Raw genomic sequence first — 55,486 nt, 5'->3', positions numbered from 1 at the left:
TACGCCCGCGTCTACCGCGGGTTCGGGATCCCGCTCGGCCTGGCCGGGCGGCTCAACTCACCCGCGGCGATCGAGGCCGTGCTCGCCGACGGCGTCTGCGACTTCGTCTCCCTCGGCCGCGCCGTCCACGCGGACCCGGCGTTCGTCCCCGCCGTCCTCGGGCACAGCGTCCCCGGCGAGGCGGCGTACCGTCCCTGCATCGCGTGCAACGTCTGCATCGACAACCTCGGCCTCGGCCAGGTCACGTGCACCGTCAACCCCGCGGTCGGGCGCTCGCGGGTGCCCGTCCCGACGCCGCGGGTGCGGGCTGCCGACGACGCAGCGCCACACGCCGTCGGGCCCCACGTCGTCGTCCTCGGCGCGGGGCCCGCGGGCCTGACCGCCGCCCGCGAGCTCGCCGAGGCCGGCGCGCGCGTCACCGTGCTCGAGGCGGGGGAGCGGCTCGGCGGCCAGTTCGCGCTCGCCGCCCGCATGCGCCCCACGCCGGACTTCCACCGCTACCTCGACTGGAACCGCGCCGCGCTCGGGCGCCTCGGCGTCGAGGTGCGTCTCGGCGTGCGGGCTGCCGCGGCAGGCCCCGCGGACCTCGCCGCCCTCGCACGGGAATGGGAAGCGGACGGGATCGTCGTCGCGACCGGCGGCGGCCGCCCCCAGCCCGGCTTCCGCGTCACCGGGCCGGGCACCGCGCACGACGCCGTCCTCGACGTCCGCGACTGGCTCGCCGCCCGACCCGGCCTCCTCGAGGGGGCCGAGGCGACAACAGAGGCGACAACGGAGGACTGGCCCGAGGCCGTGACGGTCTGGGGTGCCGACTCCGTCGCGATGTCCGTCGCCGACACGCTCGCGGCGCGCGGCACACGGGTCCTGCTCGTCGGGCCCGAGCCGGCCATCGCCCCCGAGTCCGGGCGCCGCGCCAAGATCCTCGCCGTCCCACGGCTCGAGGCGAACCCGGACGTGCGCATAGTCCTCGACTCCCGCATCGTCGAGGCCGAGTCGCCCGGAACCGACGCCGGCCGCGTGCGCGTTGTCGGGCCCGAGGGCGAGCAGTGGCTCGACGCGCCCGGGCCGCTCCTGGTCTCGCGCGGCGTCGTGCCGCTCGGTGCGACCGTGGACCTCCCCGGCCGCGAGGCGGCGCTGACCCTCGGCGCCGGCGTCCCGGTAGTGCTCGCGGGGACCGTCGTGGACCCCCTGCCGCCCACGGCGTCGAACGCCATCAAGCACGGGTACGACGCCGCGCAGCGCCTCGCCGCCGCCCTCGCACCGGAGCCTGGGCCAGCCGCCCCCGCCGCCGCTCCGGCCAGCAGCCGTGTCCTCGAAGGAGCCCACCCATGAGCCCCCGCCCGACCCAGTCCGACCAGCAGCGCACCCGGGCCGTCGGCCTCGCGCAGCTGTCCCTGCTCGACACCGCCCCGCCGGACCTCGTGCTGATCGCGGCCGAGGCGGAGTTCGACTTCGTCGGCGCGCGGGTCCGCCCCGTGACCCCGACGGAGCGGCCCTACGACCTCCAGCCCGGCTCGCCCATGCTCGCCGCGACGCTGCGCAACGTCCGCTCCACGGGCGTCCGCGTCCTGGACATCGAGTTCCTGCTCATGGACGGCCGCGGCGAGGACGGAACGGGCCAACGCGAGGCATGGCTCCGCATGCTCGAGGCCGGCCAGGCCCTCGGCGCGGAGACCATGACCGTGGCCGGCGCCGACCCCGAGCCGGCGCGCTTCGCCGACAACCTCGCGCAGCTGGCCGAGGACGGGCGCGGGTTCGGCATCACGCCCACCCTCGAACCGATCTCGTACCAGCGCATCAACTCGCTCGGCTCCGCCGCGGCCGCGGCCCGGGCCGCGGGTGCGCAGGTGGTCGTCGACACGCTGCACTTCCGCCGCTTCGGCGGCACCCTCGCCGAACTCGCCGGGATCGCGGACCTCGTCCCCCTGCTCCAGCTCTGCGACGCGCCCGCCGATCGCCCGGCGGACCGCGAGGGCCTCATCCACGAGTCACGCGCCGCGCGCCTCGCCCCCGGGGAAGGCGGCCTCGGCCTGGCCGAGATCGTCGCCGCCTTGCCGTGGGGCACCCCGGTGAGCGTCGAGGCACCGTCTCCCGCCGACGTCGTGCGCCTCGGCGAGCTCGGCTGGGCCCGCCACCTGCGCCAGACCGCCCAGCATGTCCTGGCCGAGGCCGCCGGCCTCGCCGTCCCTGTAGCGAATGCTGTCCCGAATGGAGCCCCCGCATGAAGTCCATCGACACCGACGTCCTCGTGATCGGCTCCGGGGCCGGCGGCCTCTCCGCCGCGGTGACGGCCGCGTACCACGGCCTGCGCGTGGTCGTCGTGGAGAAGGCCGAGGTCTGCGGCGGCGCGACCGCGTGGTCCGGCGGCTGGGCCTGGACGCCCGGGAACCCGCTCGCCAAGGCGGACGGGGTGGACGAGGACCCCGAGCGGTTCCGCACCTACCTCCGCCACCGGCTCGGCGCGCGGTACGACGCCGCGCGCATCGACGCGTTCCTCGAAGCCGTCCCGCACATGGTCGGCTTCTTCGAGGACCACACCCGACTGCAGTTCGCGCCGGGGGCGAAGATCAAGGACATCTACGGCAAGACCCCCGGCGCCGGGACCGGGCACCGCTCCGTCGGGCCGGCCCCCGTGAATGCCCGCCGACTCTCCCCGCGCGTCCGGAAGCTGCTGCGGGGACAGCTGTACGAGACGTCGTTCCTCGGGATGGGCATCATGGCCGGGCCGGACCTCGCCACCTTCCTTTCCGCCTCCCAGGGCAGCCTCAAGGGCCTCGCGTACGCGACCTGGCGCGTGGGCCGGCACGTCCTGGACCTGGCCGTGCACCGCCGCGGGATGCAGCTCGTCAACGGGACCGCCCTCGTGGGGCGGCTGCTGCAGAGCGCCGAGGACCTCGGCGTGGACATCCGCGTCTCCACCCCCGCCGTGCGCCTGCTGACCCACGACGGCGGCGACTCGCCCGCCCGGGTGGGCGGCGCCGTCGTGCGCGGCACCCTGCCGGACGGCACGCAGGGCGAGTACGAGATCCGGGCGGCGCGCGGCGTCGTGCTGGCGGCGGGCGGGTTCCCGAACGACGTCGATCGGCGGCGCGCGCTGTTCCCCAAGACGCCCACGGGGCGCGAGCACTGGACCCTCGCGCCGAAGGAGACGACCGGGGACGGGATCACGCTCGGCGAGTCCGTCGGCGCGCGGTTCGAGACGGACGTCGAGTCCGCGGCGGCGTGGTGTCCCGTCTCGCTCGTGCCGTACACGGTCGGGAAGGCGCCCGCGTTCGGGCGGAACGGCGTGTTCCCGCACATCATGGACCGGGCCAAGCCGGGGTCGATCGGGGTGCGGCGCGACGGGAAGCGGTTCGTGAACGAGGCCAACGGCTACTACGACTACGTCTCCGCGCTCGTGGCCGCGACGCCCGAGGGGGAGCCGGTCGAGTCCTGGCAGATCGCCGACTCGCGGTTCGTGCGGAAGTACCCGCTAGGCATGGCCAAGCCGCTGCCTGTGCCGCTGTTCCCGTACCTGCGCAACGGGTACCTGAAGAAGGGCCGGACGCTCGAGGAGCTCGCCGCCAAGTGCGGGATCGACCCGGCCGGGCTGCGCGAGACGGTGGAGCGGTTCAACGAGGGCGCGCGGGCCGGCGTGGACCCCGAGTTCGAGCGCGGCGAGACCGAGTTCAACCGGTACGGCGGGGATGCCAAGGTGGGGCCGAACCCCTCGCTCGCGCCGATCGAGAAGGGCCCGTTCTACGCGGTCAAGGTGGTCCCGGGGTCCTTCGGGACGTTCGCCGGGCTCGCCGCGGACGGACGCGCGCGCGTGCTGCGGGCGGACGGGTCCGCGATCGAGGGGCTGTACGTGGCGGGCAACGACCAGGCCAGCGTCATGGGGGGCTTCTACCCGGCCGGCGGGATCAACCTCGGGCCCGCGCTCACATTCGGGTACGTGGCCGGGCGGGAGCTCGCCGGGGCTGCGGCGGGGGCATACGAGGACGACGGGACGCTGCCGGCTGAGCCGTCCGTTCCTCCCGCGCCGTCCGTTACTGCCGCGCCGTCCGTTCCTGCTCGGTAAGGGGTCCCGACACGGGGCCCGGAACCCCGACACGCCGGAGTTCCGGGCCCGGGCGCTCCCAATGTGAGCAGGAACGGACGCGGCCGAGGCTTTGCCGGGCGTAGGTTGTGATCGGACACGTGGCGCGTGGACGGGAGGGCAGGATGTGGGGGCGACGCCGTCGCAGGACGGGCTCGATCAGTGTTGCTGCGGCGGACCTCCGCGGGGATGCCCTCGTGGCCTCCTCGAGCTCCCAGACCAAGGACGGCTTCTGGATCAGCAACGGAGCGTTCGAGGTGCTGGCGTCCGGAGCTTCCGACCGGGAACTGGGAGCGGCGGTGCTCCGGATGCTGGACGCCTCGCGGACGGGAGTGCGGACGCCGAATCTGCGCCACGGGCCATCGCCGTTCGCTCCGGTCCTGGAGACCCTCGGGCTGCGGACATGGTCGGCCTACGCGCGGGGCCTCCTGCACGTGCACGTTGAACGCGAGGACGACGTGGTCCGGGTGACGGCCAGCCGCAATGGGGGCTCCCGGGAGGGCCTCGTGGGGAGCGCGGAGCCGGTCGCAGTGATCGAGCGGCCGGGGGACGAGGCCCTGGGCGCGGCCATCCGCACCGCGTTCGCTCACTGCTCCTAATGCCTGTATCCCCGAGGCCAGACGCGACGGGGCGCCGCCACACATGTGACGGCGCCCCGCACCTTCGCGCCCGAGGGCTCCAAACGTCAGCCGACGACGATCTCTTCGCTGTCGAAGAGCCCGTCCTCGTCGTCCCAGGCCGTCTCCTCCGGGCCGAAATCGAAGTCCTGGGAGAGGTCCTCAGTGCTGGGGACGTAGCTGGCGTCGCTGCGGTCGTCGTTGACCATGGCACTCCTTCGCGGTGGCAATGCTGGACGGCCCGAGCTGCTTCACGCCGTACCTTTCAGGACAGCACTGTCCGGCAGATCGGTCAAGGGAGCCCCACGGCCACAACCGGGCGTCCGTTCCTGCTCGCCTAGGGCTCCGCCACGGGAACCAGAACGCGGGACACGCCGGGATCCTGCCCCTCCGGGTGGCCAAACCGAGCAGGAACGGACGGAGGGTCCCGGATGGAGCCCGGGACGGACCCACGCGTGAGCGGCCGCCGATCCGGGTAGCGGGAGAGCCTCCCCATCAGGGGGAGGCGCGGCGTACATTCAGTCGCGGAACCTCGTCCCCGTCAGGAGCGCCCCATGCTCGCTCTGGAACTCATCGTCGCGCTCGGCGCCGCCGTTGTGGTGGGGAGCCTGCTCGCGCCCAGACTGCGGGTCACCCCGCCGGTGGTCCTCCTGGCGTTCGGGCTGCTCCTGACCCTCGTCCCGGTGTTCCGGGGCGTCGGGCTCCCGCCGGAGACGGTGCTGCTCCTGTTCCTCCCGGCGCTCCTGTACTGGGAGAGCCTCACGACCTCGCTGCGCGAGATCCGCCGGTTCATCCGCGGCATCATGCTCTCGAGCACCCTCCTGGTCGTGGTCACGGCGGGGGCGGTGGCCGCGGTCGCCCACGCGCTCGGCCTGGACTGGGGCTCGGCGTGGATCCTGGGCGCGGCGGTCGCACCCACGGACGCCACCGCCGTCGCGTCCCTCGGCAAGGCGCTCCCGCGCCGGCAGATGACTGTCCTGCGGGCCGAGAGCCTCGTCAACGACGGCACGGCCCTCGTGGTCTACGGCGTCGCGCTGGGCTTCGCGGCGGGGGAGGGCGAGATTAGCCTCCCGCTCGTCGCGGGCGAGTTCGTGTACTCGTTCCTCGGCGGCGCCGCCGTGGGCCTCGCGGTCGGATGGGTCATGCTCGAGGCCCGCCGCAGGATCGAGAACGCCATGGCGGGCAACGCCGCCACGGTCCTGACCCCGTTCATCGCGTTCCTCGGCGCCGAACTCATCCACGCCTCGGCCGTCCTGGCCGTCGTGGCCTGCGGCCTCTACCTCTCGCGGACCGCACCGCTGGCCATCTCGGCCTACACGCGCCAGCAGACCGTCGCCGTCTGGTCGCTTGCGAGCTTCATGCTCAACGGCGCCCTCTTCGTCCTCGTGGGCCTCGAGCTCCCGTCGGCGGTCGGGGGCCTCTGGACCACCGCGGGCCGGGCCAACGGGCAGGCGCTGGGCCAGGTCGTGCTCATCAGCGTCGCGGTCTACGTGGCCATCCTCGTCACGCGCCTGGTGGTGCTGGTCGTCTCGGCGTACGTGATCCGCGCCGTCGACCGCCGCCCCTACCAGCGCCAGCTGCGCACCACGAACCGCGCCCGGGTGATGAGCACGACGGCGGGCTTCCGCGGCGCCGTCTCGCTCGCAGTCGCCCTCTCGATCCCGGACGGCGGCCAGTACCCTGAGCGCAACGCGATCGTGTTCGTCACGGCGTTCGTGGTGGTCGCGTCCCTGGTCCTGCAGGGCATGGCGCTGCCCAAGGTGATCCGGTGGGCGCGCATCCCCGAGGACACGAAGATCGTCGAGGAGCTCGCGATCGCCAAGCGCACCGCCATCGAGGAGGCGTGCGAGGCGCTGCCCCGGCTCGCGCGGGAGATCGGGGCCGACGACGAGGTCCTCGAGCGCATCCGCAGCGAGTACGACGAGCGGCTCGAGGCCCTCACCGCCGGCTTCGACGACCACGAGCATCCCGCCGTCGTGCGGACCCGCCAGTACACCCAGCTCCGGCTCGAGCTCATCGCCCGCAAGCGGGCCACGGTGGTGCGGCTCCGCGACGAGAAGACCATCGACGACACCGTGCTGCGCACCATCCAGAACGAGCTCGACGCGGAGGAGGTCCGGCTCGGCCATCAGCGGGAGACGGAGTGATCCTCCAGCCACTGCTTGAGGGCCTCGTAGGTCGCGGGGGTGTCCGAGGCGACGGACGACGCCGACCTGCCGCCCAGCCCGGCGATGGTCACCGTGAGCTCGCACTCGCCCCCGCCCGAGGGATGGATCCGGTACTCGAGCGTGCCCGGCGGCTCCTTTGCGACGCCGGCGTCCCACGTCGGGTCGAAGGTCAGCTTGAGGCGGTGCGGCGGGTCGGCCGCGATGACGTGGCCCGCGGCGGCCTCGCCGCCTTCGCCATGCATCGTGTAGGCGGCGTTGCGCTCCCAGCTGCTGTGCACGGTCCAGCCCCGCATCCACGGGCGCGGGGAGTCGGTCTCGGTCAGCGCGGACCACACGGCCTCGGCCGTGCAGCGGATGCGCACGCGGTAGACGGTCTCGGTCATGGATGCTCCTCCTCAGGCAGATCCTCCCCCGCCGGCGCGCGTGCCAATCGGACCGGGCCACACCCAGCCAGTCCACATCATTTCCTCAGGCAACGGGCCGTACCATCGAGGCATGGCTGAGGACCCGGTTCTCGACGTGCAGGGCCTCGTGGTGCGCTACGGGGCCCAGACCGCCGTCGACGGCCTGAGCTTCTCGGTGCGGCGCGGCGAGATCTTCGGCCTCCTCGGCCCGAACGGCGCGGGCAAGACGTCGACGCTGAGCGTGATCGAGGGTCTCCGCGCGCCCGACGCCGGGCGCGTCACCGTGGACGGGCACGACGCCGGCCACGCGACCTCCGCGCTCAAGGCCAGGCTCGGCGTGCAGCTGCAGGCCTCGAGCTTCCAGGCCGAGCTTCGGATCGAGGACATCACGCGCCTCTACGCGGGACTCTACGGCGTGCCGATCACGCGCCGGCAGATCGACGAGAGGCTCCGCGAGGCGGGGCTCGCGCAGGAGCACGGCAAGCCGTTCAAGAAGCTCTCGGGCGGCCAGCAGCAGCGCTTCTCGCTCATGGTGGCCATGCTCCACAACCCGAGCATCCTCCTGCTGGACGAGCCGACTACCGGCCTCGACCCCCAGTCCCGGCGCCAGCTGTGGGACCGCATCGAGGAGTCGCGCGGGGCCGGAGGGAGTGTCCTGCTGACGACCCACTCCATGGAGGAGGCCCAGGCCGTGTGCGACCGGGTGGCCATCATGGACCACGGCCGGCTCCTCGCCCTCGGCTCGCCGGGCAGCCTCGTGGCGGAGCACCGCGGGGACCCGCGCGTGCTCGCCGTGGCCCGTGGGGACGTGACGCTCGAGGACGTGTTCATCGGACTGACCGGGAGGACCATCCGTGACTGACATCCCCCTCCCTCCCGGCGCCCCCTCGGCCGGCCGCGCGCACGAGGCCGGCCACGCGCCGTCGACCGCCCTCGCCGTCCGCGCACTCCTGACCGCGGACGCGACCGTGCTGGTCCGCAGCCGCCAGGTGCTGCTGCTGAACCTGGTCGTGCCCATCGCGATCCTCTTCCTCACGAACCGGGGCAGGCTCAGCACGGACGCGGGCTTCCTCATCGGCATGGCCCTCACGTACGGGCTGCTGTCATCGGGCATCATCGCCTACCCCACCACGCTCTCGCGGGACCGGGAGGCGGGGGTCTTCCAGCGGCTGCGGGTCACCCCCGCGCCCACCTGGGCGATCATGGGCAGCCGCCTCGCGGTCCAGTTCGCGGCGGACCTCGTGATGGGCGTGGTCGTGCTGATCGTGGGCAGCATCCAGCACCAGACGGTCTTCTCCGCGGGCGAGTACGCGCTGATCCTCGCGATCGCGCTCCTCGGCGCGGCGGTGTTCCTTGCGATCGGCCAGGCCCTCGTGGCGCTCGTGCGCTCCGCCGGTGTGGTCAACGCGGTGGCGCGGGTCCTGTACATCGTGCTCTTCCTGACGGGCATCCTCGGCGCGACCGGGCTCCTCGGCGACGACTTCAGGAACGTCGCGGCATGGACCCCGGTGGGTGCGCTCATGGACCTGTTCGGCACCGTGGGGAACCTCGCCGTCTGGTCGGCGCAGAACACGTGGCAGGCGGTCGCTCTGGTGGGCTACGCCGCGGTCTTCGCCGGGATCGGCATTCGCTGGTTCCGTTGGGAGCCCGCCTGAGCCTCCCGCGCACGACGCCGCGTCGGCGGCTCGCCGAGGCGGGGAGCCCGCCGGTCGGGTCGGGGACGGCACGACGCCGGCGGCCCGCGACGGCCGCCGCGAGGACTGCCACGAGCGCCGCGGCCGTCAGGGCGGCGCACACGCCGAACACGCCGCCGTATCCGGGGGCCAGCGCCGAGCCGGCCGCGATGATCCCGCCGGAGATGATGGCCCCGACCCGCCGCGTGTTCGTGAACAGGCCCGAGGCGATGCCGGGGCGCGGGATGACCTCCTGGAAGTACGTGAGCCCGACCCCGGCGACGACCGCGAAGAACCACGCGTTGAGCACCTGGGCCGCGATGAGGAGCACCGGGCCGCCCACGAAGGGCACTGCCAGGTAGTACGCCGCGCCGGCGATGCATCCGGAGGCGATGAGCGGCAGGCTCGAGAAGCGCCGGGAGAGCCGGCCCAGCAGCACGAGCGCCGGCACCTCGAGGCCAGCGGACACGCCGAGGGCGATCCCAGCCCACAGCACGTCCAGCCCGAGCGTCCCGGCGGTGAACAGGGCCATGACGGCGACGGCCGCCGCGTTCGTGGCCTGCAGGGCGACGAAGGCCACGACGACGAGGACCACGGTTGTCCGGCTTGCCGATCCCGAACTCGGCGTCTGCGGGCTGGCCGATCCCGCGCTGCCTGTCCTCGGACTGGCCGTGCCGGCGCTCGGGCGGCTGTTCCCGCGGCGCCGCAACGCCGCCGTCGTGAGCCCGCCGGCGACGGCGACGACGCCCACCGCGGCGACGACTGCCTGGAGCCCGAACCACCCGATGAGGAGCATCGCGAGGGGCGGTCCGGCGACCCACGCGAAGGAGACCAGCGCGCGGGTGTTCATGACCTCCGCCGTTGCGGCCCCGTGGGCCCGCAGGTGGGCGAACAGGAGGGACACTCCCACGCCGGCCGGGCCGCCGACGACGGCGAGGGCGACGACGGCGAGCGGCAGCGAGGTCGCGAAGGCCAGGACGGCGGCGAGGACGAAGGTGAGCGCGCTGCACCAGAGCATGGGGGTCAGGTAGTCCCGCCGTCGGTCCGCGTGCGCCGGCAGGACGAGGGCGGCGACGAAGCCGCTCGCGTTGTACACCGCGAGAGCGAGTCCCACCTCGGCGTCGCTGGCGCCGAACTGGCCCGAGAGCACGAGCGCGAGTGCCGGGGTGAGGAACGCGAACTGGAGTCCCCACAGCAGCGCGGCAGCGGGGGTGAGGAGGCGGGCCAGGCCAGGCATGGGCGTCCTTTCTGTCTTCTGTGGGTCCAGTCCACCGCGCATTGCCGGCGTCCGGGAGTCCCGGTCCATCCCGGTACTGGCAGAACCTCCCTCGGTCGGGAGGCGCGGCGTAGCGTCGGGGAGACTACCGCTGACGAAAGGACTACCTCATGCAGTACACCCGTCTCGGAACCTCGGGACTGCGCGTGAGCCGGATCGCCCTGGGCTGCATGAGCTTCGGCGACCCGTCCCGCGGGTTCAGCGAATGGGCGCTCGACGACGCGGCTGCCGAGCCGCTGTTCCGGCAGGCCGTCGAGCTAGGCATCACCTTCTGGGACACCGCGAACGTCTACGGCTACGGGTCCTCGGAGGAGATCGTCGGGCGCGCGATCCAGAAGGACACGCGGCGCGAGGACGTCGTGCTGGCCACCAAGGTCTTCTTCCCCATGCATGAGGGCCCTGGCGGCCGCGGGCTGTCCCGCCGCGCCGTCATGGAGCAGATCGACGCCTCCCTCGCCCGCCTCGGGACCGACTACGTGGACCTCTACCAGATCCACCGCTTCGATCCCCAGACGCCGGTGGAGGAGACGATGGAGGCCCTGCACGACGTGGTGAAGGCCGGCAAGGCCCGCTACATCGGCGCGTCCTCGATGTGGGCCTGGCAGTTCCAGAAGATGCAGCACGCGGCCGAGGCGAACGGGTGGACGCGGTTCGTGTCGATGCAGGACCAGTACAGCCTGGTGATGCGCGAGGAGGAGCGCGAGATGATGCCGCTCCTGGCGGACCAGGGCGTGGGCAGCATCCCTTGGAGCCCGCTCGCGAAGGGCCGCCTCACGCGCCCCTGGTCGGAGCAGCAGACCCAGCGCGCCACGACCGATCCCCTGCAGAGCCGCTACTCGGGGGAGGCGAACGAGCCGATCGTGGACGCCGTCCAGCGTGTCGCGGAGACGCGCGGGGTGCCGATGGCCCAGGTCGCGCTCGCGTGGGTGCTCCGCAATCCTGTGGTCACCGCGCCCATCGTCGGCGCCACGAAGTCCCACCACCTCCCGGACGCGGCCGCGGCCCTCGAGCTCGAGCTGACCGACGAGGAGGTGCAGGCCCTCGAGGAGCCGTACACGCCGCGGCTGCCGTCGGGGTTCTAGAGCCCGCGGGGTCCGGACGTGAAAGCGCCTCCGCCTCGCCCGTGACGGGCGAAGACGGAGGCGCCCCGTCGCTGACCGGGGGATGGCGGCCCGGGCGGTCAGCGGTCCTGTGGGGGAGTGCGGCCCGCGGGCGACGCGGGCCCGGAGGGGCCTGCAGGCCCTGGGGGAGACGCGGGGCCGGACGGTGTGGGTCCGGAAGATGACGCCGGCCCGGACCGGGGCGCGTGCCCCGAAGGCGGCGTCCGCGTGGCCCGCCGGGCGACGGCACGGAGCTGAATGATCCGCACCGCCCCCGCCACGGCGACGAGCACCCCACCGGCGACCGCCGCAATGAACAGGGCCACGCCGAGGGGGACCGGTCCGGTGAGCCCGAGGAAATGGACCTCCACGGTGTCCTGGTTCTGGATGAAGAACACGATGAGCAGGATGAAGACCACGAGGGCCGCGACGACCGCGGTCCACGTCATGGCCGCCCTCGTGGTGCGGGGCTCCCGGCTCCGCCCCCCGTTCTCACTGCTGACCATCACGGTTCCTCCTGGGCGTTGACAGCGTGTCGACGATGGCTGGGCGCCTCACGAACGGTGGGAGCCGCCGTCCTGGTCGGCCGGCATGTACTGGCGTGCCGCGTCCTTGATCTGCTCCCCGGCCGGCGGCGCGGACTCGGCCTTGGCCTTCACGCGCGGGGCCTCCTCCTCAGCGCGGGAGAGGTAGCGCTCCCAACGCTCGGACATCGGCTTGATCAGGCCGCCGCCGACCCCGACGACCACGACTCCGGTGATCGAAGCCAGGACCGCGATGAGGATCGGGGTGGTGACCGTGACAGCGATGTCGACCTGGTTCAGCGCGGCGATGATGCCGATGCCGATGATGAAGATGCTCGCGATGTTCGCCAGCGTGCGGCCATAGGACAGGCCGCCCAGCGAGCCTTGGATGAGGGTCTTCACGGCCGCGGCAATGGCGGCGCTGACAATGACGATGATGATGGCGACGACGATCTTCGGCAGGAACGCGATGATGGCCGCGAGGAGGGTGCTGACCGGGTTCGGGCCGAAGACGCCGAATGCGAACTGCAGGACGAAAAGCACGAGTGCGTAGTAGATGATCTTCGAAACGATCGTGCTCGCATCGAGATTCGAACCCTGGAGCGCCCGCTTGACTCCGCCCCGCTCGACCCAGCGGTGGAAGCCGACCTTGGTGAGCAGGCGGGAGAGGGCATTGGCAATGAATCGCGCGACAAGGAGGCCGACGATGAGGATGACGAGGAACAAGAGGAACTGGGGGACAAACCGAGCGACCTCGGCGAGTCCAGCGGTCAAGGAATCGAACATGGCAGAGCCTCCAGTTTCCGGAGTCGCGCTGATGATGTCCTCCATTTCTTCCCCACGCCGTTTAGTGCAAACAAGCGGAGTTGTAGACTGACCGTTTTTTATATTGCGCATTGTGCGGATGAATTCATTGGCCTCTCCAGACGATCGCCAGGGGGCCGTGGTCCGCGGGACGGGTACTGGCAGAGCCTCTCGGCTTCCACGCGACGGGCGTAGCGTGGCCCACATGGCAACAGACCACCGCGCCGAGGTCCGCGACTTCCTGGCCAGCCGGCGAGCGCGGATCAGTCCCGAGCAAGCCGGCCTCACCGTCTACGGCGGCAACCGCAGGGTGCCGGGGCTGCGGCGCGAGGAGGTGGCGCTGCTCGCGGGCGTGAGCGTGGACTACTACACGCGGCTCGAGCGCGGAAACCTCGCTGGCGCCTCGGACGGGGTCCTCGAGGCGCTCGCCCGTGCGCTCCAGCTCGACGACGCCGAGAGGGACCACCTCCTCGACCTCGCCCGGACTGCCAACGCCTCCCCGCGGGCCCGCCAGCGCGTCTCCCGTCAGGCCGTCCGTCCCAGCGTCCAGTTCATGCTCGACGCCATGACGGGCGCGCCCGCCTTCGTCCGCAACGCGAGGATGGACATCTTGGCAACGAATCGGCTCGGCCGCGCCCTCTACTGCCACATGTACGACGGCGCGCCACGCCTCGCGGCCGACGGCACCGGCCGCCCCGCGAATTCCTCGCGCTTCATCTTTCTGGATCCACGGGCCCGGGACTTCTACCCGGACTGGAACGTTGCCGCCAACAACAATGTCGCGACCCTGCGCACGGAGTCTGGCCGCAATCCGTACGACAAAGGACTCGCGGACCTCGTGGGCGAGCTCTCGACGCGCAGCGAGGAGTTTACCGCGCTGTGGGCGCGGCACAATGTGCGCCGGCACTACTCAGGCAACAAGGTTTTCCGGCATCCGGTGGTCGGGGAGATCGAGCTGCTGTTCGAGGCGCTCTCGCTCGCCGAGGACCCGGGCCTGACCTTCACGGTCTACCCGGCCGTCCCGGGCTCCCCGTCCGAGGAGTCGCTGCGTCTCCTCGGGAGCTGGGCGGCGACCGAGGATGCCGCGGCAGGGGGCGTCGCGCCCGCTCCCGCCGGAGCGCTTCCCGACGGAGTGCTCCGCCCGGAGCTCTAGGAACTCTCAGCGCGCGGCGGCGACATGGTCTGCGCTGCCGGCTCCTACCGCTTGGCCGAGTCGAGCCCGCGGAGGATCGCGGCTTCGCGCTCCTCGTCCCGGTCCGCGGTGGGGCTCCCCGGCGTGTCCGGCCGGTGCAGGTCGATCAGGGCCCGGGCGAGGTTGCGCGCACGGATGGCGGCCCGGTGGTCGCCCTCGATGGAGGCGACCATGGCGCCCTTGGTCAGGATGTGGAACGACCAGGCGAATCCCTCGGGGTCGTCGAGCCCGGCGGCCTTCGCCAGAGCGGCGAGCCGTCCCCGGATCGCAGCGAGGTGTGCCATCGCTGCCCGGCCCAGCGGGTGGGCGGGGCCGAATTCGATCACGACGTGGAGGAACGTGTTGACCTCCGCGGCGCCGCGGCTGAACCAGTCGTCCAGGACGTTGAAGGCTGCCAGGAGGGCGTCGTCGGGGTTGTGCGCGTGTGCGATCGCCTCTTCGATGGCGTCGTGGCGCACCTGGTACCAGCGGTCCATGTAGGCGAGGACGAGCGCTTCCTTCGAGGGAAAGTGCCGGTAGAACGTGGCCTTGGCAACCCCGGAGTGGGTGATGATCTCGTCGATTCCGACGTCTCGCACGCCGCGTCTGGCAAAAAGCCCGTACGCGGTTTCCAGGATCCGCTCCCGGGCAGGTCTACGCGCCGCGGCCCCAAGGGCCCGGCCAAGGTCTCGGCCGTCCATGGCGACCATCGTAGCACTCCAGACAGACCGGTCTGTCTATCTGGCTCGCGCTCTAGACAGACAGGTCTGTCTACTTGTATAACTCTTCCTAGCGGGACAGACAGGTCTGTCTCGTTTGGACGGAACTGGACAGAACCGGCCAGGACCCCGGGGCCCGGGAACGGGCAGGGGGCCCGGCCGGCCGGAAGGACCGGGACGCCGCGTGTGCGGCGGCGAGGAGGATGGCGCTGTGAGTGAGTCGAAGGCTCGTCTGAAGGTGTTGGCCGGCGGCCGCGGGGATGCCCCGCGCGGGGCCGGGGCGGCCCAGGAGGCCCCGCAGGAGGCCCCGCAGGAGGCCCCGCGGGGGGCGGTGCGCGGGCCGCTGGGTGCGGAGGCCGCTGTTCTGGTGGCGGAGCATCTGGGGGTGGCCGATGCGCTGGCGCGCCGGTACCGGGTGCCGGGGCATGATCCGGAGGACCTGCGCCAGGTGGCGCGGCTGGGCCTGGTGATGGCGGCGCAGCGGTACCGGGAGGGGTCCGGGCACGGGTTCGTGCCGTTCGCGGTGCCCACGATCACGGGCACGATCAAGCGTCATCTGCGGGACCAGTCGTGGGTGGTGCGCCCGCCGCGGTCGGTGCAGGAGCTGCGCCTGGGGGTGCGGGCTGCGCGGGAGCGGCTGGAGCAGGATCTGGGGCGTGAGCCGACCACGGCGGAGCTGAGCGAGGCCACGGGTGCTGCGGCGGGGAAGGTGGCCGAGGCCCGGGGTGCGGACTCGGCGATGGTCGGGGTGGCGATCGAGCCTCTGGACGGGGTGTCGGAGCCGGAGGCGGGGGGCCCGTCCTCGTGTGTCGTCTCGTTCACGGATCCGGGGTTCGAGCGGGTGGAGGAGCGTCAGATGCTCGCTGCGGCGCTGGAGGGTGCGAGCGAGGAGGACATGCGGCTGATCCGGATGCGCTTTGTGCAGGAGATGAGCCAGAGCGAGATCGCGGCCGAGCTCGGGGTGAGCCAGATGCAGGTCTCGCGCCTGCTGCGCCGCCTCCTGGACCGCATGCGCCGCAAGATCGCCGCCTGAGCAGGCGACGCCACACCCTCACGACGGACGTCCTCGCCCGACTCAGCGCCGCGGGAGGTCAAACGCGGCGGGAGGCGCCGGGCCCTGGATCAGCGGGGCGGCACCTTCCCTGGCTCTACGCCACGGCACACTGAAGCATCGGACCGGGTTCTCCGGCGGTTCCGCCCGCCGGCGGCGCGGCCTAGTCTGACCGTGTGGCAGCGACGCACGCCGAACAGACGCACGCCGAACGGACCCGCGCCGAACAGGCAAAGGCGGGACGGTCCCTGCGCAAGGCTCTGCCGCGCAGGGACCAGGGCGTGTACGCGGCACGTGGCCGGGACGCCGTCGCGATCCTGTCCGGACAGCACGAAGGCCGCCTCGAGGACCTCGTGCCGCTGAGGGTGGGGCGGATGCTCGAGAGCCCCTTCGCCTTCCTCCGCGGCGCCGCCGCGGTCATGGCAGCAGACCTCGCGGGTGCCCCCGTCTCGGGCCCGCGGGTCCTCGCCTGCGGCGATGCGCACCTTGCCAACTTCGGCTTCTTCGCGAGCCCTGAGAGGCGCCTCCTGTTCGACCTGAACGACTTCGATGAGGCGTTCCCAGCGCCGTGGGAATGGGACCTGAAGCGGCTTGCCGCAAGCGCATGGGTCATGGGCCGCACGAACGGGTACTCGGAGGCGCGGTGCCGCGAGGCGGCGGAGGGCGCAGCCCGGGAGTACCGGGAGACCATCCGCGAGCTGCACCTGAAGACCGCCGTGGAGCGGTTCTACTTCCAGGTCGAGACGGACCTGCTCGCCTCGGCCCGCCGGTCGGGGTTCCTCAGCGGTGACGCCCGGAAGGCACGGCGCAGGGATTCGGAGCAGGTGCTGTCCCAGATCGGGACCCGCGCGGAGGACGGCTCCCTGCGGATCGTCGATCAGCCGCCGATCATGCGGCACCCTGACGTGCTCGCGATCGACTACCTCGAGGAGCTCTATGCGTCCTACCGCCGCACGCTGCGTCCGGACGCATCCCTCCTGCTGAGCCAGTACCGCCTCGCGGACTACGCGCTGCGCGTCGTCGGCGTCGGCAGCATCGGCCTGAGGTCCTGGATCGTCCTCCTCGAGGGGCCTACGGGAGACCCGTTCGTGCTGCAGGCCAAGGAGGCACGGCCCTCGGTGCTGCAGACGCACGGGGGGCTCACCGTGCCGCCCGGCTTCGTCGCCGCGGACCTGGCCCTCCACGGCCAGGGCTATCGGGTGGTCGGGTCGCAGCGGGTCCTGCAGGCCCAGTCGGACACGTTCTTGGGGTGGATCCGGGACACGCGCAGCGAGGGAGACGCGCCCCGGGACTACTACCTCCGACAGTTCCGGGACATGAAGGGCACCGTCAACCTCACGCGCCTGAGCTCGGACCATTCGCTCCGGTACGCGAAGCTGTGCGGACGGCTCCTGGCCCGTGCCCACGCGCAGAGTCCCGGGAGCGGCGCGATCGCTGGCTACCTCGGCCGGTCGCCTGCCGCGGACGCTGCGATGGCCCGCTGGGCGCGCGCGTATGCCGATCAGACCGAGGCGGACCTCGCGGCGCTCGCCAAGGCCGTGAAGTCCGGCCGCGTCCCGGCGGAGCGGCCGGCCGACGGCGGCGGCTAGCCGCGCGGCGTCGTGCGCTTGACCTCTCCCTGAGCGGGTAGCACGGTGGAAGGGAGTGAACGGCGCGCTCGTCAGGTCGGTCACACGGGGCCGTGCCGGTGCGCCGGGACGAGAGGGAGGATGCCATGCCCATGGTCAAGGACCTCATGACCCCGAACGCCGAATGCATCGGCGAGAAGGACACCCTGCGCCTCGCCGCCGAGCGGATGCGCAGCCTCGACGTCGGCTCCCTGCCCATCTGCGGCGAGAACCGCAAGATCATCGGGATGCTCACCGACCGCGACATCGTGGTCAGATGCCTCGCGGAGGGCGGCGACCCGGACATCGTCCTCGCCGGCGACCTCGCGCAGGGGCGCCTGTACTGGGTCGACTCGGAGGCGACGATCGAGGACGCGATCGCCGTCATGAGCGAACACCAGGTCCGACGCCTGCCGGTCATCCACGACCACAGGCTCGTCGGCATCATCTGCCAGGCGGACATCGCCCGCCACTACGCCGAGGAGAGGGTTGGCGAACTGGTCGAAGGCATCTCCGCCTGACGCCGCCCGGCGCCCGGGCCGCGCGAGGCGGCCTGGCGCGTGGCGGGAGCGCGGCGCTGCAGTGGCCCTGTCATCCGCCATCGTGGCGGCCCTGGGCGGCTGCGGCGCCGCGCCGTCTGCCGAGTCCCTCAAGCAGCCGCTCACCACGGCGTCGAGTGCCGCGCACTCCACCGCCCTCGCGCTCACCCTGATGATCGACGGCCGCACCACACACGCCGCCGCCGAGACGGTGGTCGGCGACATGGTCCGCGAGGCCGAGTCCGCCCTCAAGGACGTCAGGGCGCTCGAGGCGCGGACTCCCGAGCAGGCCGGGCAGCGCGATGCCGCAGCCTCCGCCGTCGACCGGCTCGCCGGGACGCTCGCCCACGTGCGGGACGGCCTCGCGCACGACGGCACCGCCTCGCCTCCCGCAGGCCTCCTCGCCGAAGTGCGGGCCGCCGAGGCGGGCATCCAGGACGCCGCCGGTGGCGTCGGGGCTGATGTCCCGTGAAGCGGCTCCTCGGCGTCGCACTCGGCATCCTGACGGCGATCGGCGGGTTTGTCGACATCGGCGACCTCGTCACAAACGCCGTCGTGGGCTCCCGGTTCGGGGTCTCGCTCGCGTGGGTCGTAGTTCTCGGTGTCGTGGGGATCTGCCTCTTCGCGAACATGTCGGGCCGCGTGGCCGCCGTGTCCGGGCGCGCCACCTTCGAGGCGATCCGCGAGCGGCTCGGCGCCCGGGCGGGGCTTGCCAACCTCGCGGCGTCGTTCCTCATCAACCTCATGACGGTGACGGCGGAGGTCGGCGGCATCGCCCTCGCGCTCCAGCTCGCGATGGGGGTCCAGTACGAGCTGTGGATCCCGCTCGCGATCGTCGCCGTGTGGCTCGTGATCTGGCGGGTGCGGTTCTCGATCATGGAGAACGTGACCGGGCTCCTGGGCCTGTGCCTCGTGGTCTTCGCCGTGGCCCTCGCGCTTCTGGGCCCGCAGTGGGGCGACCTCCTCAAGGACGCGCTCACACCAGCCGTCCCTGCCGGTGAGTCGGCCGGAACCTACTGGTACTACGCCATTGCCCTGTTCGGCGCTGCCATGACCCCGTACGAGGTGTTCTTCTTCTCCTCGGGCGCAGTCGAGGAGCGCTGGGGGCCCAAGGACATCGCGCAGTCCCGCATCAACGTCTTCATCGGCTTCCCCCTCGGGGGGTTCCTCTCGCTCACGATCGCCGTGTGCGCCGCCGTCGTGCTCCTGCCAGCCGGGATCGAGGTCGTCTCGCTCTCCCAGGTGGCCCTCCCCGTCGCGCAGGGGGGCGGCCAGATCGCCGTGGCCGTCCTCATCGTCGGCATGGTCGCGGCGACGTTCGGGGCGGCGCTCGAGACCACCCTCTCGAGCGGGTACACCCTGGCCCAGTACTTCGGCTGGTCGTGGGGCAAGTTCCGCCGGCCTGCCGAGGCGGCGCGCTTCCACCTGGCGATGATCGTGTGCCTCGTGGTCGCCGGGGCGGTCCTCGCGACAGGGGTCGACCCCGTGCTCGTGACCGAGTACTCGGTGGTCTTCTCCGCGATTGCGCTGCCGCTGACCTACCTGCCGATCCTGATCGTCGCCAACGACCCCGGCTATATGGGAGAGCGGGTCAACGGGCGGGCCGTGAACGTCCTCGCCACGGTCTTCCTCGTCATCATCCTCGTCGCCTCCGTGGCGGCGATCCCTCTCATGATCATCACGGGAGCCGGACAGTGACCACCACCCCAGACCGCCTCGAGAAGGCACCCCCCTTGGCAGGCCGAGTCCTCGACGCGCAGCTGCATCTCCTCGACCGGCAGATCCTCGACGCGGACGGCGTCCCGGTCACGACCGTGGACGACCTCGAGCTCGACGGCCACGACCCCGACCAGCCAATCGAACCGGGCGCCCCGGCCCCGTGGATCGCCGCCCTCGTCACCGGCCCCGTCCTCGCGACGCGGATCTTCGGCGGGCGCGCGCCGGCAAGTCGCCTGCTGCGCGTGCCCTGGTCGGCGGTGTCCAAGGTCGGGACCGTCGTCAGTCTCGGCGTCCGAGCCAAGTCGCTCGATGCCACCTGGACGGAGCGGTGGGTGCGGGACCACATCATCGCTCGGATCCCGGGGGGCCGGCATGATCCTCAGTGACGTGCTCGGGGCGGCGGTGCTGGATGCGGAGGGGAAGCGGCTCGGCGTCGTGTCCGACCTGCGCTTCGTGCTGCAGGGTGGGCCCGACGCCCTGCTCGCGGCGCCCCGGCTGGTCGGCGTCCTCGTGAGCCGGCGGACGGCGAGCTCGTTCATGGGCTACGAGCGCCAGGGAATCAACCAGCCGTGGCCCATCGCCCAGATCCTGAGCTGGCGGCACCGCGGCTCGTTCCTCGTCCTGTGGGACGATCTCGCGAGCCTCGGTCCGGAGTCGGTGCGGCTCCGGAAGGGGTACACCGCCTACGAAGCCAGTCTCCGCTCCTAGTTCCATAGCACACTCTGTTTCGTTCGTCCCCATTCGGGAAGAAATGTGACCATGAACACACTGCTCATCATCGCCGGCGTCATCGCGATCATCCTGCTGCTCGTCGGAGGGTTCAACCAGGCGCTGAGCTTCCTCCTCTGGGTCGGCATCATCCTCCTGGTCCTCTCCCTCATCGGCTGGGTCCTCGGACGCGCCCGCACCTGACCGCGGCACACCCTTTCCCAGCCGGCGCGCGCCGGTGCCCATGCCCGCCTCTGCCGAGGCGGGCATGCGCGCGCCTAGCATGGGGCCATGGCTGAGTTTACGATCACGCGGAGTGCCTTCATCCCAGCGCCGCCGGAGGCCGTCTTCCCCCTCGTGAACAGCTTCCACGAATGGGCTTCCTGGTCGCCGTGGGAGGACCTCGACCCCGCGCTCCAGCGCACGTACTCGGGGCCCGAATCCGGCGTGGGGGCGGCCTACTCCTGGAAGGGGAACCGCAAGGCCGGTGCCGGGAGCATGCAGATCCTCGACTCCCACGCGCCCGCCAGCATCCGGATCCGGCTGGTGTTCGTCAAGCCCTTCAGGGCCGTGAACCCGACGGGCTTCACCTTCGAGCCGGACCGCGGCGGCACCCGCGTCACCTGGTCGATGAAGGGCGAGAACAAGGGCGTCGCGGCCCTGTTCTCGAGGTTCGTGGACATGGACAAGATGGTCGGCAGGGACTTCGAGAAGGGCCTCGCGCGGCTGGCCCAGCGCGTCTCCGAGCGGAGCTGACGGGCCGCCCTGCTGGGCGCGCCCTAAAGCCAGGCGCCGAAGGCAGGCGCGGTCCTACGGCAGGCGCGAGGGGCGGAGCGCCGCCGCCTCGCCCGCGCTCGCGGGGTCCAGGGGCACGGGGCTGACGAGCACGGCCGGCCCCCGGCGGAGCGTTCCCGACGCGAGCGGGCGGCAGCGGATTCCACCTCGTCCCCGCATCGCCGCATGCGCCCCGGGCGCGAGCACCCGGTCCATCCAGGCGCACGGATGCGCCGGCCTCCCGCCGTGGAGGCGCACGACGCCGCCACCCGACTCGAGCGCGAAGTCCTGCCCGACGAGCGGGCCGAGCTGCGCGCCCCGCACGATGACGTTGCGCCTCGTGAGGAGCGGGTCGAGGGGCTCCTCCTCCGCCCCTCGGCCCAGCTCCTTTCCGATCGCCTCGAGCGCCTCAACGGCGAAGAGGGTCACCGCGGCGTCCATGTGGGCGGCCTTGCCGAAGAAGCGGTCGCCCACGATGCCCTTCCCGGCCACGACCTCCACGCTCGCCGCGTCCTCGGACGGGACGTCCGCCGCGCCGTCGCGCGCCCGGCCGAAGTAGGCGTGGGCGGGGGAGACGAGCAGGTGCAGGACCTCGATGTCGTACCTGAACTCCATTCCCCCACGCTACGCCCCGCCCCGGCTCCCGCGGCACAATACGAAACACAAACATGCTGATATTTGTGTGAGGTTAGCCTTACCTCTTAGGGTGGGTGGCGATGACCGCCCAGCCAGCCGCCGCCCAGCCAGACCTCGCCGGGGTGTCCTTCGCCGCAGCACTCGAACGGCACGGAGACCGCCCCGCCGTCGTGGTGCCGGGGGCCGCCGGCAGCAGCACACTCACCTACCGCGACCTCGCGCGGCGCGTCGACGAGGTGGTCCGGCTCCTCGGCCCGACCCGCCGGCTCGTGGCCCTTGAGCCCGCCAACGACCTGCCCTCGCTGACCGCATACCTTGCGGCACTCGCGGCCGGGCACCCCCTGCTCGTCCTCCCGAGCGGAAAGCCGGATGCCGCCGAGGCGATCATCGCCGCCTACGACCCCGACGTCGTCGTGCGCACCCCCGGCCCCGGCACCCCCGGCCCCGGCACTCCCAGCTCCGGCACTGCGGGCGGCGCCGAACCGGCCCCGGCCATCCACGAGCGCCGCGGCGGCACCCGGCACGAGCTCCATCCCGATCTGGCCCTCCTGATCAGCACCTCCGGGTCGACCGGGTCCCCCAAGCTCGTGCGGCTCTCCGCCGAGGGGGTCGAGGCCAACGCCTCCGCCATCGCGCAGTACCTCCACCTCCGGGACGCGGACCGCGCGGCCACCACGCTGCCGATGTCCTACTGCTACGGACTCTCGGTCATCAACTCCCACCTCGAGGTCGGCGCGGCGGTGGTCCTGACCGACCTCTCCGTGGTCGACCCGTGCTTCTGGGACCTGGCGCGGACGGAACGCGTGACCTCGTTCGCGGCGGTGCCCTACACGTTCGACCTCCTCGACCGAGTGGGCTTCGCGGACATGGACCTTCCGCACCTTCGCTACGTCACCCAGGCCGGGGGCAAGCTCGAGCCCGAACGGGTCCGCCGCTACGCCGAGCAGGGCCGCCGCCGCGGCTGGGACCTCTTCGTCATGTACGGGGCCACGGAGGCCACCGCGCGGATGGCCTACCTCCCGCCCGACCTCGCTGCCGAGCACCCCCACGCGATCGGCGTGCCCATTCCGGGCGGCTCGTTCCGCCTCGACCCCGTGGACGGCCTCGACGGCCCAGACGGCGAGCCCGTGCACGAGCTCGTCTACTCGGGCCCCAACGTCATGCTCGGCTATGCCGAGGAACCTGCTGACCTGTCCCTCGGCCGGACCGTCACCGAGCTGCGAACCGGGGACCTCGCCCGCCGCACCGGCCCCGGCCTCTACGAGATCGTGGGCCGCCGCTCACGGTTCGTGAAGATCGCCGGGCTGCGCGTGGACCTGGGTCAGGTCGAGCGGATGCTCGCGCACGACGGCGTCGCCGCGGCCGCCGCCGGCGACGACACCCGCCTTGTGCTTGCCGTGGAGACGGCGCACGACGGCGGGCCGGTCGCCTTCCCCGGGCCCGTCGCCGGCGCGAAGCTGGCCGCCAAGGACCTCGCGGCGCGGCTCGGGCTCCCGCGGGCCGCCGTCGTCGTGCATCCCGTGGAGTCAATCCCGCGGCTGCCCAACGGGAAGGTGGACTACCAGGGCGTCCTCGCCCTCACCGCGACGGGCGGCGGCCCTGGGACCGCCGAGTGGGACGGCCTCCGCCCGGACCGGTCGGCAGGGCCCAGCACGGCCGACATCGCGCGCATCTTCGCCGAGGCCCTCGAGATCGAGCACGTGGGCGGGGAGGACACGTTCGTCTCGCTCGGCGGCGACTCGCTCTCCTATGTGGCCGCGTCCGTGCGGCTCGAGTCCGCACTCGGGACCCTGCCCCTCGGATGGCACCTCATGCCGGTCGGCGAGCTCGCCGCCCTCGCCCCGGATCCGGACCTGTCCGCCGACGGGGCCCTGCACTCGGACACCCCCGCCTCCCACCGCGCCCCGGTCCCCGGCGGGGTGCGGCACCTGGGCGCGGGCCGGCGTCGTGCGCGGCGCCTGCTCAGCCGGGCCATCGCTCCCATGGAGACCGGGATCGTGCTGCGTGCGCTGGCGATCGTCGTCATCCTCGCGACGCATATCGAGTGGTTCATCTGGCCGGGAACCGCCCATGTGCTGTTCGCACTCGCCGGATTCAACTTCGCCCGCTTCCAGCTCACGGGCAGCCGTCGGGAGCGCCTGCGGAGCCAGGCGCGGTCGCTGGCGCGGATCCTGGTGCCGAGCGTCGCGTTCATCGCGTTCGCGTTCGCCGTCACGGGCGACTACACGGTGCAGAACATCCTGCTGCTCAACTCGCTGCTCGGCCCCGAGGGGTGGAATACGACCTCGCGGTTCTGGTTCGTCGAGGAGCTCGTGTACGTCCTGCTCGCCGTCATGGCACTCCTCGCGCTCCCCTCGGCGGGCAGGGCCCAGCGGCGGTGGCCGCTCGGCTTCCCCCTCGCGCTGTTCGGCGTCGCGCTCGCCGAGCGGTTCCACCTCATTCCCTCGGTCGCGCACCAGGGCCCGGTCCTGTGGCTCTTCGCCCTCGGCTGGGCCACCGCCGCCGCGCGCACGCTCTGGCAGCGTTCGCTGGTCACGTTCCTCGCGCTCGTCACCGTGCCGGGCTTCTTCCACAACGAGTACCGCAACGCGACGATCCTGGCCGGGGTGCTGATCCTCCTCTGGCTGCCCACCCTGCCAGTCCCGCGCGGGCTGCACCGCCTCGTGGCGGTCCTCGCCTCGGCGTCCCTGTACGTGTACCTCTCGCACTGGCTCGTGTACCCGCTCGTGGTCGAGGCGGGTGGGCGGCTCGGCCTCGCCGGAGGCGAGGGCAGTGCCTTGGCCGGGGCGGCGGTCGGCGTCTCGCTCGTCGCGGGCGCGGCCTACTGGGCCGTCGCCTCGCGGGCGATGGCCGCCGTGGAGCGGGCGTGGCGCCGGTCCCGGGCGGGTGGGACGCTCAGCCGATCACGGGGCGTTCCTGCCGCCAGCGCCTAGTCGTCGTCGGGTCCCTCCGCCGGATCCTCGGAATGGGCCCGGATCTCGGTCGCGTCGAGCTCGGGATCGCCCTCGGCGGGTGCCTCGGTGTGCACACGGTCGTCGTTGTCGGGCTCGAATCCTGACATCGGTCATCGCCTCGTTCATGTCCGCGGGACCGGGACCGCGCCCAGCGCGCGATGGGGTGCCGGTCCTCCTCCCAGCCTAGACCCGCGTGCTGCGGTCGGCTACGGCGCGGGCCGCGGGGCCTACTTGAGGCTCAGGACCGCGGCGAGCGGGCTGCCGTTGACGAGGATGTTCGCCTGGGCCGCCCCCGCTGCCGTGATGGCGGTGCGCTCGAGCTGCGCCGTGACGCGCGGGATGTCGCAGACGCCAGCGAGGGTGAACGTGCCGGAAAGGTAGACCGTGATCGTGCGGCCGTCGTATGCGGCGCCGTCGTACGTCAGGTCCGACTGGTACAGCGCGTTGTACAGCCCCAACTGCCCCAGCATCGCCCGGTGGTCGGCCAGGAGCCTCCGCATGCTCGGCGCGACCTGGTCGCGGAAGCGCTCGGGGGCGGTGGAGGTGGCGACCAGGCTGTCGCCGCACCCGATCGCGGGGCCTGCCACCCCGCCGTCGCCCACCGCGACGTAGTAGATGGTCAGGGCCGCGACCCTCTCGGGCAGCTCGGCGGCCGGTGCGGTGCCGGCGGGAGGGGCGGGGGCCGGCGTCGCGCCCGCGGCGGTCGGCGACGGCGTGCCTGGCGAGGACGACGGCGGCGCGCTGGCCGGCGTCGGGCCCGCGGCGGATGTCGGGGAACCGGGTGCGCGGGAGGGACTCGGCGAGGACTGCGCAGGCGCGGAGGATGCCGGGGACGCCGACAGGGAGGAGGGCGGGGGCGCCGACGGCGCCGGGCCTGCCTGCGGGAAGCAGCCGGAGAGCGGGAGCGCGGCGAGCAGGCTGAGAAGGGCGAGCGCGGGCCGCCGGTTCCCCATGGGAGTCCCCTTCGTCACGGGCTGGCCCCGGCGGGGGAGGGCACCCGCCGCCGGGTGAGACCACCGTAGGCCCGCGGACCGGGGCAGATGAATGCCTGGCGGCTCACGCTTCGGCAGCGGTTGGGGCACGGGGCGGCAACGGACGCACGGGCGTCGGGCCGGAGGTGTCAGGGCTGTGGCACGACGCCCGGGATAGGCCTGTTGTGGCGGGCAGAGGAGTTCACCGAGCAGACGGTCTACCGGGTCGGCGGGCTCACCCTGGCGTTCGGCTCACCGCGGATCGGCGAGGTCGACCTGCTCGAGGTGCTCCGGCACCCGGGCGCGCCAGCCCAGCTCGTGCTGGATCCGGCGGCGCAGCGCGTCCGAGGCCTCCGGCTCCCCATGCGTCACGTACACCATCCGGGGTGCCGTGGAACAGGCGCCCATCCAGCGCAGGATCTCGTCCGCGTCGGCATGCGCCGAGAGGTTCTCGAGGCTCACCACCTCCGCGCGGATCGGCACGTCCCGGCCGTAGATCCGCAGCGAGCCGGCGCCGTCCAGGAGGGAGGCGCCCCGCGTGCCGCCGGCCTGGTACCCGCTGAGCACGATGGCATTCTTCGCCTCGCCGCCGTACGCCTCCACGTGGTGCAGGACGCGGCCGCCCGTGAGCATGCCCGACGCCGAGATGATCACCATGGGACCTCCCCGGAGGTTGAGGAGCTTCGAGTCGTCCGGCTCGCGGACCATGGTCGGCAGGTTGTACATCTCGCGGAACTCGCGCTCGTCGATCCGGTGCTCGTCGCGGTGGTCCCGGTACATCTCGCTCGCGTCCACGGCCATGGGGCTGTTGAGGTAGACGGGGATGTCCGGGATCTTCCCCTTCCGGCGCAGCCGGGCGAGGTGGAGCATGAGCGTCTCGGCCCGCCCCACGGCGAATGCCGCGATCACGACGACGCCGCCCAGCTTCGCGACCCGCCGCACCACGTCGCCGAGCGCGTCCTCCGCGCTCTCGGCGGGGTGCGCCCGGTCGCCGTACGTCGATTCCGCGACGAGGACCTGCGCGGGCTCGAGCTGCTCCGGCGGATTCATGAGCGGATCGTCGCGGCGGCCGAGGTCCCCTGTGAAGTGCACGGTGAGCTCGCTTCCGCCGGCGCCGAGGGCGACGCGGACCTGCGAGGCGCCGAGGATGTGCCCCGCGGGGACGAAGCGCACGCTGATCCCGTCGCCGATCTCGAGCGGCTCGCGGAACGGGTGCGGCCTGAAGCTGCGCAGGGCCTCGACGGCGTCGGTGGCCGTGTAGAGCGGGCGCGGGGGATGGTGCCGCGAGGACCCGCGCAGGCGCGCCGTCTCCGCCTCCTCCTCCAGCAGGTGCCCGCTGTCCGGGAGGAGGAGCGTGCACAGCTCCGCGGTGCCCGGCGTCGCGTAGACCGGCCCGCGGAAGCCGTCCCGCACGAGAGCCGGCACATAGCCGCTGTGGTCGAGGTGCGCGTGGGTGAGCACGACGGCGTCGATCGACGACGGCGCGAGCGGCAGCGGGGCGCGGTTGCGCTCGCGGAGCTTCTTGTAGCCCTGGAAGAGGCCGCAGTCCACGAGGATCCTCTGGCCGCCGTGCTCGAGGAGGTACCGGGACCCGGTGACCGTGTCCGTGGCTCCCCAGAAGCTCAGGCGAGCGCCGCCGTCGTGCGTCATGGCGCCCAGCGTAGGGCGAGGGGAGCGCGGGCGGCCACGGCCTTTCGGCCCCGACGCCGCCCCACCGCCCCCGCCGACGCCTGAAGGTCAGGTCCTGGGGGTCACGTGAGGTGACCTTCAGGACCTGACCTTCAGGAGGTGACCTTCAGAGTCAGTTGGCGGAGGCTGCCTCGAGCACGGCGGCGGGGGCCGCGAGGGAGGCGAGGACGTTCTTGATGCCCTCGACGACCTCGGCGTCGTCCTTCGGCTCCACCTCGGCGAAGCGCGAGTAGGAGGCGCCGACGGCCAGCGTGGCGTCCTCGAGGACCTCGGCGCCGGCGATCTTGAGGGACTTGCGGACGTCGTCGTGCGCCCACACGCCGCCGTACTGGCCGGCGGAGGTGCCGATGACCGCGGCCTTGGTGCCGGTCGCGGAGGAGGCGCCGAACGGACGGGAGATCCAGTCGATCGCGTTGTTCAGGACCGCCGGCATGGTGCCGTTGTACTCGGGGGTGACGAACAGGAGGCCGTCCGCGGCCGCGACGGCGGCGCGCAGCTCGGCGGCCTTGGCCGGGACCTTGCCCTCCACGTCGAGGTCCTCGTTGTAGAACGGGATCTCCTCGAGGCCGGCGAAGGTGGTGACCTCGGTGCCCTCGGGAGCGGCCGCGGTGGCCACCTCGGCGAACTTGCTGTTGACGGACTCAGCGCGCAGGCTGCCGACGAGGGTCAGGATCGTGTTCTCGGCCAAGGTTTCTCCTCTGGTTGACGGTGTCACCGCGACCTGCGGGGACTTCTGTGATGCGTCAACCAATGAGGCGGGTGCGCTGTTCCGGATCGAGGAGTGCCCTTCGTCACACGGTGGATGGCGCAGGGACATGACCCCTCAACGCATGACCCCTCATCGATAGGGGATGAGGGGTCATGTCCCTGCAGCTGCCAGGTCTAGGCGGCCACGAGAGCGTGCCAGTCCTGCGCGAGCGGGAGGCCGTGGGCCTCGGAGACCGAGCGGTGCGTGACCTGGCCGGCGGCAACGTTGAGGCCGGAGGCGAGCGCCGCATCCTTCTCGAAGGCTCCCTTGACGCCGAGGTCCGCGAGCAGGACGCCGTAGCGCAGGGTCACGTTCGTGAGGGCGTAGGTGGAGGTGTTCGGAACCGCGCCGGGCATGTTGGCGACGCAGTAGAACGTCGTGTTGTGGACCTGGAACGTCGGGTCCTGGTGGGTGGTCGGGTGGGAGTCCTCGAAGCAGCCGCCCTGGTCGATCGCGATGTCCACGAGCACGCTGCCGGGCTTCATCCGGGCCACCAGCTCGTTGGTCACCAGCTTCGGCGCCTTCGCGCCGGGGATCAGGACCGAGCCGATCACGAGATCCGCCTCGACGAGCGACTTCTCGATCTCGTACTTGTTCGACGCGACGGTCTTGAGGCGGCCGCCGTAGAGGGCGTCCAGCTCGGTGAGGCGGCCGATGTTGATGTCGAGGATCGTGACGTCCGCACCGAGGCCCATGGCGACGACGGCGGCGTTGGTCCCTGCCATGCCGGCGCCGAGCACCACGACCTTGGCCGGGCGGACACCGGGGACGCCGCCGAGGAGCACGCCCTTGCCGCCGTTCGGTGCGAGGAGGGCCTGCGCGCCGACCTGGACCGAGAGGCGCCCGGCGACCTCGGACATCGGCGCGAGGAGCGGGAGCTTCCGGCCGTCCTGGACCGTCTCGTAGGCGATCGCGGTGACGCCGGATTCGAGCAGGGCACGGGTGAGCTCCGGCTCGGCGGCGAGGTGGAGGTAGGTGAAGAGGATCAGGCCCTTGCGGAAGTAGCGGTACTCGGAGGCGATCGGCTCCTTGACCTTCATCACCATGCCAGCCCGCGCCCACACGTCGGCGGCGTCGGTGACGAGCTCGGCGCCGGCCACCATGTACTCGTCATCGGTGATGCCGGAGCCGACGCCGGCGCCGCGTTCGACGAGGACCGTGTGTCCGTGGGACACGAACTCGTGCACTCCCGCGGCCGTGATGGCCACGCGGAACTCGTTGTTCTTGATCTCCTTGGGGACTCCGATGATCACTTGTGTCTCCGTCTGTGTTCGAGGGGGGCCGGCTGTGTTCGAGGGGGCCGGTAAGCCCGTCCGGGGCCGTTCTTCGGTGCTTCCAGCGTAGGCCTGTTTGTGAGACAGCTAACAGGTATACCACCAGGGGTCCGTCCGCAGCCCCCGGAATTCCGGGCTTTTTGTGAATTGCGGTCCGACATTTGTCGTGTCTCAGGGCGGCAACTGTCCCCGCATGTGGTCGCAGGGAGGATATGCTGGAGTCCATGCGTCATGGCGTCGAGGATCTGGTGGAAGCGGCGGCGGCCAAGCTCGGGCGGGGGCTGAGCGTCGAGGACCTCGACGGTCTGCTCATCGCCTACTCGTCCAACCAGTCCCAGGCCGACCCGGCGCGCGTGAACTTCCTCCTCTCCAAGCGCCTGCCGGCCGACGTGCAGGCGTGGCAGCTGTCCCACGGCGTCGCGACCGCAGTCCGGCCCGTCACCGTTCCCGCGAACCCGGACCTCGGCATGTTCGGGCGCGTGTGCGTCCCGCTGCTCGTGCGCGGGTTCAGGGTGGGATACCTCTGGGTGCAGCAGAACGCGGGGGAGGAAGGCTCCGGCGGGATCCTCGCGGCACTGCCCGCGGTGCGGCTCGAGATCGAGCTCATCGCCGGCCTGCTCCTCGAGTCGAACACGGCGGAGTCGGAGCACCGGCGCCGACGCGAGACCGAGTTCCTCGCCGCGGCTGCCGGGGACAAGTCCGCGCTCGCCGCCATTTCCGGGTGGCGGGAGGTCCACGGCCATGCGCCCTGGCAGGTCGTGGTGCTGGTCGACCCCGAGGGCGTCACGCCGTCGGACCCGCAGGCCGCCGTGGTCGCCACGAGCACCGCGGCCCTGCAGGCGACCGCGGGAATCGATCCGGCCCTGTTCAGCGTTGGGACCGAGACGCACGCCGTCGTGCTCTTCGCGGCCACCACCGCGCGGGCGAGCCACGCCGCCGTCCTCACCCACTACGAGCGCGAGCTTGCCAAGCGCTCGGGCCGCCCCGCGGGCCGCGTGCTCGTGGGGATCAGCGAGCCGTTCTCGTCCCTGCGCGAGCTCGGGGAGGCCTACGCCCAGGCCAAGACGGCCGTCCAGGCCGCGGCCGTGGACCCGGTGCTGGGCGAGCTCGTGGATGCGCGCAGCGTGGGGGCCTACCAGCTCATGGGGGCCCTCGCGGCGGAGCCGACGAGCATCTACTTCTCGCTCCTCGAGGCCGAGGACCGCAACGACGAGCTCCTGCCCGTGCTCGAGATGCTCTACGACAGCGACGGCGCCGTGCAGGCGGTCGCGGACAAGCTGCACGTCCACCGCTCCACGGTGTACCACCGGCTCGCGCGGGTGCGGAAGATCATCCGGGCGGAGCCGCTCTCCGGCAGGGTCCGCCAGGAGCTGCACCTCGCGCTCAAGGCCCGCCGCTGGGCCGCCCGCCCCCGCCTCTGACCGTCCCGCGCCCGCGAGGAGTCACGTCCCTGCTGCCGAGGAGTCACGTCCCTCCGACGTCTTCTGGGCCGCCACCCACGCGAGCACGTCCTCGCGCTTGATCCGCCGGTGGGTGCCGCGGTACTCGACCGGCCAGGTGCCGTTGGTCGTCAGCTTGCGCACGTACGAGTGGCTGATCCCGGCCAGCTCGGCCGCCTGCGCCACTGTCAGGACGTCGTCGGCGCTGGTGACGGTCACGGCCTCCCCGCGGGCGAGCCGGGCCAGGAGGTCGCGGACGGCCTCGTCGGCGGCGCCCGTCAGCCGGTGCGCGGTCCCGTCCACGAACACCGCCACGTCCTTCGCCTCGAGCGCCTCCGCCAGGCGGGCTGCGTCGTCGGGCTCGAGGGCCGGTGTGGTGCGCGGGGCGAATCGGCTCATGCGCCCAAGCGTAGCGGCGGGCCGTGCGCCACGCAGACGTACGACGGCGGGTGCGCGGCCCGTGTGAGCCGCGCACCCGCCGTCGTGGGTCCGTGAGGAAGGAAGGTCAGGCGTTGACCTTGGCCTCCTCGTGCAGGGTCTCCGCGTGGTTCGCGATGCGTGCCTGGTGGACCGGGGACTTCTTCACGAACTGCCACGCGATGCCGAGGACGATGAACCAGACCGGAGTCACGAGCAGCGCGGTGAGCGTGTCCGGCTGGGTGGTTAGGGCCCAGACGAGGAAGGCGAAGAAGGCGAACACAGCCCAGACCATGACGCGGCCGCCGGGCATCTTGTACTTCGATGCCGCGTGGAGCTCGGGGCGGCGCTTGAGGAAGACGAGGTAGCTCACGAGGATCATCGACCACACGAACATGAAGCAGACCGCCGAGACCGTGGTCACCATGTCGAACGCCTCGCCGATGCTCTTGCCCGCGTAGAGGAGCACGACGCCGGAGAGCAGCAGCACGCACGAGAGGAACAGCGCGTTCTGGGGCACCTTGCGGGAGGAGAGCTTGCCGAAGACCGACGGCGCGTCGCCCTCCATCGCGAGGCCGAACACCATGCGCGAGGTCGAGTAGATGCCGGAGTTGGCGCTGGACATGGCCGAGGTGAGGACCACGAGGTTGACGAGGGTCGCCGCGGCACCGAGGCCCGCGAGGGAGAACATCCCGATGAACGGCGAGTGGCCGGCCTTGAACTCCATCCAGGGGGTGACCGACATGAGGATCACGAGCGCGCCGACGTAGAAGAGGCCCACGCGGACGGGGATCGCGTTGATGGCGCGGGGGAGGTTGCGCTCCGGGTTCTTGGTCTCTGCGGCGGCGGTGCCGACGAGCTCGATGCCGACGAAGGCGAAGACGGCGATCTGGAAGCCCGCGACGAAGCCCATGAACTCCTTGGGGAAGAAGCCGCCGTGCTGCCACAGGTTCGTGAACGAGGCCGTGCCGGCGCTCGAGGAGAAGCCCGTGAAGATCATGTAGAGGCCCGTGACGATGAGCGCGATGATCGCGACGATCTTGATCAGGGCGAACCAGAACTCAACCTCGCCGAACGCCTTGACGGTGGGGAGGTTGAGGGCCAGCAGGATGAGGATCGTGGCGATGCCGGGGATCCACAGCGGGATGCCCGGCCACAGCTCGTTCGCGTAGCCGGCGATCGCGACGACGTCGGCGACACCCGTGACCACCCAGCAGAACCAATAGGTCCAGCCGGTGAAGAAGCTGGCCCAGGGGCCCAGCAGGTCGCCCGCGAAGTCGGAGAACGACTTGTAGTTGAGGTTGCTCAGGAGGAGCTCGCCCATGGCCCTCATGACGAAGAAGAGCATGAAGCCGATGATCATGTAGACGAAGATCACCGAGGGGCCGGCCACCGAGATGGTCTTGCCGGAACCCATGAACAGGCCGGTGCCGATGGCACCGCCGATTGCGAGCAGCTGGATGTGGCGGTTGGACAGTCCGCGTGAGAGGTGGGGCTCGTCGGCGTGGCTCGACGTTGAGCCGGTCGGGGCCCCCGGGACGTTAGGCGTAGTCATAGTGCGCAGACCTTCGCAGTGTTTGCCATCAATGTGATGCCCCTAACAGGGCCATTCCAGCGTACAGCCATCCCAGTGTGCTCTTGACCATACAGAGTGTCTTGATCGTCACACCTAACCTGCGACAAATGTCGCATTACTCGGCGCGCCGCATCTTTCGTGCATTTGTCTGACAAATCCTTGCCCGGTACCGTTTTCGGGCAGATACGGAAGTACTGAGGAGTCACCATGTCCTACGCAAGCCACCAGCACCACGCGCTCAGGGTCGTCGTCGACTCGGCGCACGAGCTCGACTCGGCGCTGGGCAGTGCGATCGGAACGCTCCAGGAGCGCGCCGCGGCGAACCCGTGCTGCGGCATCCTCGTCACGCGCGAGGCCGCCGGGGAGTTCACCGTCGCGCTCGACGAGAGCGTCCCCTTCGGCGTCACGCAGCAGCGACTGGCCTGACGGCGTTCCCTATTCCGCAGGCGCCCGCCTCATGGCGGCCTTCGGATCCTGCAACCTCACATTCGGCAGTGCGAGGGTGACCAGGAACGCGACGACCATGAGCGCGCCGGCGGTGAGCATCACGCCGTCGACCGCCTGGGAGAATCCGTCCTTGATCGGGTGGGTGAGCACGGCGTCCGCGTTCCGGAGCCAGCTCGTGTCATTGAGGCTGTCGGTGCTCAGGCCGCCGGAGGCTCCCTGGAAGAGGTCGAAGAGCTGGCGGTTGGCCGGGTCCGTCCGCACCGACGGGTCCCGGAGCGCTTGGCTGAACTCGGGGCGGGAGGCTGCGGCCTTGAGCGCGTCGCCGACCTTGTCCGCGGCGAGGCTGAAGAGCATCGAGATGAAGACGGCCGTCCCCACGGCGCCGCCCATCGAGCGGAAGAAGGCCGCCGTCGAAGTTCCCACGCCCATGTCCTTCAGGGGCACAGCGGTCTGCATGGCGAGCACGAGGGGCTGCATGCAGCAGCCCAGGCCCATGCCGAAGAACACCGCGACGACAGCCGGCACCCACAGCGGGGAGTCGACGGTGAGCACGATGCCCATGGTCGCGGAGGCGCCCGTGAGCAGGAGGGTGCCGACCATGGGGAAGACCTTGAAGATGCCCGTGGCGGAGATCGTCCGTCCGGCGATGATCGAGGCCGACATGATCCCGAGCGTGAACGTGATCATGAGCAGCCCGGCCTGTGTGGGCGTGAGGCCCTGGACCAGCTGGAGGTACATCGGCAGCATTGCGATGGCGCCGAACATGCCGACGCCGATGAGGAAGTTCAGCAGCGCCGATAGCGTGAACTGGCGGCTCGAGAACAGGCGCAGCGGGATGAGGGCGTAATCGCCCGCGCGCCTCTCGACGAGGACGAACAGGGCGAGCCCCGCGGCGCCGATGCCGTAGCAGGTGATCGATGAGGCGGACGTCCACCCCCAGCCCCTGCCCTGCTCGGCGACGAGGAGCAGGGGCACGAGGCCCGCGGTGATCGTCGCGGCCCCGAGGTAGTCGATGCGCTGGCGCTCGGAGCGGGCAGGCAGGTGGAGGAAGAGGAAGACGGTGACGAGGGCGGCGAGGCCCACCGGGACGTTCACGAAGAACACCCACCGCCAGCCGGTGATCCAGAGGATCTGGTCCGCCCCTGCGAAGGCTCCGCCGATCACGGGGCCGAGCACGGAGGAGACCCCGAATACCGACATGAAGTAGCCCTGGAACTTCGCGCGGTCAGCCAGCGGGACGATGTCCCCGATGATTGCCAGCGCCAAGGCCATGAGGCCGCCCGCGCCGAGGCCCTGGATTCCGCGGGCGACGGCGAGCTCCGCCATCGAGTGCACCGAGCCGGCGTACAGGGAGCCGGCCAGGAAGACCGCGATGGCGACCAGGTAGAGCGGCCGCCGTCCGAAGATGTCCGAGAGCTTGCCGTACAGCGGGGTGCTCACCGTCGAGGTGATGAGGTACGCGGTGGTGGCCCACGCCTGCAGGCTCAGCCCGTCGAGGTCGTTGGCCACGGTGTAGATCGAGGTCGCCACGATCGTCTGGTCGAGCGAGGCGAGGAACATGCCGAGCATGAGGCCCGTCATGACACCGCGCACCTGGCCCGGCGACACTGAAGGGGCCTCGGGAGGGGGTGGGCTAGAGGACACTGGGCCTCCCGAAAGGATCTGGAGACCACCAGCGTATCCGCGCCGCACCCCCGAGTCACTGCCCTCAGCGCGCCGTGGTGGTCACCGTGATCTCCTCGACGTTCGGCAGCGCCCGGCCCAGGCGCTCCGCAGCATCGCGGCGCACGACGTCGGCACTCGCCACCGTGGTCGCCGCGGCCACCCGGACCTGGGCCGAGCCGTGGAGCCGATGGCCGATCCACCGCAGCTGCACGCGGTCGACGGCGAGGACGCCGGGCGTGTGCCCGAGCGCGTGCTCGGCGCGGTGCACCAGAGCGGGCTCGACGCCGTCGAGCAGCCGCCGCCCGAGGCTCTTGACGGTGCCCCACAGCAGCACGAAGATCGCGGCGCTGATGGCCAGGCCCACGATCGGGTCGGCGAGCGGGAAGCCCAGCATGACGCCTGCCGCGCCGAGCACGACGGCGAGCGAGGTGAACCCGTCCGTGCGGGCGTGCACGCCGTCCGCCACGAGGGCCGCCGAGCCGATGCGACGCCCCACGCTGATCCGGTACATGGCCACCGCCTCGTTGCCCGCGAAGCCGATCACTCCGGCGGCCATGACCCACCACAGGTTCGCCAGCGGCTGGGGGTGGAGGAGGCGGTCGATCGACTGCCATGCCGCCACGATTGCGGACAGCGCGACGACGACGATGATGAACAGGCCGGCGAGGTCCTCGGCCTTGCCGAGGCCGTAGGTGTACCTGCTGGTCGCGGGACGGCGGGCCAGGAGGAACGCCACCCAGAGGGGCAGCGCCGTCAGTGCGTCCGAGAAGTTGTGGACCGTGTCCGCGAGCAGGGCCACGGACCCGCTGACGAGGACGACCGCGAACTGCAGCACGGTCGTGGCCAGGAGCGCGACGAGGCTGATCTTGAGCGCCCGCACGCCCTCGGTGCTGGCCTCGAGCGCGTCGTCGATCGAATCGGACGAGTCGTGGGTGTGCGGGACGAAGAACTCCTTGAGCGCACCCAGGACGCCGTGGCCGTGGTCATGATCGTGCCCCGCGTGCCCGTGGTGGTGGTCCTCATGGTGGTGGCCGTCGTGCGCGTGGTGATGGCCGCCGTCGTGCGTGTGGGCGTGGGTGTGCTCGTGCTGCGCGCTCATGCGCCGGCCTTCTCTCCGTGGTGGTGGCGGGGGTTGGCCTCGAGGGCGTGCTCGGCCTGGAAGATCGCGTCGGTGACGAGCTTGCTCGCGTGCTCGTTCTCGAGGCGGTAGAAGACGCGGGTACCCATCTGGCGCGTGGCGACGATCCGGGCGAGGCGCATCTTGGCGAGGTGCTGTGAGACGGCGGCGGGGGACTTGCCGACGGCCTCGGCGAGATCGTTGACGCTGTGCTCGCCCTCGCGCAGGGCGAGGATGATGCGGATGCGCGTCGCGTCAGCGAGCATCGAGAAGACCTCGACGGCAAGCTCGACGTAGCCGCTGTCCACGTCCAATCCGCACATCTTCTTATCTGCATTCATGCGCAGATTATCCCACGCCAGCGGCGCGGGCCTCCACCTCGCTGGCGCGTGCAGGGTCAGGCGCCGAGGGCTCCCCGGATCGTCGACACGAGGGACGCGAAGCGCGGGTTCGCGGCGAGGTCCTCGATGAGGATGGCTTCGCCGTCGTGGCCTGTGAGGGGGACCCGCCAGTTCGGGTGCTCGAGGTGGGTGCCGGGCTGGTTCTGGGTGCGCCGGTCGCCGACGGCGTCCACGAGTGCTACGCCGAGGAGGGCCGACGGCGTCAGGGTGGTGAGCGTGTAGAGCGCCTCGATGGTCCGCTGCTCGTCCGCGCTGCTGCCGGCCTCCGGCAGGAGGCCCCGCTCGCGCAGGAGCGCCATCATGCCCTCGAGCTCGCCGGCCGCTGCCGCGAGCTCGTCCTCCAGGGGCCGCTCGAGCAGGCCGAGCGACTCGCGCAGCCGCACATGCTCGCCCGCGAGGTAGCCGGCCGTGGGCGGGAGGTCGTGGGTGTTGACGCTGGTCAGGCACTGCTGCCGGTACCGCTCGGGCTCGAGGGGGCGTCCCTCGGCGTCGTTCTCGAACCACAGGATCGAGGTGCCGAAGATGCCCCGCTCGGCGAGGTAGTCGCGCACCCACGGCTCGAAGACGCCCAGGTCCTCGCCGATCACGACGGCGCCCGCCCGCTGGGCTTCGAGTGCGAGGATGCCCACGAGGGCCTCATGGTCGTAGTAGACGTACGTGCCGTCACCGGGGGAGCCGCCCCCGGGGATCCACCACAGGCGGAAGAGCCCGAGGATGTGGTCCACGCGGACCCCGCCCGCATGGCGGAGGATCGTGCGCAGCATGTCGCGGTACGGCGCGTAGCCCGACTCTGCGAGGCGCCCCGGGTGCCACGGGGGCTGACTCCAGTCCTGGCCCTGCTGGTTGAACACGTCCGGCGGCGCCCCCACCGAGACGCCCTCTGCGAGCGTCCCGGACAGGGTCCAGGCGTCGGCGCCGTCCGGGCGCACGCCCACGGCGAGGTCGTGGATCAGTCCGAGGTCCATGCCGCAGTCCTGCGCCGTCCGCTGGGCTGCCTCGAGCTGCTCGTCGCAGAGCCACTGGAGCCAGCGGTAGAAGTCCACCCGGTCCGCAAGCTGCTCCCTGAGGCGGTCGGCCTCGGCGCTCCCGGGCGCCGGCCAGCTCGGCGCGGCGTCGTGCGCCTGGGGCGCGGCAGCGAGGGCGCTCCAGAGCGCGAAGTCGTCCAGGCCCGGGCCCGCGCCGTCGCGGAACCGCCGGTAGGCCTGCTCGCGGGCAGGGCTGCGCGGAACATGCCACACGAGCTCGAGCGCCGCCAGCTTCGCCGCGAAGGTGGCGTCTCGGTCGAGGAGCCCCGAGGAGGAATTGGCCGCCGCGCGCTCGCGCGCGAGCTCTTCGACGTGGGCCCGGTCCTCCGGATTGAGGTAGCCGTACTCGGGGATGTCCTCGATCCGGAGGTAGAGCGGGTTGACGAAGCGGCGGGTCGTCGGGAGGTAGGGGGAATCCTGGATTGGGGGCACCGGCTCCGCGGCGTGGAGCGGGTTCACGAGGACGAAGCCTGCCCCCTCCGCGCCTGCGACCGCGGCGAGGTCGGCGAGGTCCCCGAAGTCGCCGATGCCCCACGAGCGGCGCGACCTAACAGAGTACAGCTGCGCCATGAGGCCCCAGCGGCGTCCCTCGGCCAGCTGCTGGGTGGTCGAGAGCTGCCTCGGCGTGACCACGAGGGCCGACGACGCGGTCCGCCCGTCCGTGTCCGCGTGGAGGGTGTGCCAGCCCAGGGGGAGGTCGGACGGCAGGAGGAAGACGGCGCGGCCGGTCAGCACGCCGTCGACCGCGCGCGGCTCCTCCCAGTCGTCGACCTGCCGCACGGTGTACGAGGTGCCGTCCTCAGCGGTTACCCAGACCGACACGGAGCTGCCGTGCGGCACGTGGACCTGGACGGGGGCCTCGTGGCCCTGACGGGTGACCACCACCGGGGGGAGGAGCCGGCGCCACGGCTCGAGGTCGACATCGTCCAGCGCCGCGAGCATTTCGTCAGTGGAGCCGACCGGCACTCCCAAAGCGCCCAGAACCGCCCGGAGGGTCGCGTCGGAGACAGGATGCTCGGCCCCGTCCCATCCCCAGAACGATGTCGCCACCCTGTGCCGTCCGGCCAGCTCGCGCAGGAGCCCCTCTGCATCCGCCATGGCTCCACCCTATGCGGGACGGGGGGCTGGTCAACCGCCATGGCCCGGCGATCCGCACCCGAGCCCTGCGCGCGGGCCGCGCGTCACCCCACGGCGAAGACGTGCACGACAACCCGGTCCGGGTAGCGTTCGCCCGTACCGACGAACATCGTGCGGTTCACCCAGTCCCACTCGGGTGCGGAGGTCCGCAGCCGCGGCGTGCAGCGGAAATAGATCTCCTGCGGGTCTACCGCCTCGCCGCGGGCGATCCGGCCCAGGGCGTCGGCGGAGCCTGCCCGGATGGCGGCGTTGTCCACCGAGACGATCGCGCCGTCGTCGAGCTCGAGGGCGTAGCGGGCGTCGAGCTGGGACAGCTCCGGGGTGTGCAGGATCTGGAAGTCCGCGCCGCCCGGCAGGACCCGCCCGCTCAGTCGCGGCCCGCAGACCGTCCCGCCCGTGATCGGGATGATCCGGCGGTGCCCCTCGGGTGTCGGCCCGACGTCGATCGGCTCGGCGATGAAGACCGAGAGGGTCCCTGCGTACTGGAGGGCTGGCGCCTGCGGTTCCGGTGCCTGGGGTTCCTGGGTCATGGCTAGGACAGTACTCCGAGGCGGGCCGTGCAGGCTCCCACACCCTGTGGGTGTGGCCGTCGCGCTTGAGCCGTCGAAAACTGCACAATCCGCGGCCTCCCGGGCCCCGTAGTGGGTTCAGCGTGCCCCGAGCTGCGCAGTTTCACGCGATGCCGGGTGCCACGCGGTAGGGCGGTTGCCAAACATACCCCCTAGGGGTATATTGATGATGCTGCCAGCGATGGACGCGGTCCTCCCCGTTACCGCCGATCGCCCCCAGCGACGAACCATCTGCACCCCAGGAGGACGGCGCTGACCATGACAGACCACACCATGCACGATCACGCCGGGCACGACATGACCGCCCAGCTCCACGCCGGCCACGGCGACCCGCACGCGGTCCACACCCACGGCGAGCACGCAGGCCACTCGGTCGCGATGTTCCGCGACCGGTTCTGGCTTACGCTCGGGCTGTCGCTCGTCGTCGTGTACTTCAGCGGGATGTTCTGGCGCCTCTTCGGCGCGACTCCGCCGATGTTCCCCGGGAGCGAGTGGATTGGCCCCGTCCTGGGGACCGTGATCTTCTTCTATGGCGGCCTGCCGTTCCTCAAGGGCGGCCTCAGCGAGGCGAGGACCCGCAAGCCGGGCATGATGCTGCTCATCGCGATGGCCATCACGGTCGCGTTCGCCGCCTCGTGGGCGACGAGCCTGGGGATCGGCGGGTTCGACCTCGACTTCTGGTGGGAGCTCGCCCTCCTCGTCACGATCATGCTCCTGGGCCACTGGCTCGAGATGCGCGCCCTCGGCGCCTCCCGCGGGGCGCTCGAGGCCCTCGCCGCACTCCTGCCCGACGAGGCCGAGCGCGTCAGCGACACGGGCGAGACCGAGACCGTCCCCGCGTCCGAGCTGTCGGTGGGCGACCTTGTCCTCGTGCGCGCCGGTGGCCGGCTCCCCGCGGACGGGCGCATCGAAGAGGGAACCGCCGAGCTGGACGAGTCGATGATCACCGGCGAGTCCAAGACGGTCGCCCGCGGCCCCGGGGACACGGTCGTCGCCGGCACCGTCGCGACCGACACGAGCCTCCGCGTTCGGGTCGAGGCCGTGGGGGAGTCGACGGCGCTCGCCGGCATCCAGCGCATGGTCGCCGACGCCCAGGCCTCCTCCTCGCGCGCCCAGGCGCTCGCCGACCGGGCCGCCGCGTTCCTCTTCTACTTCGCGACAGGCGCCGGCGTCCTCACGTTCATCGCATGGTCCCTCCTCGGCGACCTCCCCACGGCGGTGACGGCCACCGTCACCGTCCTCGTGATCGCCTGCCCCCACGCGCTCGGCCTCGCCATCCCGCTCGTCATCGCCATCTCGACGGAGCGCGCGGCCAAGGGCGGAGTCCTCGTCAAGGACCGCCTCGCCCTCGAGCGCATGCGCACCGTCAAGGCCGTCCTCTTCGACAAGACCGGCACCCTCACCAAGGGCGAGCCGGAGGTCGTCGGCGTCGCGGCCGTCGCGAGCGTCCTTGCCCGTGATGCCCGTGCGGCGCGCGACGGCGGTGCGCACCACGCCGGCGTGCCGGCGGCTGCCCCGGACGGCCCGGCCTGCGAGGACGCGCTCCTGGCGCTTGCCGCGGCCGCCGAGTCGGACAGCGAGCACCCCGTGGCCCGGGCGATCCTCCGCGCGGCCCGCGACCGTGGCCTCCGCGTTCCCGCGGCCACCGGGTTCCAGGCCAGCTCGGGCCGGGGCATCCAGGCGCGCGTCGGCGGCGAGAACGGCGGCGAGCTCGTCCAGGTCGGCGGCCCGGCGATGCTGGCCGAGCTGGGACTCGACACCCCGGCGGAACTGGCCGACGCAGTCGACCGCTGGAAGGCCCGCGGCGCCTCGGTGCTCCACGTGATCCGCGACGGCGGGATCGCGGGGGCGCTCGCGCTCGAGGACTCCGTCCGAGAGGAGTCCCGGACTGCCGTTGCTGCGCTCCAGCAGCGAGGGATCCGCGTCGCGATGATCACGGGCGACGCCCAGCAGGTGGCCGACGCGGTGGCCCGGGACCTCGGCATCGACGAGGTGTTCGCCCAGGTGCTGCCGCAGGACAAGGACCAGAAGGTTGCCGAACTCCAGAAGCGCGGCCTCAGCGTCGCGATGGTCGGGGACGGCGTGAACGACGCGCCCGCCCTGGCCCGGGCCGACGTCGGCATCGCGATCGGCGCCGGCACGGATGTCGCCATCGAGTCCGCGGGCGTGGTGCTCGCCGGCAACGACCCGCGCTCGGTGGTCTCGGTCGTCGAGCTGTCCCGCGCGAGCTACCGCAAGATGTGGCAGAACCTCGTGTGGGCCACGGGCTACAACGTCATCGCCGTGCCGCTCGCGGCCGGAGTGCTGGCGTTCGCGGGGGTCATGCTCTCCCCGGCTGCAGGCGCAGTCCTCATGTCCCTGTCCACGATTGTCGTGGCGCTCAACGCGCAGCTGCTGCGGCGGCTCGACTTGGACCCGGGCCACGTCCGATAGGACCATGATGAGCGTGCATATCGACACAACTCGCGCCGGACATCGGGCACTTGTGCCCGTTCCGCGCGATGCGTGGTGTCGATATGTCCGGTGGCTCCTCGTCCTGGCCCTCGCCCTCGGCGTGCTCGGCATGCACACGGCACCGGGGGCGTCCACGACGCACACCACGACGCCTGCTATGGCGCATGCGGCCCCAGCCCACCATGCCCACGGATCGATCCCGGGAACCGGCCACGCGACGAGCCCAGACATCCTGCTGGCCTCCGACAAGCGATTGGCCGGCTGGGGCCCGGACGAGTGCACGCGGGGCAGCGGCGACGTGCCGGTCCACGCGGCCCACTGCATTCCGGCGCCCGGTGGGGTGCCCCCGGTGCCGCCCGCCGTCGTAGTGCTGGAGCGTTCAGACGCGCTCCCGCAGCCGCCGGCGGCCTCCCTCCCACGTTCGATCCTCCCGCGCGCCCCGGCGCCAGACCTCACCCAGCTCTCGATCAGTCGCACGTGAGCAGGCCTCCGCCTGCCCGCACACCTCTCCACGACTGAAAGAAGACCGATGAACGCCAAGAACTCTGCGCTCCCTGCTGCCCTGCTCGCCGCCACCGTCGCCCTCTCCGGATGCGGCGCCTCCCAGGCGGCTCCCGGCGCGACGTCGGGCGCTTCCCCGATGGACCACAGCGGGCACTCGATGCCCATGGGGACGCCCACCAGCCCGTCATCCCAGGGCGCGTTCAACGCCGCGGACGCCATGTTCGCGCAGATGATGATCCCGCACCACGAGCAGGCCGTCGAGATGAGCGGCATCGTCCTGGCCAAGCCCGGCCTCGACCCCCGGGTCGCCCAGCTCGCAGAGCGGATCAAGGCCGCCCAGGCCCCGGAGATCGCGACCCAGCGCGGCTGGCTCGCCGCATGGAACCAGCCCACTCGCATGGCCGCCGACGCAGGCCACGGCATGGAGGGCATGGTGAGCGACGAGGACCTCGCCGCGCTCAAGGCCGCCGACGCCGGCGACGGGGCCAAGCTCTTCCTCACCCAGATGATCGCCCACCACGAGGGGGCCGTGACGATGGCGAAGTCGGAGCTCAGCACGGGTGCCCACCCGGAGGCGGTGGCGATGGCGCAGTCGATCGTCGACTCCCAGACCACGGAGATCGACCAGATGAAGTCCCTCCTGGGACAGCTGTGAACGCCCGCATGACCCGGACCGGCCTGGCCGTCGCCGCCGCGCTCGCCGGCGCGCTCGCGCTGGCGGGGTGCGCCGCACCCGCAGCGGGCACGACGGCGCCCGCCGCCTCGGGCGCGACGGGATCCTCCCTGCCGGGCGGCCACGTCCATGGCATCGCGGCGACCGGCGACGGCTCGACCGTCCTGATCGGGACCCACCAGGGCGTCTACGACCTCAGCGGCGCTGAGCCCGAGCGCATCAGCGCCGCGGACGACTTCATGGGCTTCGTCGGCGATCCCGCCGGGACGCTCTGGGCCTCGGGCCACCCCGGGCCCGGCTCGTCCGGGCCCAACCCGCTGGGCCTGCTCCGCTCGACCGACGGCGGCCGGACCTGGACCGCCGTCTCCAACGAGGGTGTCTCCGACTTCCACGCTCTCACCGTCACGAAGTCGGGCCTCGTGGGGTTCGACGGCGGGCTCAAGCGCACCCCGACCGGCGAGGCCTGGACCGCAGTCCCGGCCTCCATCCACCCGGCCGTGCTCGCGGGGCACCCTTCCACGGACACCGTCCTCGCCACGACCGAGAAGGGCCTGTTCGCCTCCCTCGACGGCGGGACGACGTGGCTGGCCGTGCCCAGCGCCCCGCTCATCCAGTTCGCGGCGTTCGCGGACGCCCGCCGGGTGGTCGGAGTGGCGCCCGACGGCGCGGTCTACTCGAGCGCGGACGCGGGCGTCTCGTGGACCCGGCTCGGCGACGCGGGGGAGGCGGTCGAGGCGGTCACTGCCGTCGCGGCTCCCGGCCAGCCCGTGCGGGTCCTCGCGGCGACGGATTCCGGGCTGCTGGAGTCCCGCGACGGCGGTGCCACCTTCGCCGCCTACGAGCCGGCGAGGCCGTGATGAACGGACCGCACCCCGAGGGCCGGCACCCGCAGGGCCCGCGCTGGCTGGTCGGGCCGGTCTCCTCCCGTCGCGGCTTCCTCGGGCTCTCGCTTGCGGCCGCCTCGGCGGCCCTGCTCGCCGCGTGCACCTCGCCGTCGCCCTCGGGCGCCACCCGCGTCCTGTCCTCCGACGACGCGGTGCGGGCCGCCGAGGCCGCGCGCCCGTCGTCGGGCCGGACTGTCTCCGCCCGGCTGGACCCAGCGCCGCTCACCGCCACCCTGGACGGGAAGCCGGTCCCCACGTGGGGGTACAACGGGGCGGTCAATGGCCCGCTCCTGCGCGGCTCGGTGGGCGACCGGCTCGAGGTCGCACTGGCCAACGGACTGCCGGAGCCCACGGTGGTCCACTGGCATGGACTCGCCCTCGCCAACGACCAGGACGGCGTCGAGATGCTCACGCAGAAGGAGATCGCCGCGGGCGGAACCTTCGGCTACGGCTTCAGGCTCGCCCACCCCGGCACGTACTGGTACCACTCCCACATGGAGCTCCAGCGCGAGCGCGGCCTCTACGGGCCGCTCGTCGTCGACGACCCGTCCGAGGCCAAGGACTCGGACCACGAGTGGGTCATCCTCCTCGACGACTGGATGGACGGCGTCACCGGCAGCCCGGAGGACGTCCTCAACGAGCTGTCCCAAGGCATGGGCGGCATGATGGGCGGCCGGCCCGGCGGGCAGGGCGGCGGCCCGTACATGGGCATGGGCTCCGTGAGCGACTACCTCGGCGGCGACGCCGGGGACGTCCGCTACCCCCTGCACCTGTTCAACGGCCGCACCCCCTCGGAGCCGGACACGCTGCGGGCCAAGGCCGGGGACCGCGTCCGGCTCAGGATCATCAACGCGGCCGGGGACACGGCCTACCGCGTCGGCGCGCCCGGGGTGAAGCTCACGGTGACCCACACGGACGGGTACCCGGTCGAGCGGACGGAGGCGGACGCCGTCGTGCTCGGCATGGGCGAGCGGATCGACGCCCTCCTCACCGTGCCCGAGGGGTGGACGCCGCTCATGGCGCGGCCGGAGGGCAAGACGGGGCTCGCGCTCGGGCGGATCAGCACCGGGACGGGGAAGGAGCCGGTCCCGGCGGCCCTGCCGTCGCGGCTGACGGGCACGGTGGTCGACGGCGGCCAGCTCGCCGCCGCGCCGGGCGTCCGCCTCGCACAGCGGGCCGCCGACCGCACCCACACGGTCCGGCTCACCGGCTCCATGATGGCCTTCGACTGGGGCCTGAATGGGCGCCGCTTCGACATGGCCAACCCGTACGACGGCGCCCTCGAGGTGCGGCAGGGGGAGCGCGTGCGGATCGACTTCGTCAACGAGTCGATGATGTGGCACCCCATGCACCTGCACGGCCACACCTTCCAGGTCGGGGACGCCGGAGCGCGGAAGGACACGGTGATCGTGCGGCCGGGGCAGACAGTCAGCGTCCTCTTCGACGCCGACAATCCGGGGCAGTGGCTCTACCACTGCCACAACGCCTACCACGCGGCGCGCGGCATGATGGGGGTCCTGAGCTACATGCGGTAAGGGCCAGAGCCGAGCCAGAGCCAGAGCCGGGCTGGGACTTCGGCCCCTTGCCCGGCCCGGCCTCCTCTGGAAGCGTGGGCCCCATGGCCTACACCCTCACCACGCACGTCCCGCTGCCCTACGCCGAGGCGGTCGACGCCGTCAAGGCGGCCCTCGCCGACGAGGGCTTCGGGGTCCTGACGGAGATCGACATCCGCAAGACGTTCACCGCCAAGCTGGGCAATGAGGCGGGAGACTCCGTGGGGGACTACGTGATCCTCGGCGCGTGCAACCCGGACCTCGCCAGCCGCGCCCTGGGCGCCGAACCCGAGATGGGGGCGCTCCTGCCGTGCAACGTCGTGGTGCGCCGCGCCGCCGGCGCCGAGGTGACGACCGTCGAGGCGATCGACCCCCAGACCATGGTGCAGCTCAGTGCGAGCGGGCAGGTCAAGGAGGTCGCGGACGACGCCGGCACGCGCCTGCGCGCCGCGCTTGCCGCGGTCTCGGGGCAGTAGGACGGTAGGGCAGCAGGGCGGTTCGGCGCCGTCAGCTGCGCCGGCGCCGCAGCGCGCTGGCGGCCAGATACGCCCCGAGGCCGCCCGCCGCCCCGATCCCGGTCCGCAGCAGGGGGGCGCGCCAGCCGCGCCAGCGCGTGTCGTTCGTGACGACTTCTCCGACGCCGCGGATGAACGCCGCCGCGATGACGGCGGCCAGCACCTTGTTGCCGATCCGCTCGGCGCGGGCCACGATCGGCTCGAGTTCGGCCGCCCGGAGGTGCACCTCGAACCCGCCGGCATCGAGGACCCGGCTGGCGCTGTCGATGAGGTCCGGCAGGTCCCCGGCGAGGTCCATCGCCGTGAGCCCGGCCGCCTTGAGGCTGCGGGTGATCGCGGCGGGGGAGTACTGCTCGAGCAGGAGCCGGCGCACGTGCGGCTCGAGCACGCGGGAGAGGCGGAACTGGGGGTCGAGTACCCGGCCGAGCCCCTCCGCCATCACGAGCATCTTGATCACCACCGCCGCCTCGGCGGGCATCACGAGGTGGTGGTGGCGGATCACCGCGAGGAGCTTCTGCGCGAGCCTCGCCAGGTTCACGTCGGCGAGGTCCACGCCGTCGTACAGGGAGATGAACACCGCGACGTCGGCGGCGAGCCGCTTGCGGTCCTCCACCGCCCCCGAGCGCGACATCGCCTCGAGGACTCGGGCGAGCCTCCGCGGGTCCTTGCGGGCGAGCGCGATGAGGAGCCGCCCCAGATCGTGGCGGAGCTGGTCGCTGATCTCCCCGACCATGCCGAAGTCGATGATCGCGATGCGGCCGCCGGGCTCCACGAACATGTTCCCCGGGTGCGGGTCGGCGTGGAAGAAGCCGTCCTCGAAGATCATCTGGGCGAGTGCGGCCGCCGAATGGTCTGCGAGGGCGCGCCGGTCGAGCCCCGCGGCGTCGAGCGCCGCGACGTCGTTGATCTTGAGGCCTTCCATGAACTCGAGCGTGAGGATGCGGGAAGTCGTGGTGTCCCAGTAGACCTTCGGGAACCGGAACCGCTCGTCGCCGGCGAAGTTCGTGGCGAACCGCTCCGCGCTGCGGGCCTCCTCGAGGTAGTCGAGCTCGGTCGTGAGGGTCTTGGAGAACTCCTCGACGAGGCCTTCCACGTCGTAGTTGGCCAGGACCGGCCACGCCCGGGTTGCGGTCGCGGTGACGTTGCGCAGGATCTCGAGGTCCTCGCGGATGCGCTCCACCGCGCCGGGCTTGCGGACCTTGACCACCACCCTCGTGCCGTCCGCAAGCCGTGCCTCGTGGACCTGGCCGATCGAGGCGCTCGCGAGGGGCGCGTCGTCGAACGCGGCGAAGGCGGTGTCCGCGTCCATGCCGAGCTCCTCGCGCACGACGGCGTGGATCGCCTCGGCGGGCACGGGCGGCGCGGCGTCCTGCAGCTTGGCGAGCTCGGCCTGGTACGGCTCGGGGACGAGGTCGGGCCGGGTCGAGAGTATCTGCCCGAGCTTCATGAAGGTCGGGCCCAGCTCCTCGAGGGCCCGGCGGACGTGCACGGGGGCGCCGGCGGGGGCGCCCTGGCCCTCCTGCCCTCGCCTCGGGCCCGGAAGCCAGCGCGAGAGGCCGGCCACGGTCAGGACATGGCCGAGGCCGTGCCGGGCGAGGATGTCCGCGATCTCGCGGTACCGCCTGGCGTGACCGCTCCAGGGAACCAGCGCCATGGGACGAGCCTACCGTCCTGCGGGCGCCCTACCCCTTCAGCAGGCCCGCGAGCCCGTCCATCACGGGCCTGCGGCCCGCCTCGATGTGGGCGGCGGCGACTGCCTCGGCGAGCTGGGGCTGGCCGGTCATGATCGCCTCGGCGAGTTCGTCGTGCTCGAGCGCGTTGACCTCGAGGGAACGGTTGACGGCCAGGCCGAAGATCCAGCGGTTGAGCCCATGGAGCGGGCGCATCGAGCGTTCCAGGAGGCCGCTGCCGGCGAGGGCGATGATCTGGTCGTGGAAGCGCGTGTTGAGGTCGGAGGTCAGGTCCGTGTCGCCCGCCTCGAGCGCTTCCTTCGCCTGGCGCAGGGTCTCGAGGAGCCCGCCGGCGTCCTCCCCGGCCGCCACGCGTTCGGCGGCCCGCCTGGCGGCGAAGGACTCGAGGAGCACGCGGAGGTCGAACAGCTCCTCGACGTCCTTGAGCGTCAGCTTCCGCACCACCGCGCCCCGGCGCGGGGCGGTCACGAGGAAGCCGTCCTGCTCGAGGCGGTGGATCGCCTCCCGCACGGGGATACGGGAGACCCCGTACTGGTCCGACAGTTCCCGCTCGCGCAGCCGCTGTCCGGGCGCGGCCCGGCCGGAGATGATCGCGTCGAGGATCTGCTGGTAGACCTTGCCTGCCATCGCCTCGTCCGGCGCCACCGCTGTCACGTTGTCCACTGTCGAAGGGTATCCGGTCCGGGACGCCCTTTTCGGCGGTAATCTGAGACGACCTGTACCGCCCGCACCCACCGGAGGCCCCGTGGCCGTGCCCCACAGCCCCGCCGAACAGAGCCCCGCGGAGCGAAGCCCGACCGGGCGCGCCCCGGCGACCGAGGCGGCCTTCGCCGAGCCGACCGCCCCTGCGCGGCCGCGCTGGATCCTCGGCGTCGTCCTCGTCAACATCGGCATCAACGTTGCCTTCTTCGGTCCCCTCCAGGTGCTCCTGGCCCAGCAGGCCGCGGCCTTCGCGCCCGGCCAGAAGGAAGCCGTCCTGGCGCTCGTGACGAGCGCGGGAGCGGCCGTCTCGGTGGTCTGCAACCCCCTCGCGGGGGCCCTCTCCGACCGCACGTCCGGCCGGTTCGGCCGGCGCCGCCCCTGGGTCTTCTTCGGCGCGCTCACGGGAACGCTCGCCCTCGTCGGGCTGTCCGGCGCGCCGAGCGTCGCCGCGATGGCGGCGCTGTGGTGCCTCGTCCAGCTCGGCGCCAACAGCGCCTACGCCGCCATCACGGCCGCCGTGCCGGACCGCGTGCCGGTCACGCAGCGCGGATCGGTGGGGGGCCTGGCCGCCATGGGCATCACGACCGGGATCCTCCTCGGCACCGCGGTGGGGGCGGCGGTCGCGGGGAACTTCTCCCTCGGCTACCTCGTCTGTGGGGCGCTGCTCGCGGTGAGCGTGGTCCACTTCCTGCTCGGCGCGAAGGACGAGCCCCTGCCCCGCGCGGCGCTGGGGCGGTTCTCGCTCGGGAGGTTCGTGGCGGCCTTCTGGATCAGCCCCCGCCGCCACCCCGACTTCGCCTGGGCCTGGTTCACCAAGCTCCTGGTCAACGTGGGCAACCACGTGGTGCTGCTCTACCTGATCTACTTCCTCACGGACGCCGTGCGGATCGAGCAGACCACCGGCATCCCCCCGGCCACCGGGACGCTCATCCTCACCGGCCTGTACTCGGCGATGGTCATCGCGACGAGCATCCTGGGAGGCAAGGTCAGCGACCGCATCGGCAGGCGCAAGCCCCTCGTCATCGGCTCGTCCGCCGTCATGGCCGTCGCCTCGCTCATCCTCGCGCTCGCTCCGACCTGGGCCGGCGCCCTCGTCGGGGCCATCGTGCTGGGCATCGGCTTCGGCGCCTACATGGCGGTGGACTTCGCGCTCGTCACCCAGGTCCTGCCCCACGCCGCCCACCGCGGCAAGGACCTCGGCGTCATCAACATCGCCAACTCGCTGCCGCAGGTCATCGCACCGGCCATCGCCTACCCGTTCCTGGCCTTCCTCGGCGGGTACGTGTCCCTCTACATCGGCGCGGCCGTCATCGGGCTCTTCGGGGCCGTCTTCGTCACCCGGATCCGCTCGGTCGCCTGAGCCGCGCACGACGGCGCGAGGGGCCGCGCGCGCCGGCGCCCGGCCGGCGTCGTGCTCTCCCCGGGATCAGCCGGCGCGGCTGGTGCGGCGGCGGGCGACGATCTCGCAGGCAGCCTTGAGCTGCTTCTCGGCCTCGAGCGGGATGAGCCTGCCCGTCCGCACGGCGGAGACGAGCCCCGAGATGACATGGACGATGCTCCGGCCGCGTTCGGCACCTCCCGCGAGGCGCCCGAGCACCGACCAGGAGAGCTCGTCGACCTCGCCGACGAGTCCCGTCAGCTCGTGGTCCGCCGGGACGATGAGCTCGTCGAGGCACGAGTTCACCGCGGGCTGGGCGAGGCGCATGTGGAAGAGCTCGACGGCGGCACCGGCCAGGAGCCGCGCGCGCTGGGCCTCGGTCCGTGACCCGCTCGCGCGGTCCTCCACGCGGGCGCGGAGCTCGAGGAGCTGGCGCCGGTGCAGGGCCAGGAGGAGGTGGGCGGCCGAGGGGAAATACCGGTGCGCGGTGCCGAAGGCGACACCGGCCTCCTCGGCGACAGCGGTGATGTCGATGTCCGGGTATTCGAGGGTGGCAAACCGTGCTGCGGCGTCCAGGAGCTGCGCGTACCGGGCAGCGAGGCGGGGCGTGGCCGGAGGAGGGGCTGGGGTGACCAGATCCTGGGGCAGTTCGAGCACAGCGCAGCAACCTCTTTTCCCGACGCTTCTGCATCCCATGGCACGCCGCGGCTGGGGTCGTGCGGAGGGACTGTCCAACTATACGCCACGGAGGGTGCGGCGCTACGAAGCCCCGGTCCCTCGGAGTGCCGCCGGGCGGGCAGCCTGCGCGAGCAGGGCGTCGATCCTCGCGGGGGCGTAGAGGGCCTGCATCACGAGGCGGGAGAGGCCTATCGGAATGGGGTGCGAGGCACGGGACGGCCCGATCTCGAGCCCCGCGAGGGCGTCCTCGAAGACCCGCCCGGCGATCTCCTCGCGCACGGCCTGCACGAAGGTGTCGAGCAGGCCCACGACGCCGCCGAGCGCCACCCGCGCGGGATTCACCGTCGCGACCACCGCGGCGAGCACGGACCCCGTCAGGCGCCCCGCCTCGGCGACGGCCGCGAGCACCGCCGGGTCGCCGGCGTCGTGCGCACGGGCGAGGTCCGCGAGCGAGCGGCAGTGCTGGAGTCCCGGCTCGGCCAGCAGGGCCCGCCCCGACGCCGCCGCCGCGAGGCAGCCGGCGCGTCCGCACCGGCAGGTCCGACCCGCCGCCTCGGGGATCCGGACGTGTCCGATGTCGCCCGCCGCGCCGTGGGCGCCACGCACCAGGGCTCCGTCGACGACGATCCCGCACCCGATCCCGGTGCTGACCTTCACGGCCACGAGCCCCTCGTCGGCGGCGCCGGCGTCTCCGACGGCCATGGCCCGGGCATCGTTCTCGAGCACGACGGGGCATCCCAGGGCCTCCTCGAGCCGCGCGAGCGCGCCGGGCAGGTCCCAGTGCCCGAGGACCGAACGGCCGAGTCCTGCGGCGCCGGAGGCCTCGACCGGGGCGGGGAGGCCCAGACCGGTTCCCACGGGCGTCCGGCCGGCGAGGAGCTCCCGGGCTGCGGAGGCGAACAGGTCCATCGCCGCGTCAGAGGGCCCAGCGGCGTCCCACCGGAAGACGGTCGAGGCGAGGACCGCGTGAGCCGGGGTGAGGAGGTGGACGGCGGCGTGGGTCTGGCCTGCGTCGATCGCGACCAGCACCTTCTCCCGGTCGTCGAACCGGATCCTGCGTGCGCGGCGGCCGCCGGTGGAGCGCAGGGGCTCGGCCTCGTAGGCGAGTCTGGCGGCGAAGAGCGCGTCGAGGCGTTCGTACAGGGTGGAGCGGGCCATGCCGGTCAGCTCCAGGAGGGATGCCCTGCTGATCCCCTCCGGTGAGCTGCGGATGAGCGCGAGCAGCTGGCCGGGACTGGCCGCGAGGCCGGGGGCCGCAGCCGGCCGTTCGACGGGCATGCCGGGGTGCACTTCCATCGTCCTCTGTTGACGTGATGCCGATCACACACTTACGATCGACAATCGTACAGAAGTTTCGCTTCGATGTCCTGCCGTTGCTGGGAGGCGCGGACACGGCGGGGGAGGGCTGCGCCCGCGGCAGTACTGGCGGGGACCGGTGTGGCCGGTCATGAACTGGTACCTCGCCACGGCTCTGCGGCGCCACGGGGACGAGGGCCGGTACGCAGCCTGGCGGCAGGCCTCGCTCGACCAGCTCATGGAGGGCCACTTCGGCGAGTACTACGAGCCCTTCACCGGCGAGCCCCTCGGCAGCTGGAACCAGTCCTGGACCGCAGCGGTCGCCCTCGAATGGCTGGACGACGCGGAGCCCGGGGGATGACGCCGCCGGACCTGCCGGTCCGGATCCTCGTGGCCGGGGCAGGCGCCCGCGGCGCCGCGTACGCGAGGCTCGCCACGGCGACCGGGCGCGCCGTCGTCGTCGGCCTCGCCGAGCCCGTCGAGGACAGGCGGGAGGGGCTCGGCGACGAGCTCGGCGTGCCGCCGGCAGCCAGGTTCCCCGACTGGCGGGAGATGCTCAGGCGCGAGCAGTTCGCCGACGCCGTCGTCATCGCCACCCAGGACCGCGACCACTACGAGCCCTTCGTCCTCGCCGCCCGCCGCGGCTACGCCATCCTGCTCGAGAAGCCGATCGCGGTCACCCGCAGGGGATGCCGCGAGCTGGCGTCCGCGGCCCGCGCGCACGGCCTCACGGCGGCGGTCTGCCACGTACTGCGCTACACGCCCGTCACCGCGGCGGTGAAGAGGGCCCTGGACGCGGGGGAGATCGGGCGGGTCGTCTCGGTGCAGCACCTCGAACCGGTGGGCTACTGGCACTTCGCGCACTCGTACGTCCGGGGCAGCTGGCGGCGGGAGGACCTCTCCAGCCCCTTCCTGCTGGCGAAGTGCACGCACGACGTCGACTGGCTCACCTACGTGGTGGGCAGCAGGCCCGTGCGGGTGAGCTCCTTCGGCGCCCTGACCCACTTCCGGCCCGACGAGGCCCCCGACGGCGCAGGGGAGCGGTGCACGGACTGCGCGGTTGAGCCCTCGTGCCCCTACTCGGCCCTGCGGATCTACCGTGCCGGGCGGCCCGAGGCCGGGGCCCCCGACAGCCGGCGCGCCTACTACACCGACATCGTCGACCCCGGGGGCACGCCGGAGTCGCTCCGCCAGGCGCTCGAGAGCGGACCCTACGGCCGCTGCGTCTACCGCTGCGACAACGACGCCGTGGACCACCAGGTGGTCGCCATCGAGTACGAGAACGCCGCGACGGCCACGCTCACCGTCACCGCCTTCACGGAGGCGACCGCGCGGCGGACGAGGATCTTCGGCACCCGCGGCGAGCTGGCGGTCGACGACGGGCGGGTCACCGTCCGCGACTTCCTCACCGACACGACGCGCACCGTCCCCGTGTCCGGGGACGCGTCCGGGGGGCACGGCGGCGGCGACCGCGGCCTCATCGAGGCGTGGGTGGGCTCGCTCGCGGAGGGCCGGGGCGGTGCGATCTCCTCGGACCTGGCGGAGTCGCTCCTGAGCCACGAGGTGGTCTTCGCGGCCGAGGAGGCGCGTCACACGAGGAGCGTCATCGAGGTGTGAGGACTTCCGCCTTGCGGAAGCCACGTCCCGTTCGCCTATGATGGTCGGTATCTCATTCCCCGAGGCCAGCGACCCGCGGACATCCCCGCACACCCCGCAGGCCCCCGGAAGCGCCGAACCCGGCAGGAACCCCGGATCCCCCTCATGGCTGTGCCATGGAACGCGCCCTGCCCGACGAAGCGCACGGTGCACGTTCCAGCGCACGGCCAGCCACGCCGTCGTGCGCCCTGCGGCCCGGCGGCACCGACCCAGGAGACAGTGCCGTGTCCATTCCCACCATTCAGGCCCAGAACAGCCAGCAGAACCAGAACAGCCAGCAGGCCCAGGACAGCCAGCCCGAGGCGAAGCAGCAGCCCATCACGGATGAGGAGATCTTCGCCGCCCACGAGGGCGGGAAGCTCTCGATCGGGGTGGACCGCCCGCTCGCGACGAAGCGGGACCTCTCGATCGCGTACACGCCCGGCGTGGCGCAGGTGTCCCGCGCGATCGCCGCGGACCCGGCCCTGGCCCGGACGCACACGTGGGCCTCGCGGCTGGTCGCGGTCGTCTCCGACGGCACTGCGGTGCTGGGCCTGGGGAACATCGGCGCGGCGGCGTCGCTGCCGGTGATGGAGGGCAAGAGCGCCCTGTTCAAGACCTTCGGCGGGCTGGACTCGATCCCGATCGTCTTGGACACGACGGACGTGGACGAGATCGTCGAGACGATCGTGCGGATCGCGCCCAGCTTCGGCGCGGTGAACCTCGAGGACGTGGCCGCTCCACGCTGCTTCGAGCTCGAGGCGCGCCTCATCGAGGCCCTGGACATGCCGGTGATGCACGACGACCAGCACGGCACGGCCGTCGTGGCCCTCGCGGCCCTGACCAACGCCGCGGCCGTGGTGGGCAAGGAGCTCCCGGACCTGCGCGTCGTGATCGCCGGGGCAGGCGCGGCCGGTATCGCGATCGCCGAGATCCTCCTGGCCACGGGCGTCACCGACGTGGTCCTGCTGGACTCCAAGGGCGCCATCCACGCCGGCCGGCCCGACCTGGCCGAGCCCAGGAACGCGATGAAGGCCGAGTACGCGGGCCGCACCAACCCCCGTGGGGTCGCCGGCGGCGTCGCGCACGCGCTCGAGGGCGCCGACGTGTTCATCGGTGTGTCCTCCTCGAAGGTCCCCGAGGAGGCCGTCGCGGCCATGGCGGAGGGCGCGATCGTGTTCGCCCTGTCCAATCCGGACCCGGAGGTGGCCCCCGAGGTCGCACGCCGGCACGCCGCCGTCGTGGCCACCGGACGCAGCGACTTCCCGAACCAGATCAACAACGTCCTGGCGTTCCCGGGGATCTTCCGCGGCGCCCTGGACGCGGGGGCGCGCCGGATCACCCCGGCGATGAAGCTCGCGGCCGCCCGCGCCATCGCCGAGCTGGCCCAGGACAAGCTCTCCGCCGACTACATCGTCCCCAGCCCCCTCGACCCGCGCGTCGCCCCCGCCGTCACCGAGGCCGTCATTCGCGCCGCCACCAGCTCCGGAGAGTAGCCCCCCACCTCCATCGACTGCTCCGGAAGTGTCGTTCTCACGCGTCAGAAGGACACTTCCGGAGCAGTCGATTCGGGGCCTGCGATTCGGGGCCTGCGATTCGGGGTCTGGGATCCGGGGCCTGGGATCCGCGGTCTGCGAGGATGGCCGGGTGGACACGAGCATTCTGACCGCCGTCCTGGTCGGCCTCGCCCTTGCGGTCTCGGTCGCCGGGGTCATCATCCCCATCCTGCCGGGCAGCATCCTCGGCCTCGTCGCCCTGCTCGCGTGGGCCATCTTCGGGGGCGCCGGGTGGGGCGGGTGGCTCGTTTTCGCGATCGGCGGCGTGCTCTTCGCCTGCGGCATGGCCGCCTCGGCGGTCCTCGCCGGCCGCCGCCTGCGCGAGCGGCAGATCCCCAACCGGTCGGTCGTCGCGGGTGCGGTGCTCGCCGTCGTCGGCATGTTCGTCATCCCGGTCGTGGGGCTCTTCGTCGGCTTCGCCCTGGGGCTCCTGCTGAGCGAATGGGCCCGCACCCGGCACTTCCAGGGCGCCGCGTCGTCGTCGTGGGCGGCGCTGAAGGCGACCGGCCTCGGGATCCTCGTCGAGTTCGGCTTCGCCTGCGCCGCCGCGACCGTCTGGGTCATCGGCATGTGGGTCCACTTCGCGACCCGCTGACACCACCGTTCCGGGTACGCCAGAATCCCGCCCACGCCATGTGATGTCTCGTGAGTTCGTGGACGGTTCATGTCTCAGGTGAGTGTGGACTTTTCGTGTCTCAGGAGTCCGTGGACGGTTGGTCCGGTGCAGGACGCTTGAGGCCGCTGCGCGGGACGAATCTGGTGCCTCGGGGCGGTCGTGGGTGGGAGAGGATCTCGGTGCCTTCCTCGTCGTAGAAGGCGATGGTGCGGTGGTCGTGCAGAACACGGACTTCCTTGCCGGCCCACGCGGCGCCGAGGAGGAAGTGGCAGTTGAAGACCGTGACGACGCCCTTGGGGCGGCTGCCGGTGCGGATGGTGGCCTCGCGCCCGTTCAGGGCGTCGGCGGTGGGCT

General features: G+C 72.2%; 54 protein-coding genes and 2 pseudogenes (1 of these 56 running past the window's edge). 32 read left to right on the top strand and 24 right to left on the bottom strand.

Annotation, left to right across the window (positions count from 1 at the left end; genetic code table 11):
- The 4 genes from CGQ25_RS15015 to CGQ25_RS15000 all read left to right on the top strand — a co-directional run.
- Positions 1–1,332, top strand: the 3' portion of a protein-coding gene (locus CGQ25_RS15015) for an FAD-dependent oxidoreductase (RefSeq protein ID WP_208710653.1). 831 nt of this gene lie to the left of the window's left edge; only the last 1,332 of its 2,163 coding nucleotides appear in the window; the start codon falls outside the window, past its left edge; it ends in the stop codon at positions 1,330–1,332.
- Entirely contained in the window at positions 1,329–2,225 is an 897-nt protein-coding gene (locus CGQ25_RS15010) for a sugar phosphate isomerase/epimerase (RefSeq protein WP_208710652.1), read from the top strand. The genes CGQ25_RS15015 and CGQ25_RS15010 overlap by 4 nt, the downstream gene beginning before the upstream one ends.
- Positions 2,222–4,060 (top strand): FAD-dependent oxidoreductase, encoded by a 1,839-nt coding sequence (locus CGQ25_RS15005; RefSeq protein WP_208710651.1) that lies wholly within the window; start codon positions 2,222–2,224, stop codon positions 4,058–4,060. The genes CGQ25_RS15010 and CGQ25_RS15005 overlap by 4 nt, the downstream gene beginning before the upstream one ends.
- A gap of 215 nt (positions 4,061–4,275) precedes the next feature.
- Entirely contained in the window at positions 4,276–4,677 is a 402-nt protein-coding gene (locus tag CGQ25_RS15000) for a hypothetical protein (RefSeq protein WP_208710650.1), read from the top strand.
- An 86-nt stretch (positions 4,678–4,763) separates the two neighbouring features.
- On the opposite strand, the gene CGQ25_RS14995 is transcribed toward CGQ25_RS15000, so the two are convergent.
- Entirely contained in the window at positions 4,764–4,904 is a 141-nt protein-coding gene (locus CGQ25_RS14995; RefSeq protein ID WP_208710649.1) for a hypothetical protein, read from the bottom strand.
- Between the two features lie 345 nt (positions 4,905–5,249).
- Here CGQ25_RS14995 and CGQ25_RS14990 point away from each other — a divergent pair, with 345 nt between their 5' ends.
- Positions 5,250–6,842, top strand: coding sequence for a Na+/H+ antiporter (locus CGQ25_RS14990; protein WP_208710648.1), 1,593 nt, complete (start codon positions 5,250–5,252; stop codon positions 6,840–6,842).
- Here CGQ25_RS14990 and CGQ25_RS14985 read toward each other — a convergent pair.
- Positions 6,824–7,246 carry an SRPBCC domain-containing protein gene (locus CGQ25_RS14985; RefSeq protein WP_208710647.1) on the bottom strand — a complete coding sequence of 141 codons (423 nt, stop codon included), beginning with the start codon at positions 7,244–7,246 and terminating at the stop codon, positions 6,824–6,826. The genes CGQ25_RS14990 and CGQ25_RS14985 overlap by 19 nt on opposite strands.
- A gap of 112 nt (positions 7,247–7,358) precedes the next feature.
- Between CGQ25_RS14985 and CGQ25_RS14980 the strand changes: the two genes are divergently transcribed.
- Positions 7,359–8,129 (top strand): ABC transporter ATP-binding protein, encoded by a 771-nt coding sequence (locus CGQ25_RS14980; protein WP_208710646.1) that lies wholly within the window; start codon positions 7,359–7,361, stop codon positions 8,127–8,129.
- Positions 8,122–8,835: pseudogene (locus CGQ25_RS18555) on the top strand (ABC transporter permease); the annotation flags it as partial. The gene CGQ25_RS14980 and the pseudogene CGQ25_RS18555, both read left to right, overlap by 8 nt.
- Here the strand turns inward: CGQ25_RS18555 and CGQ25_RS14975 are convergent.
- Entirely contained in the window at positions 8,786–10,177 is a 1,392-nt protein-coding gene (locus CGQ25_RS14975) for an MFS transporter (RefSeq protein ID WP_208710645.1), read from the bottom strand. The pseudogene CGQ25_RS18555 and the gene CGQ25_RS14975 sit on opposite strands and share 50 nt — an antisense overlap.
- A 149-nt stretch (positions 10,178–10,326) precedes the next feature.
- Here CGQ25_RS14975 and CGQ25_RS14970 point away from each other — a divergent pair, with 149 nt between their 5' ends.
- Positions 10,327–11,298 (top strand): aldo/keto reductase, encoded by a 972-nt coding sequence (locus CGQ25_RS14970; RefSeq protein ID WP_208710644.1) that lies wholly within the window; start codon positions 10,327–10,329, stop codon positions 11,296–11,298.
- Between the two features lie 98 nt (positions 11,299–11,396).
- Here the strand turns inward: CGQ25_RS14970 and CGQ25_RS18735 are convergent, their stop codons facing one another.
- On the bottom strand, positions 11,397–11,822 hold the full coding sequence (locus CGQ25_RS18735; protein ID WP_208710643.1) for a lipopolysaccharide assembly protein LapA domain-containing protein: 426 nt from the start codon (positions 11,820–11,822) through the stop codon (positions 11,397–11,399).
- Positions 11,823–11,870: 48 nt separating this feature from the next.
- Complete coding sequence (locus tag CGQ25_RS14960) at positions 11,871–12,626, bottom strand: hypothetical protein (RefSeq protein WP_208710642.1); 756 nt, start codon at positions 12,624–12,626, stop codon at positions 11,871–11,873.
- Between the two features lie 223 nt (positions 12,627–12,849).
- Between CGQ25_RS14960 and CGQ25_RS14955 the strand changes: the two genes are divergently transcribed.
- A complete protein-coding gene (locus CGQ25_RS14955) occupies positions 12,850–13,797 on the top strand; it encodes a helix-turn-helix transcriptional regulator (RefSeq protein ID WP_208710641.1) in 948 nt (315 codons plus the stop codon).
- 44 nt (positions 13,798–13,841) lie between these two features.
- Here CGQ25_RS14955 and CGQ25_RS14950 read toward each other — a convergent pair whose 3' ends face one another.
- Complete coding sequence (locus CGQ25_RS14950) at positions 13,842–14,516, bottom strand: TetR/AcrR family transcriptional regulator (protein ID WP_208710640.1); 675 nt, start codon at positions 14,514–14,516, stop codon at positions 13,842–13,844.
- Positions 14,517–14,745: 229 nt separating this feature from the next.
- Here CGQ25_RS14950 and CGQ25_RS14945 point away from each other — a divergent pair, with 229 nt between their 5' ends.
- The 9 genes from CGQ25_RS14945 to CGQ25_RS14905 all read left to right on the top strand — a co-directional run bounded on the left by CGQ25_RS14945 (position 14,746) and on the right by CGQ25_RS14905 (position 20,914).
- Positions 14,746–15,567, top strand: a complete 822-nt coding sequence (locus CGQ25_RS14945) for a sigma-70 family RNA polymerase sigma factor (protein ID WP_208710639.1) — start codon at positions 14,746–14,748, stop codon at positions 15,565–15,567.
- A 194-nt stretch (positions 15,568–15,761) separates the two neighbouring features.
- On the top strand, positions 15,762–17,174 hold the full coding sequence (locus CGQ25_RS14940; protein WP_208710638.1) for a DUF2252 domain-containing protein: 1,413 nt from the start codon (positions 15,762–15,764) through the stop codon (positions 17,172–17,174).
- A 125-nt stretch (positions 17,175–17,299) separates the two neighbouring features.
- Positions 17,300–17,713 (top strand): CBS domain-containing protein, encoded by a 414-nt coding sequence (locus CGQ25_RS14935; protein WP_208710637.1) that lies wholly within the window; start codon positions 17,300–17,302, stop codon positions 17,711–17,713.
- A 61-nt stretch (positions 17,714–17,774) separates the two neighbouring features.
- Positions 17,775–18,203: a hypothetical protein gene (locus CGQ25_RS14930; RefSeq protein ID WP_208710636.1), complete on the top strand. Its 429-nt coding sequence runs from the start codon at positions 17,775–17,777 to the stop codon at positions 18,201–18,203.
- The gene (locus CGQ25_RS14925; RefSeq protein WP_208710635.1) at positions 18,200–19,429 is read left to right on the top strand and encodes an NRAMP family divalent metal transporter; all 1,230 of its coding nucleotides are present in this window, start codon (positions 18,200–18,202) and stop codon (positions 19,427–19,429) included. The genes CGQ25_RS14930 and CGQ25_RS14925 overlap by 4 nt, the downstream gene beginning before the upstream one ends.
- Complete coding sequence (locus CGQ25_RS14920; protein WP_208710634.1) at positions 19,426–19,836, top strand: PRC-barrel domain-containing protein; 411 nt, start codon at positions 19,426–19,428, stop codon at positions 19,834–19,836. Before CGQ25_RS14925 ends, CGQ25_RS14920 begins: the two co-directional genes overlap by 4 nt.
- The gene (locus CGQ25_RS14915) at positions 19,823–20,158 is read left to right on the top strand and encodes a PRC-barrel domain-containing protein (RefSeq protein WP_208710633.1); all 336 of its coding nucleotides are present in this window, start codon (positions 19,823–19,825) and stop codon (positions 20,156–20,158) included. The genes CGQ25_RS14920 and CGQ25_RS14915 overlap by 14 nt, the downstream gene beginning before the upstream one ends.
- Positions 20,159–20,209: 51 nt before the next feature.
- Positions 20,210–20,362, top strand: coding sequence for a hypothetical protein (locus tag CGQ25_RS14910; protein ID WP_208710632.1), 153 nt, complete (start codon positions 20,210–20,212; stop codon positions 20,360–20,362).
- An 87-nt stretch (positions 20,363–20,449) separates the two neighbouring features.
- Positions 20,450–20,914 (top strand): SRPBCC family protein, encoded by a 465-nt coding sequence (locus CGQ25_RS14905; protein WP_208710631.1) that lies wholly within the window; start codon positions 20,450–20,452, stop codon positions 20,912–20,914.
- A 54-nt stretch (positions 20,915–20,968) separates the two neighbouring features.
- On the opposite strand, the gene CGQ25_RS14900 is transcribed toward CGQ25_RS14905, so the two are convergent.
- Entirely contained in the window at positions 20,969–21,547 is a 579-nt protein-coding gene (locus CGQ25_RS14900) for an MOSC domain-containing protein (RefSeq protein WP_208710630.1), read from the bottom strand.
- A gap of 101 nt (positions 21,548–21,648) precedes the next feature.
- Between CGQ25_RS14900 and CGQ25_RS14895 the strand changes: the two genes are divergently transcribed.
- Entirely contained in the window at positions 21,649–24,501 is a 2,853-nt protein-coding gene (locus CGQ25_RS14895; protein WP_208710629.1) for an AMP-binding protein, read from the top strand.
- On the opposite strand, the gene CGQ25_RS18550 is transcribed toward CGQ25_RS14895, so the two are convergent.
- The 5 genes from CGQ25_RS18550 to ald all read right to left on the bottom strand — a co-directional run bounded on the left by CGQ25_RS18550 (position 24,498) and on the right by ald (position 29,183).
- Complete coding sequence (locus CGQ25_RS18550; protein ID WP_255405361.1) at positions 24,498–24,629, bottom strand: hypothetical protein; 132 nt, start codon at positions 24,627–24,629, stop codon at positions 24,498–24,500. The genes CGQ25_RS14895 and CGQ25_RS18550 overlap by 4 nt on opposite strands.
- A gap of 120 nt (positions 24,630–24,749) precedes the next feature.
- Complete coding sequence (locus CGQ25_RS18545) at positions 24,750–25,475, bottom strand: hypothetical protein (protein ID WP_255405360.1); 726 nt, start codon at positions 25,473–25,475, stop codon at positions 24,750–24,752.
- A gap of 270 nt (positions 25,476–25,745) precedes the next feature.
- Positions 25,746–27,143: an MBL fold metallo-hydrolase RNA specificity domain-containing protein gene (locus tag CGQ25_RS14885; RefSeq protein ID WP_208710628.1), complete on the bottom strand. Its 1,398-nt coding sequence runs from the start codon at positions 27,141–27,143 to the stop codon at positions 25,746–25,748.
- Positions 27,144–27,294: 151 nt separating this feature from the next.
- A complete protein-coding gene (locus CGQ25_RS14880; protein WP_208710627.1) occupies positions 27,295–27,870 on the bottom strand; it encodes an NAD(P)H-dependent oxidoreductase in 576 nt (191 codons plus the stop codon).
- A gap of 194 nt (positions 27,871–28,064) precedes the next feature.
- Positions 28,065–29,183: an alanine dehydrogenase gene (gene ald / locus CGQ25_RS14875; protein WP_208710626.1), complete on the bottom strand. Its 1,119-nt coding sequence runs from the start codon at positions 29,181–29,183 to the stop codon at positions 28,065–28,067.
- A gap of 245 nt (positions 29,184–29,428) precedes the next feature.
- Between ald and CGQ25_RS14870 the strand changes: the two genes are divergently transcribed.
- The gene (locus CGQ25_RS14870; RefSeq protein WP_208710625.1) at positions 29,429–30,625 is read left to right on the top strand and encodes a CdaR family transcriptional regulator; all 1,197 of its coding nucleotides are present in this window, start codon (positions 29,429–29,431) and stop codon (positions 30,623–30,625) included.
- A 21-nt stretch (positions 30,626–30,646) separates the two neighbouring features.
- On the opposite strand, the gene CGQ25_RS14865 is transcribed toward CGQ25_RS14870, so the two are convergent.
- Both CGQ25_RS14865 and cycA read right to left on the bottom strand, forming a co-directional pair.
- On the bottom strand, positions 30,647–31,042 hold the full coding sequence (locus tag CGQ25_RS14865) for an excisionase family DNA-binding protein (RefSeq protein ID WP_208710624.1): 396 nt from the start codon (positions 31,040–31,042) through the stop codon (positions 30,647–30,649).
- Between the two features lie 106 nt (positions 31,043–31,148).
- Complete coding sequence (gene cycA / locus CGQ25_RS14860) at positions 31,149–32,615, bottom strand: D-serine/D-alanine/glycine transporter (protein ID WP_208710623.1); 1,467 nt, start codon at positions 32,613–32,615, stop codon at positions 31,149–31,151.
- A 228-nt stretch (positions 32,616–32,843) separates the two neighbouring features.
- Between cycA and CGQ25_RS14855 the strand changes: the two genes are divergently transcribed.
- The gene (locus tag CGQ25_RS14855) at positions 32,844–33,062 is read left to right on the top strand and encodes a hypothetical protein (protein ID WP_208710622.1); all 219 of its coding nucleotides are present in this window, start codon (positions 32,844–32,846) and stop codon (positions 33,060–33,062) included.
- Between the two features lie 9 nt (positions 33,063–33,071).
- On the opposite strand, the gene CGQ25_RS14850 is transcribed toward CGQ25_RS14855, so the two are convergent.
- The 5 genes from CGQ25_RS14850 to CGQ25_RS14830 all read right to left on the bottom strand — a co-directional run bounded on the left by CGQ25_RS14850 (position 33,072) and on the right by CGQ25_RS14830 (position 38,958).
- Positions 33,072–34,664 (bottom strand): MDR family MFS transporter, encoded by a 1,593-nt coding sequence (locus tag CGQ25_RS14850; protein ID WP_208710621.1) that lies wholly within the window; start codon positions 34,662–34,664, stop codon positions 33,072–33,074.
- Positions 34,665–34,791: 127 nt separating this feature from the next.
- On the bottom strand, positions 34,792–35,847 hold the full coding sequence (locus CGQ25_RS14845) for a cation diffusion facilitator family transporter (RefSeq protein ID WP_208710620.1): 1,056 nt from the start codon (positions 35,845–35,847) through the stop codon (positions 34,792–34,794).
- Positions 35,844–36,206, bottom strand: a complete 363-nt coding sequence (locus CGQ25_RS14840) for a metalloregulator ArsR/SmtB family transcription factor (RefSeq protein ID WP_208710619.1) — start codon at positions 36,204–36,206, stop codon at positions 35,844–35,846. The genes CGQ25_RS14845 and CGQ25_RS14840 overlap by 4 nt, the downstream gene beginning before the upstream one ends.
- A gap of 56 nt (positions 36,207–36,262) precedes the next feature.
- Positions 36,263–38,389, bottom strand: a complete 2,127-nt coding sequence (gene malQ, locus CGQ25_RS14835; protein WP_208710618.1) for a 4-alpha-glucanotransferase — start codon at positions 38,387–38,389, stop codon at positions 36,263–36,265.
- An 83-nt stretch (positions 38,390–38,472) separates the two neighbouring features.
- Positions 38,473–38,958, bottom strand: coding sequence for a DUF3237 domain-containing protein (locus CGQ25_RS14830; protein WP_208710617.1), 486 nt, complete (start codon positions 38,956–38,958; stop codon positions 38,473–38,475).
- Between the two features lie 297 nt (positions 38,959–39,255).
- On the opposite strand from CGQ25_RS14830, the gene CGQ25_RS14825 reads away from it, so the two are divergent.
- The 6 genes from CGQ25_RS14825 to CGQ25_RS14800 all read left to right on the top strand — a co-directional run bounded on the left by CGQ25_RS14825 (position 39,256) and on the right by CGQ25_RS14800 (position 45,541).
- Complete coding sequence (locus CGQ25_RS14825; RefSeq protein ID WP_208710616.1) at positions 39,256–41,430, top strand: heavy metal translocating P-type ATPase; 2,175 nt, start codon at positions 39,256–39,258, stop codon at positions 41,428–41,430.
- A 4-nt stretch (positions 41,431–41,434) separates the two neighbouring features.
- Positions 41,435–41,932: a DUF6153 family protein gene (locus CGQ25_RS14820; RefSeq protein WP_208710615.1), complete on the top strand. Its 498-nt coding sequence runs from the start codon at positions 41,435–41,437 to the stop codon at positions 41,930–41,932.
- A 48-nt stretch (positions 41,933–41,980) separates the two neighbouring features.
- Positions 41,981–42,610, top strand: a complete 630-nt coding sequence (locus CGQ25_RS14815) for a DUF305 domain-containing protein (protein WP_208710614.1) — start codon at positions 41,981–41,983, stop codon at positions 42,608–42,610.
- Positions 42,611–42,618: 8 nt separating this feature from the next.
- Positions 42,619–43,485, top strand: coding sequence for a F510_1955 family glycosylhydrolase (locus tag CGQ25_RS14810; RefSeq protein ID WP_208710613.1), 867 nt, complete (start codon positions 42,619–42,621; stop codon positions 43,483–43,485).
- Positions 43,485–45,047: a multicopper oxidase family protein gene (locus CGQ25_RS14805; protein ID WP_255405359.1), complete on the top strand. Its 1,563-nt coding sequence runs from the start codon at positions 43,485–43,487 to the stop codon at positions 45,045–45,047. The genes CGQ25_RS14810 and CGQ25_RS14805 overlap by 1 nt, the downstream gene beginning before the upstream one ends.
- Positions 45,048–45,130: 83 nt before the next feature.
- Positions 45,131–45,541, top strand: coding sequence for a DUF302 domain-containing protein (locus CGQ25_RS14800; protein ID WP_208710612.1), 411 nt, complete (start codon positions 45,131–45,133; stop codon positions 45,539–45,541).
- Positions 45,542–45,572: 31 nt separating this feature from the next.
- Here CGQ25_RS14800 and CGQ25_RS14795 read toward each other — a convergent pair whose 3' ends face one another.
- Complete coding sequence (locus tag CGQ25_RS14795; RefSeq protein ID WP_208710611.1) at positions 45,573–47,234, bottom strand: AarF/ABC1/UbiB kinase family protein; 1,662 nt, start codon at positions 47,232–47,234, stop codon at positions 45,573–45,575.
- Positions 47,235–47,262: 28 nt separating this feature from the next.
- A complete protein-coding gene (locus CGQ25_RS14790) occupies positions 47,263–47,934 on the bottom strand; it encodes a GntR family transcriptional regulator (protein ID WP_208710610.1) in 672 nt (223 codons plus the stop codon).
- Between the two features lie 88 nt (positions 47,935–48,022).
- Between CGQ25_RS14790 and CGQ25_RS14785 the strand changes: the two genes are divergently transcribed.
- The gene (locus CGQ25_RS14785) at positions 48,023–49,333 is read left to right on the top strand and encodes an MFS transporter (RefSeq protein ID WP_208713111.1); all 1,311 of its coding nucleotides are present in this window, start codon (positions 48,023–48,025) and stop codon (positions 49,331–49,333) included.
- Between the two features lie 66 nt (positions 49,334–49,399).
- On the opposite strand, the gene CGQ25_RS14780 is transcribed toward CGQ25_RS14785, so the two are convergent.
- Together CGQ25_RS14780 and CGQ25_RS14775 are read right to left on the bottom strand one after the other, a co-directional pair.
- Positions 49,400–50,008, bottom strand: a complete 609-nt coding sequence (locus tag CGQ25_RS14780) for a TetR/AcrR family transcriptional regulator (protein WP_208710609.1) — start codon at positions 50,006–50,008, stop codon at positions 49,400–49,402.
- Between the two features lie 102 nt (positions 50,009–50,110).
- Positions 50,111–51,325 carry an ROK family protein gene (locus CGQ25_RS14775; RefSeq protein ID WP_208710608.1) on the bottom strand — a complete coding sequence of 405 codons (1,215 nt, stop codon included), beginning with the start codon at positions 51,323–51,325 and terminating at the stop codon, positions 50,111–50,113.
- A 151-nt stretch (positions 51,326–51,476) separates the two neighbouring features.
- Between CGQ25_RS14775 and CGQ25_RS14770 the strand changes: the two genes are divergently transcribed.
- From CGQ25_RS14770 to CGQ25_RS14755, 4 genes are all read left to right on the top strand, one after another.
- A complete protein-coding gene (locus CGQ25_RS14770) occupies positions 51,477–51,686 on the top strand; it encodes a hypothetical protein (RefSeq protein ID WP_255405356.1) in 210 nt (69 codons plus the stop codon).
- Positions 51,683–52,942 carry a Gfo/Idh/MocA family protein gene (locus CGQ25_RS14765; protein ID WP_208710607.1) on the top strand — a complete coding sequence of 420 codons (1,260 nt, stop codon included), beginning with the start codon at positions 51,683–51,685 and terminating at the stop codon, positions 52,940–52,942. The genes CGQ25_RS14770 and CGQ25_RS14765 overlap by 4 nt, the downstream gene beginning before the upstream one ends.
- A gap of 263 nt (positions 52,943–53,205) precedes the next feature.
- Entirely contained in the window at positions 53,206–54,456 is a 1,251-nt protein-coding gene (locus tag CGQ25_RS14760) for an NADP-dependent malic enzyme (protein WP_369802233.1), read from the top strand.
- 151 nt (positions 54,457–54,607) lie between these two features.
- Positions 54,608–55,111 (top strand): DUF456 domain-containing protein, encoded by a 504-nt coding sequence (locus CGQ25_RS14755; protein WP_208710605.1) that lies wholly within the window; start codon positions 54,608–54,610, stop codon positions 55,109–55,111.
- Positions 55,112–55,211: 100 nt separating this feature from the next.
- On the opposite strand, the pseudogene CGQ25_RS14750 reads toward CGQ25_RS14755, so the two are convergent.
- Positions 55,212–55,486, bottom strand: a pseudogene (locus CGQ25_RS14750) (hypothetical protein); the annotation flags it as partial.

It is taken from the genome of Sinomonas sp. R1AF57, from assembly GCF_002224485.1.
In the GTDB taxonomy this organism is placed as follows: domain Bacteria; phylum Actinomycetota; class Actinomycetes; order Actinomycetales; family Micrococcaceae; genus Sinomonas; species Sinomonas flava.
The sequence above is the reverse complement of the archived record's forward strand: the minus strand, read 5'-3'. Positions and strand labels throughout refer to the sequence as shown.

Bases quoted from the DNA above. Each gene is read 5' to 3' on its own strand.
- CGQ25_RS14775 (WP_208710608.1), bottom strand. From the start codon at position 51,325: ATGGAAGTGCACCCCGGCATGCCCGTCGAACGGCCGGCTGCGGCCCCC.
- CGQ25_RS14865 (WP_208710624.1), bottom strand. From the start codon at position 31,042: ATGAGCCGATTCGCCCCGCGCACCACACCGGCCCTCGAGCCCGACGAC.
- CGQ25_RS14820 (WP_208710615.1), top strand. From the start codon at position 41,435: ATGATGAGCGTGCATATCGACACAACTCGCGCCGGACATCGGGCACTT.
- CGQ25_RS14765 (WP_208710607.1), top strand. From the start codon at position 51,683: ATGACGCCGCCGGACCTGCCGGTCCGGATCCTCGTGGCCGGGGCAGGC.
- cycA (WP_208710623.1), bottom strand. From the start codon at position 32,615: ATGACTACGCCTAACGTCCCGGGGGCCCCGACCGGCTCAACGTCGAGC.
- CGQ25_RS14960 (WP_208710642.1), bottom strand. From the start codon at position 12,626: ATGTTCGATTCCTTGACCGCTGGACTCGCCGAGGTCGCTCGGTTTGTC.
- CGQ25_RS14805 (WP_255405359.1), top strand. From the start codon at position 43,485: ATGAACGGACCGCACCCCGAGGGCCGGCACCCGCAGGGCCCGCGCTGG.
- CGQ25_RS14855 (WP_208710622.1), top strand. From the start codon at position 32,844: ATGTCCTACGCAAGCCACCAGCACCACGCGCTCAGGGTCGTCGTCGAC.
- CGQ25_RS14770 (WP_255405356.1), top strand. From the start codon at position 51,477: ATGAACTGGTACCTCGCCACGGCTCTGCGGCGCCACGGGGACGAGGGC.
- CGQ25_RS14895 (WP_208710629.1), top strand. From the start codon at position 21,649: ATGACCGCCCAGCCAGCCGCCGCCCAGCCAGACCTCGCCGGGGTGTCC.
- CGQ25_RS14910 (WP_208710632.1), top strand. From the start codon at position 20,210: ATGAACACACTGCTCATCATCGCCGGCGTCATCGCGATCATCCTGCTG.
- CGQ25_RS14810 (WP_208710613.1), top strand. From the start codon at position 42,619: ATGACCCGGACCGGCCTGGCCGTCGCCGCCGCGCTCGCCGGCGCGCTC.
- CGQ25_RS14970 (WP_208710644.1), top strand. From the start codon at position 10,327: ATGCAGTACACCCGTCTCGGAACCTCGGGACTGCGCGTGAGCCGGATC.
- CGQ25_RS18735 (WP_208710643.1), bottom strand. From the start codon at position 11,822: ATGGTCAGCAGTGAGAACGGGGGGCGGAGCCGGGAGCCCCGCACCACG.
- CGQ25_RS14915 (WP_208710633.1), top strand. From the start codon at position 19,823: ATGATCCTCAGTGACGTGCTCGGGGCGGCGGTGCTGGATGCGGAGGGG.
- CGQ25_RS14900 (WP_208710630.1), bottom strand. From the start codon at position 21,547: ATGGAGTTCAGGTACGACATCGAGGTCCTGCACCTGCTCGTCTCCCCC.
- CGQ25_RS18545 (WP_255405360.1), bottom strand. From the start codon at position 25,475: ATGGGGAACCGGCGGCCCGCGCTCGCCCTTCTCAGCCTGCTCGCCGCG.
- CGQ25_RS14980 (WP_208710646.1), top strand. From the start codon at position 7,359: ATGGCTGAGGACCCGGTTCTCGACGTGCAGGGCCTCGTGGTGCGCTAC.
- CGQ25_RS14985 (WP_208710647.1), bottom strand. From the start codon at position 7,246: ATGACCGAGACCGTCTACCGCGTGCGCATCCGCTGCACGGCCGAGGCC.
- CGQ25_RS15010 (WP_208710652.1), top strand. From the start codon at position 1,329: ATGAGCCCCCGCCCGACCCAGTCCGACCAGCAGCGCACCCGGGCCGTC.
- CGQ25_RS14935 (WP_208710637.1), top strand. From the start codon at position 17,300: ATGCCCATGGTCAAGGACCTCATGACCCCGAACGCCGAATGCATCGGC.
- CGQ25_RS18550 (WP_255405361.1), bottom strand. From the start codon at position 24,629: ATGTCAGGATTCGAGCCCGACAACGACGACCGTGTGCACACCGAGGCA.
- CGQ25_RS14795 (WP_208710611.1), bottom strand. From the start codon at position 47,234: ATGGCGCTGGTTCCCTGGAGCGGTCACGCCAGGCGGTACCGCGAGATC.
- CGQ25_RS14815 (WP_208710614.1), top strand. From the start codon at position 41,981: ATGAACGCCAAGAACTCTGCGCTCCCTGCTGCCCTGCTCGCCGCCACC.
- CGQ25_RS14800 (WP_208710612.1), top strand. From the start codon at position 45,131: ATGGCCTACACCCTCACCACGCACGTCCCGCTGCCCTACGCCGAGGCG.
- CGQ25_RS14995 (WP_208710649.1), bottom strand. From the start codon at position 4,904: ATGGTCAACGACGACCGCAGCGACGCCAGCTACGTCCCCAGCACTGAG.
- CGQ25_RS14950 (WP_208710640.1), bottom strand. From the start codon at position 14,516: ATGGACGGCCGAGACCTTGGCCGGGCCCTTGGGGCCGCGGCGCGTAGA.
- CGQ25_RS15005 (WP_208710651.1), top strand. From the start codon at position 2,222: ATGAAGTCCATCGACACCGACGTCCTCGTGATCGGCTCCGGGGCCGGC.
- CGQ25_RS14850 (WP_208710621.1), bottom strand. From the start codon at position 34,664: ATGACGGGCCTCATGCTCGGCATGTTCCTCGCCTCGCTCGACCAGACG.
- CGQ25_RS14990 (WP_208710648.1), top strand. From the start codon at position 5,250: ATGCTCGCTCTGGAACTCATCGTCGCGCTCGGCGCCGCCGTTGTGGTG.
- CGQ25_RS14845 (WP_208710620.1), bottom strand. From the start codon at position 35,847: ATGAGCGCGCAGCACGAGCACACCCACGCCCACACGCACGACGGCGGC.
- CGQ25_RS14825 (WP_208710616.1), top strand. From the start codon at position 39,256: ATGACAGACCACACCATGCACGATCACGCCGGGCACGACATGACCGCC.
- CGQ25_RS14870 (WP_208710625.1), top strand. From the start codon at position 29,429: ATGCGTCATGGCGTCGAGGATCTGGTGGAAGCGGCGGCGGCCAAGCTC.
- CGQ25_RS14840 (WP_208710619.1), bottom strand. From the start codon at position 36,206: ATGAATGCAGATAAGAAGATGTGCGGATTGGACGTGGACAGCGGCTAC.
- malQ (WP_208710618.1), bottom strand. From the start codon at position 38,389: ATGGCGGATGCAGAGGGGCTCCTGCGCGAGCTGGCCGGACGGCACAGG.
- CGQ25_RS14955 (WP_208710641.1), top strand. From the start codon at position 12,850: ATGGCAACAGACCACCGCGCCGAGGTCCGCGACTTCCTGGCCAGCCGG.
- CGQ25_RS14905 (WP_208710631.1), top strand. From the start codon at position 20,450: ATGGCTGAGTTTACGATCACGCGGAGTGCCTTCATCCCAGCGCCGCCG.
- CGQ25_RS14885 (WP_208710628.1), bottom strand. From the start codon at position 27,143: ATGACGCACGACGGCGGCGCTCGCCTGAGCTTCTGGGGAGCCACGGAC.
- CGQ25_RS14830 (WP_208710617.1), bottom strand. From the start codon at position 38,958: ATGACCCAGGAACCCCAGGCACCGGAACCGCAGGCGCCAGCCCTCCAG.
- CGQ25_RS14975 (WP_208710645.1), bottom strand. From the start codon at position 10,177: ATGCCTGGCCTGGCCCGCCTCCTCACCCCCGCTGCCGCGCTGCTGTGG.